Origin of the sequence: Desulforamulus aeronauticus DSM 10349 (genome assembly GCF_900142375.1) — a bacterium.
Taxonomy (GTDB): Bacteria; Bacillota; Desulfotomaculia; order Desulfotomaculales; family Desulfotomaculaceae; genus Desulfotomaculum; species Desulfotomaculum aeronauticum.
Genome location: NZ_FRAR01000005.1, coordinates 121,223 through 178,893, shown reverse-complemented (window position 1 = coordinate 178,893; position 57,671 = coordinate 121,223). Strand labels below are relative to the sequence as shown.

54 protein-coding genes (2 of these 54 running past the window's edge) are annotated in these 57,671 nt (G+C 46.8%); 17 read left to right on the top strand and 37 right to left on the bottom strand.

Features of this window, described 5'->3' with window-relative positions; all coding sequences use genetic code 11:
* The 3 genes in view from BUA78_RS02065 to BUA78_RS02055 are tightly spaced (at most 27 nt apart) and all read right to left on the bottom strand, a layout consistent with a single transcriptional unit that may run on beyond the window.
* Positions 1–1,009, bottom strand: the 5' portion of a protein-coding gene (locus BUA78_RS02065) for a cytochrome c biogenesis ResB family protein (protein ID WP_072910624.1). Its footprint begins 35 nt before the window's first position; the window shows 1,009 of its 1,044 coding nt (coding positions 1–1,009); it begins with the start codon at positions 1,007–1,009; its stop codon lies beyond the left edge, outside the window.
* A 27-nt stretch (positions 1,010–1,036) separates the two neighbouring features.
* Positions 1,037–2,290: an ammonia-forming cytochrome c nitrite reductase subunit c552 gene (locus BUA78_RS02060; RefSeq protein WP_084082270.1), complete on the bottom strand. Its 1,254-nt coding sequence runs from the start codon at positions 2,288–2,290 to the stop codon at positions 1,037–1,039.
* A 20-nt stretch (positions 2,291–2,310) separates the two neighbouring features.
* Positions 2,311–2,739, bottom strand: coding sequence for a NapC/NirT family cytochrome c (locus tag BUA78_RS02055; protein ID WP_072910623.1), 429 nt, complete (start codon positions 2,737–2,739; stop codon positions 2,311–2,313).
* 205 nt (positions 2,740–2,944) lie between these two features.
* On the opposite strand from BUA78_RS02055, the gene BUA78_RS02050 reads away from it, so the two are divergent.
* The 3 genes from BUA78_RS02050 (at position 2,945) to BUA78_RS02040 (ending at position 4,500) form a co-directional block, all read left to right on the top strand.
* A complete protein-coding gene (locus BUA78_RS02050; protein WP_072910687.1) occupies positions 2,945–3,172 on the top strand; it encodes a DUF1858 domain-containing protein in 228 nt (75 codons plus the stop codon).
* An 11-nt stretch (positions 3,173–3,183) separates the two neighbouring features.
* On the top strand, positions 3,184–3,531 hold the full coding sequence (locus tag BUA78_RS02045; RefSeq protein ID WP_072910622.1) for a cupin domain-containing protein: 348 nt from the start codon (positions 3,184–3,186) through the stop codon (positions 3,529–3,531).
* A 273-nt stretch (positions 3,532–3,804) separates the two neighbouring features.
* On the top strand, positions 3,805–4,500 hold the full coding sequence (locus BUA78_RS02040) for a TVP38/TMEM64 family protein (RefSeq protein WP_072910621.1): 696 nt from the start codon (positions 3,805–3,807) through the stop codon (positions 4,498–4,500).
* Between the two features lie 19 nt (positions 4,501–4,519).
* Here BUA78_RS02040 and BUA78_RS02035 read toward each other — a convergent pair whose 3' ends face one another.
* Positions 4,520–5,077: a DedA family protein gene (locus BUA78_RS02035; RefSeq protein ID WP_072910686.1), complete on the bottom strand. Its 558-nt coding sequence runs from the start codon at positions 5,075–5,077 to the stop codon at positions 4,520–4,522.
* Between the two features lie 144 nt (positions 5,078–5,221).
* Positions 5,222–6,631 carry a S41 family peptidase gene (locus tag BUA78_RS02030; RefSeq protein WP_072910620.1) on the bottom strand — a complete coding sequence of 470 codons (1,410 nt, stop codon included), beginning with the start codon at positions 6,629–6,631 and terminating at the stop codon, positions 5,222–5,224.
* A gap of 159 nt (positions 6,632–6,790) precedes the next feature.
* Here BUA78_RS02030 and polA point away from each other — a divergent pair, with 159 nt between their 5' ends.
* The 5 genes from polA to BUA78_RS02005 all read left to right on the top strand — a co-directional run bounded on the left by polA (position 6,791) and on the right by BUA78_RS02005 (position 12,427).
* Entirely contained in the window at positions 6,791–9,436 is a 2,646-nt protein-coding gene (polA, locus tag BUA78_RS02025) for a DNA polymerase I (protein ID WP_072910619.1), read from the top strand.
* A 45-nt stretch (positions 9,437–9,481) separates the two neighbouring features.
* Positions 9,482–10,315: a bifunctional DNA-formamidopyrimidine glycosylase/DNA-(apurinic or apyrimidinic site) lyase gene (gene mutM / locus BUA78_RS02020; RefSeq protein WP_072910618.1), complete on the top strand. Its 834-nt coding sequence runs from the start codon at positions 9,482–9,484 to the stop codon at positions 10,313–10,315.
* Positions 10,316–10,383: 68 nt separating this feature from the next.
* Positions 10,384–11,016, top strand: a complete 633-nt coding sequence (gene ytaF, locus BUA78_RS02015; RefSeq protein ID WP_072910617.1) for a sporulation membrane protein YtaF — start codon at positions 10,384–10,386, stop codon at positions 11,014–11,016.
* 26 nt (positions 11,017–11,042) lie between these two features.
* The gene (coaE, locus tag BUA78_RS02010) at positions 11,043–11,645 is read left to right on the top strand and encodes a dephospho-CoA kinase (protein ID WP_072910616.1); all 603 of its coding nucleotides are present in this window, start codon (positions 11,043–11,045) and stop codon (positions 11,643–11,645) included.
* A 176-nt stretch (positions 11,646–11,821) separates the two neighbouring features.
* The gene (locus tag BUA78_RS02005; protein WP_420795488.1) at positions 11,822–12,427 is read left to right on the top strand and encodes a lytic transglycosylase domain-containing protein; all 606 of its coding nucleotides are present in this window, start codon (positions 11,822–11,824) and stop codon (positions 12,425–12,427) included.
* Between the two features lie 99 nt (positions 12,428–12,526).
* Here the strand turns inward: BUA78_RS02005 and BUA78_RS02000 are convergent, their stop codons facing one another.
* The 3 genes from BUA78_RS02000 to BUA78_RS01990 all read right to left on the bottom strand — a co-directional run bounded on the left by BUA78_RS02000 (position 12,527) and on the right by BUA78_RS01990 (position 19,135).
* The gene (locus tag BUA78_RS02000) at positions 12,527–16,048 is read right to left on the bottom strand and encodes an S-layer homology domain-containing protein (protein WP_072910614.1); all 3,522 of its coding nucleotides are present in this window, start codon (positions 16,046–16,048) and stop codon (positions 12,527–12,529) included.
* Positions 16,045–16,584: a hypothetical protein gene (locus BUA78_RS01995; protein WP_072910613.1), complete on the bottom strand. Its 540-nt coding sequence runs from the start codon at positions 16,582–16,584 to the stop codon at positions 16,045–16,047. Before BUA78_RS01995 ends, BUA78_RS02000 begins: the two co-directional genes overlap by 4 nt.
* Before the next feature lie 94 nt (positions 16,585–16,678).
* Positions 16,679–19,135: a winged helix-turn-helix domain-containing protein gene (locus tag BUA78_RS01990; RefSeq protein WP_238456681.1), complete on the bottom strand. Its 2,457-nt coding sequence runs from the start codon at positions 19,133–19,135 to the stop codon at positions 16,679–16,681.
* Positions 19,136–19,523: 388 nt separating this feature from the next.
* Between BUA78_RS01990 and BUA78_RS20780 the strand changes: the two genes are divergently transcribed.
* The gene (locus BUA78_RS20780) at positions 19,524–20,345 is read left to right on the top strand and encodes a methyl-accepting chemotaxis protein (protein ID WP_072910612.1); all 822 of its coding nucleotides are present in this window, start codon (positions 19,524–19,526) and stop codon (positions 20,343–20,345) included.
* A 54-nt stretch (positions 20,346–20,399) separates the two neighbouring features.
* On the opposite strand, the gene BUA78_RS01980 is transcribed toward BUA78_RS20780, so the two are convergent.
* From BUA78_RS01980 to BUA78_RS01945, 8 genes are all read right to left on the bottom strand, one after another.
* Positions 20,400–21,380, bottom strand: a complete 981-nt coding sequence (locus BUA78_RS01980) for an ABC transporter substrate-binding protein (RefSeq protein ID WP_072910611.1) — start codon at positions 21,378–21,380, stop codon at positions 20,400–20,402.
* Positions 21,377–22,150: an ABC transporter ATP-binding protein gene (locus BUA78_RS01975; RefSeq protein WP_072910610.1), complete on the bottom strand. Its 774-nt coding sequence runs from the start codon at positions 22,148–22,150 to the stop codon at positions 21,377–21,379. Before BUA78_RS01975 ends, BUA78_RS01980 begins: the two co-directional genes overlap by 4 nt.
* On the bottom strand, positions 22,137–22,901 hold the full coding sequence (locus tag BUA78_RS01970; protein ID WP_072910609.1) for an ABC transporter permease: 765 nt from the start codon (positions 22,899–22,901) through the stop codon (positions 22,137–22,139). The genes BUA78_RS01975 and BUA78_RS01970 overlap by 14 nt, the downstream gene beginning before the upstream one ends.
* Before the next feature lie 323 nt (positions 22,902–23,224).
* Positions 23,225–23,797, bottom strand: a complete 573-nt coding sequence (locus tag BUA78_RS01965; RefSeq protein WP_072910608.1) for a TetR/AcrR family transcriptional regulator — start codon at positions 23,795–23,797, stop codon at positions 23,225–23,227.
* 19 nt (positions 23,798–23,816) lie between these two features.
* The gene (locus BUA78_RS01960) at positions 23,817–24,926 is read right to left on the bottom strand and encodes an ABC transporter permease (protein ID WP_072910607.1); all 1,110 of its coding nucleotides are present in this window, start codon (positions 24,924–24,926) and stop codon (positions 23,817–23,819) included.
* 5 nt (positions 24,927–24,931) lie between these two features.
* A complete protein-coding gene (locus tag BUA78_RS01955; protein WP_072910606.1) occupies positions 24,932–25,840 on the bottom strand; it encodes an ABC transporter ATP-binding protein in 909 nt (302 codons plus the stop codon).
* Positions 25,810–26,742: an ABC transporter ATP-binding protein gene (locus BUA78_RS01950; RefSeq protein WP_072910605.1), complete on the bottom strand. Its 933-nt coding sequence runs from the start codon at positions 26,740–26,742 to the stop codon at positions 25,810–25,812. Before BUA78_RS01950 ends, BUA78_RS01955 begins: the two co-directional genes overlap by 31 nt.
* Before the next feature lie 10 nt (positions 26,743–26,752).
* On the bottom strand, positions 26,753–27,724 hold the full coding sequence (locus tag BUA78_RS01945; RefSeq protein ID WP_072910604.1) for an HlyD family secretion protein: 972 nt from the start codon (positions 27,722–27,724) through the stop codon (positions 26,753–26,755).
* 260 nt (positions 27,725–27,984) lie between these two features.
* Here BUA78_RS01945 and BUA78_RS01940 point away from each other — a divergent pair, with 260 nt between their 5' ends.
* From BUA78_RS01940 to BUA78_RS01925, 4 genes are all read left to right on the top strand, one after another.
* On the top strand, positions 27,985–29,709 hold the full coding sequence (locus tag BUA78_RS01940) for a [Fe-Fe] hydrogenase large subunit C-terminal domain-containing protein (RefSeq protein WP_072910603.1): 1,725 nt from the start codon (positions 27,985–27,987) through the stop codon (positions 29,707–29,709).
* 17 nt (positions 29,710–29,726) lie between these two features.
* Positions 29,727–30,884, top strand: a complete 1,158-nt coding sequence (locus BUA78_RS01935) for a SpoIIE family protein phosphatase (RefSeq protein ID WP_072910602.1) — start codon at positions 29,727–29,729, stop codon at positions 30,882–30,884.
* A 124-nt stretch (positions 30,885–31,008) separates the two neighbouring features.
* Positions 31,009–31,308 carry a type II toxin-antitoxin system RelB/DinJ family antitoxin gene (locus BUA78_RS01930; protein ID WP_072910601.1) on the top strand — a complete coding sequence of 100 codons (300 nt, stop codon included), beginning with the start codon at positions 31,009–31,011 and terminating at the stop codon, positions 31,306–31,308.
* Positions 31,305–31,622: a type II toxin-antitoxin system RelE/ParE family toxin gene (locus BUA78_RS01925; RefSeq protein WP_072910600.1), complete on the top strand. Its 318-nt coding sequence runs from the start codon at positions 31,305–31,307 to the stop codon at positions 31,620–31,622. Before BUA78_RS01930 ends, BUA78_RS01925 begins: the two co-directional genes overlap by 4 nt.
* A gap of 95 nt (positions 31,623–31,717) precedes the next feature.
* Here BUA78_RS01925 and BUA78_RS01920 read toward each other — a convergent pair whose 3' ends face one another.
* Both BUA78_RS01920 and xdh read right to left on the bottom strand, forming a co-directional pair.
* A complete protein-coding gene (locus BUA78_RS01920; protein ID WP_072910599.1) occupies positions 31,718–33,151 on the bottom strand; it encodes an NAD(P)/FAD-dependent oxidoreductase in 1,434 nt (477 codons plus the stop codon).
* 180 nt (positions 33,152–33,331) lie between these two features.
* Positions 33,332–35,893, bottom strand: a complete 2,562-nt coding sequence (gene xdh, locus BUA78_RS01915; protein ID WP_072910598.1) for a selenium-dependent xanthine dehydrogenase — start codon at positions 35,891–35,893, stop codon at positions 33,332–33,334.
* A 417-nt stretch (positions 35,894–36,310) separates the two neighbouring features.
* On the opposite strand from xdh, the gene pdxK reads away from it, so the two are divergent.
* Positions 36,311–37,111, top strand: a complete 801-nt coding sequence (gene pdxK, locus BUA78_RS01910) for a pyridoxine/pyridoxal/pyridoxamine kinase (protein ID WP_072910597.1) — start codon at positions 36,311–36,313, stop codon at positions 37,109–37,111.
* A 149-nt stretch (positions 37,112–37,260) separates the two neighbouring features.
* A complete protein-coding gene (locus tag BUA78_RS01905; RefSeq protein ID WP_072910596.1) occupies positions 37,261–37,809 on the top strand; it encodes a DsbA family oxidoreductase in 549 nt (182 codons plus the stop codon).
* 84 nt (positions 37,810–37,893) lie between these two features.
* Here BUA78_RS01905 and BUA78_RS01900 read toward each other — a convergent pair whose 3' ends face one another.
* The 8 genes from BUA78_RS01900 to dpaL form a co-directional block, all read right to left on the bottom strand.
* Entirely contained in the window at positions 37,894–38,271 is a 378-nt protein-coding gene (locus BUA78_RS01900) for a RidA family protein (protein ID WP_072910595.1), read from the bottom strand.
* Positions 38,272–38,624: 353 nt separating this feature from the next.
* Positions 38,625–40,013: a dihydropyrimidinase gene (gene hydA, locus BUA78_RS01895; protein ID WP_072910594.1), complete on the bottom strand. Its 1,389-nt coding sequence runs from the start codon at positions 40,011–40,013 to the stop codon at positions 38,625–38,627.
* A 28-nt stretch (positions 40,014–40,041) separates the two neighbouring features.
* Positions 40,042–41,121 carry a 4Fe-4S binding protein gene (locus tag BUA78_RS01890; RefSeq protein ID WP_072910593.1) on the bottom strand — a complete coding sequence of 360 codons (1,080 nt, stop codon included), beginning with the start codon at positions 41,119–41,121 and terminating at the stop codon, positions 40,042–40,044.
* A 58-nt stretch (positions 41,122–41,179) separates the two neighbouring features.
* The gene (locus tag BUA78_RS01885; protein WP_072910592.1) at positions 41,180–42,526 is read right to left on the bottom strand and encodes a nucleobase:cation symporter-2 family protein; all 1,347 of its coding nucleotides are present in this window, start codon (positions 42,524–42,526) and stop codon (positions 41,180–41,182) included.
* Between the two features lie 42 nt (positions 42,527–42,568).
* Complete coding sequence (gene ssnA, locus BUA78_RS01880; RefSeq protein ID WP_072910591.1) at positions 42,569–43,897, bottom strand: putative aminohydrolase SsnA; 1,329 nt, start codon at positions 43,895–43,897, stop codon at positions 42,569–42,571.
* 12 nt (positions 43,898–43,909) lie between these two features.
* Entirely contained in the window at positions 43,910–45,502 is a 1,593-nt protein-coding gene (locus BUA78_RS01875) for an N-acyl-D-amino-acid deacylase family protein (RefSeq protein ID WP_072910590.1), read from the bottom strand.
* Between the two features lie 10 nt (positions 45,503–45,512).
* A complete protein-coding gene (locus tag BUA78_RS01870; protein ID WP_072910589.1) occupies positions 45,513–46,703 on the bottom strand; it encodes a YgeY family selenium metabolism-linked hydrolase in 1,191 nt (396 codons plus the stop codon).
* Between the two features lie 115 nt (positions 46,704–46,818).
* A complete protein-coding gene (gene dpaL, locus BUA78_RS01865; protein WP_139257217.1) occupies positions 46,819–48,030 on the bottom strand; it encodes a diaminopropionate ammonia-lyase in 1,212 nt (403 codons plus the stop codon).
* 307 nt (positions 48,031–48,337) lie between these two features.
* On the opposite strand from dpaL, the gene BUA78_RS01860 reads away from it, so the two are divergent.
* Together BUA78_RS01860 and BUA78_RS01855 are read left to right on the top strand one after the other, a co-directional pair.
* Entirely contained in the window at positions 48,338–48,775 is a 438-nt protein-coding gene (locus BUA78_RS01860; protein WP_072910587.1) for a GNAT family N-acetyltransferase, read from the top strand.
* A gap of 63 nt (positions 48,776–48,838) precedes the next feature.
* On the top strand, positions 48,839–49,393 hold the full coding sequence (locus BUA78_RS01855) for an FmdE family protein (RefSeq protein ID WP_207650477.1): 555 nt from the start codon (positions 48,839–48,841) through the stop codon (positions 49,391–49,393).
* 99 nt (positions 49,394–49,492) lie between these two features.
* Here the strand turns inward: BUA78_RS01855 and BUA78_RS01850 are convergent, their stop codons facing one another.
* The 11 genes from BUA78_RS01850 to BUA78_RS01800 all read right to left on the bottom strand — a co-directional run.
* A complete protein-coding gene (locus BUA78_RS01850) occupies positions 49,493–50,377 on the bottom strand; it encodes a MerR family transcriptional regulator (RefSeq protein WP_072910585.1) in 885 nt (294 codons plus the stop codon).
* A gap of 92 nt (positions 50,378–50,469) precedes the next feature.
* Positions 50,470–51,081, bottom strand: a complete 612-nt coding sequence (locus BUA78_RS01845; protein WP_072910584.1) for a nucleotidyltransferase family protein — start codon at positions 51,079–51,081, stop codon at positions 50,470–50,472.
* A gap of 1 nt (position 51,082) precedes the next feature.
* The gene (locus tag BUA78_RS01840; protein ID WP_072910583.1) at positions 51,083–52,108 is read right to left on the bottom strand and encodes a molybdopterin-binding protein; all 1,026 of its coding nucleotides are present in this window, start codon (positions 52,106–52,108) and stop codon (positions 51,083–51,085) included.
* A complete protein-coding gene (yqeC, locus tag BUA78_RS01835) occupies positions 52,105–52,899 on the bottom strand; it encodes a selenium cofactor biosynthesis protein YqeC (protein WP_175548951.1) in 795 nt (264 codons plus the stop codon). The genes BUA78_RS01840 and yqeC overlap by 4 nt, the downstream gene beginning before the upstream one ends.
* The gene (locus tag BUA78_RS01830; protein WP_072910581.1) at positions 52,899–53,234 is read right to left on the bottom strand and encodes an XdhC family protein; all 336 of its coding nucleotides are present in this window, start codon (positions 53,232–53,234) and stop codon (positions 52,899–52,901) included. The genes yqeC and BUA78_RS01830 overlap by 1 nt, the downstream gene beginning before the upstream one ends.
* Positions 53,227–54,003 carry an XdhC family protein gene (locus BUA78_RS01825; protein WP_072910580.1) on the bottom strand — a complete coding sequence of 259 codons (777 nt, stop codon included), beginning with the start codon at positions 54,001–54,003 and terminating at the stop codon, positions 53,227–53,229. The genes BUA78_RS01830 and BUA78_RS01825 overlap by 8 nt, the downstream gene beginning before the upstream one ends.
* 10 nt (positions 54,004–54,013) lie before the next feature.
* Complete coding sequence (gene yqeB / locus BUA78_RS01820) at positions 54,014–54,814, bottom strand: selenium-dependent molybdenum cofactor biosynthesis protein YqeB (RefSeq protein ID WP_072910579.1); 801 nt, start codon at positions 54,812–54,814, stop codon at positions 54,014–54,016.
* Positions 54,815–54,938: 124 nt separating this feature from the next.
* On the bottom strand, positions 54,939–55,298 hold the full coding sequence (locus BUA78_RS01815) for a cupin domain-containing protein (RefSeq protein WP_072910578.1): 360 nt from the start codon (positions 55,296–55,298) through the stop codon (positions 54,939–54,941).
* Between the two features lie 19 nt (positions 55,299–55,317).
* Entirely contained in the window at positions 55,318–56,223 is a 906-nt protein-coding gene (locus BUA78_RS01810) for an RNA-guided endonuclease InsQ/TnpB family protein (protein WP_072910577.1), read from the bottom strand.
* Between the two features lie 297 nt (positions 56,224–56,520).
* Positions 56,521–57,438, bottom strand: coding sequence for a sensor domain-containing diguanylate cyclase (locus BUA78_RS01805; RefSeq protein WP_072910576.1), 918 nt, complete (start codon positions 57,436–57,438; stop codon positions 56,521–56,523).
* A gap of 42 nt (positions 57,439–57,480) precedes the next feature.
* A protein-coding gene (locus BUA78_RS01800) for a divergent polysaccharide deacetylase family protein (RefSeq protein ID WP_238456680.1) crosses the window boundary here: on the bottom strand, positions 57,481–57,671 show its 3' portion. It continues 625 nt past the right edge of the window; only the last 191 of its 816 coding nucleotides appear in the window; its start codon lies off the right edge, out of view; its stop codon occupies positions 57,481–57,483.

Here is a 57,671-nt window from a genome sequence, read left to right as displayed (position 1 = left end):
GGGGAGTTAGGTATCGGCAGGCCAAGCCTAAAAGCATTAGAAAAAATCCCCCGTAGACCACCTTGACACCGGGGTCCTTTTTCACTTCCAGACCGGTATAATAGCGATAACCATCAAAGGCAATTGTTACGTCTTCTATCTTTTGTGTGTCCCCCTGAGAGATTATCTGAACATCCAATAATTGTTCTCCCTTAATCAGGGCACAGGCTAAGTGGGGATTGTTGGGCAACGGAGTTTTCGATTGTAGGTTGCCACTGAGCGGATCAAAGTCTGGTACAAAAAGAATCTTCAGGATTAAACCATTGGCCAGTTTTAATTCCTCACCGTTAATCAGTTCAAAGGGCTGATCTCCTTTTTCACCAATAATCCGTCCCTTGGTCATCCAACCATAGCTATTTTGATAAATAGTTAAACCTTCTGTTTTTAGTGGATGATTAACACTGATTTCATCAACAATTCTGTTACCCTTAGCATCCAGCAATAATACTGAACTGGTATATTGTTTGGGTTCCCAGGTATCATAATAGTCAATTTTAAAATCCTTTACTGTCAGGTGATAACCAGGAAAACCGATAGTGGAGAGATCAGCTGTGTCCGCTACATCAATTTCTATGTAGGCGCTTTTACCTGCCATACCAGATAATAAAGAGCCTGCAAATACAACCAAAATACTAAAGTGCAGCAAGACCGATCCTGCACTTCGTAAATTCTTAACATTTTTTACTCGTTGCATAGAACAAAGTAAGATGTTACACGCAAAAATTACGCCAAGCAGGATGAACCACCAGGAACTATACAGCTTATCAAAGGATAATAAAAGTAAAAAACTTCCCAATAGTTCCCCGTAGTGTGCCCGGTAGAAACTTACCTGCTCACCCTGGGGGATTAAGCTGCCCAAGGATGACACTGCACCAAGTAACAGCAAAAGAACAAGACCCGTTTTCATAGAGGAAAGGGATCGTAAAATCCCTTTCCCCTCGGGTCCTACATGAAACTGCTTATCATTCAAATCAATTCACTCCGTGTTATCTTCTCGTTAGCTAGTCTTTTTCACAGCTTCTCTGGCCAGTTGAACAGATTTATGAGCATAGTCGATGGCTTTACTCAGGTTGTTAATCGACTCGGTAGGATTATGGAAACCGTAGCCGTTGGTAACCATGACATAATCTAGATACCACTGACCCTTACGATGCATTTCTTGAGCCTGCTGGAGTAACTCTTGATTCACACCAGGAGTGTCCTTTGCCACCTTTAACTCATTAATGGCTTGCACCACAGCTTCACCGGCAATGTCCTGTACTTCCTTGGTTTTAGCCTGAATATCTTTCACGCGGGTCTTGAGCCAGTCAACACCCTCCCGGTGGCAAACGGTGCAGCTTTGTTCGATATTGTTCAAGGGGCTTTGCCAATTATGGGAGCTAACCTTAACATTTCCCTGCTTCACATAGGGCATATGACAATCTGCACAGGCTAAGCCTGCAGACTGGTGGGTGCTGTCCATAAATGTTTCATATTCAGCATGTCTGGTTTTCGCCAGTCCAGTGCCTGCATCTGGATGATTCCATTCGCTAAATTTCTTTTCATCAAAATATGCCAAAATTTGGTCAGCTTTAACCCCCTTATCCCAAGGGAAGGTTAATTTCTTTGTATTTGGTTGGAAGTAATAGGTAACGTGGCACTGGGCGCATACCAAGCTCCTCATTTCCTGCCTAGTCGCCTTGGTAATATCCTTACCTTGCCGCTCAAAGGCTTGAATAAGAGCCGGTCTGCTGATTCTCAAATCCATTGTTTTAGGATCGTGACAATCGAGGCAAGCGATGGGGTGTTTTAATTGAGAATTTACTTCCTCGAAGGATTTCAGATAGTAGTCCTCACCATATTTATTGATCATCTCCGGGATTTGAGATGATTTACAAGTATTACAGGCGGCCCCGGTCTTATAACGTGTGGGATGGACCTTTCGGATATCCTCCAGTGTATAAACATGGCCTCGCGGTTCGTTAAACTCTTCTGCAAAACCTAGTCCTGCATAGATTTGTTTCATATAGGGTTTCGTTTCAAAGTGAGAGGGTTGTGCAGTGTTTTTAAAATTTTCCAGGTAGCTGTCATAGTGCTTGGGATAATAAATACCCCATACAGCAGGGTCAGCTTCATTAGCTGCAATTTCACCCAGGGGTTTTTCTTCAAGGTCTTTATTGTGGGCATTAAAAAAATAACCTCCTGCTGCCCCTAGGATGAGCACTATAATTAATGAAAAGAATGCCAGATTACGATATTCCTTAGGAATCAATTAAGTAACCACCCCTTTCATTATTTCTGGTGCGGGGTACTCCGGTGACAATCAAAGCAATACTTTCCGTCATTTTTCCTGGTATCCCCCACTTGTGCCAAAAATTCCCCATGACACCTTAGACAGTTTTCCTGCAAGATGTCTTGCCCCAGTTTAGTTACACGAATTTCTTGGGGAGTTGTATCTGTTAGAACAGCTACAACATCACGGGTACCCGTATAAGCCTTATAGGTGGCACCGTACACCAGACCATGGGGAATATGACAATCCCCACAGGTTGCGCCCAATCGATGGGCCGAGTGCAAGTATGTATCCACCTGCTCATCCATCGCGTGGCACTGCCCGCAAAATTCAGCCTTGTCTAAACCAAGGGCCGGTACTTTGGTTAATAGCATTAAGGCAAAACTGACAAAAGCAAAACCAACCAGCCACAAAAGTTTTTTCTTCATTCCCCCCGCTCCTCTCACCTCCCTTTCTACGATAATAAGATAAATGGTTGCTATTTTCCAGGAAAATTTTTACTTTTATTGAATATTTAAAAAATAATTTAGTTTGTTATTTTGAAAAAATCTTATTTCGCCTATACTTATTTAAAAGCTTTTTATAGTTTCAAAGATTTGGGGTATGGTAATAAAAAAATCCAAGGGTGATTACATGAACCAAAGTGTAGATTTCCGCAAAACCATCTATGAGCTGGTCAAGGAAAACCCGGAGGTGGCCAACATTATGCAAGAGATTGGTTTTAAAGATATCACCAATCCCGCTATGTTAAACACCGCTGGCCGGGTAATGACCATTCCTAAGGGTGCCAGTATGAAGAAAATCGATCTAAACACCATTAAGCAGATCTTTCGTGATCATGGCTTTGAGGTAGTAGAATAAGGAGGGATTCTATGTCAGGACAACATTATATTAAAAACATTGATTTTGCCAAGGTGGTGGAACTTGCTGCTCTGGTGGATTACCAAGAAGGTCGGGTGGTCAGCCGCACTTTATCCCAGGGAAAACCGGTTAGTGTGACACTGTTTGCCTTTGATCAGGGGGAAGAAATCAGTGCTCACTCCTCCCCCGGCGACGCAATGGTGTATATTTTAGACGGTGAGGCGGAGATCACCATTGGGCAGGAGAAATTTCTCGCCAAAAAAGGTGAAGCCATCGTTATGCCTAACGGAATTCCCCACGGCCTAGTGGCTAAAGAAAGATTTAAGATGCTTTTAATTGTCATCTTTAGTTTGGAATAGATATGACTCATGACCCCCCTGGATTCCTGGGGGGTCACATCATTGCGTAAGCAAAATCCAAACCAAGGTGAGAACATTCAGCGCTTGTTCACTAAGCTTTACGGAACCACAGTGGAGTGCCTTCTAAGGCGTAATGAAATTTTTTCCAATACTTTCTAACATATAACAGGTGATCTTAATAATATATACTATCTTGATAACCTTTTTCTTTTCAAAGCTCCGGTGTTTTGGTATAGTATTTCTGTGCCACAATCCTTAGATTGGGAGATTTATATGGTGAAAAGACATGGTTTAATTTTTACCCTTATCTTGATAGTTGTGGCATTGATCCTGTTCTTTAGCCTGGATCTTTACCATCACCCCATCTGGCGGGCTGTGTCTTTTACCGGTCCTGAGCAGTTGGCGGAGTATTTGCGTTCTTTTGGTGCTATGACTGTACTGGTTTGCCTATTTTTAATGGTCTTACAAACACTTTTTACCCCATTGCCTTTATTTTTGTTAGCGGCTACCAACGGATTTATTTTTGGTTTATGGTATGGGATTCTCATCACCATGACCGGCTCGGTTTTGGGAGCCTCCATCGCCTTCTACCTGGCCAGGGGCTTTGGTCGGGGACTCATAAGTCGTTGCCTAAAGCAAACCTATATGACAAAAGTCGATCAAATGAGTCACCAAGATGGTCCCTGGATGGTCTTTATGGCAAGACTCATTCCGGTGATTCCCTCCAGTATTATTAGTTATGTGGCAGGTTTGAGTAAGATGACCTTTAAGGGTTTCTTTATCGCTACCGCCATTGGAAAACTGCCGGAAATTGTTATTTACACCGCCCTGGGTCATAGCTTTAGCCAAGCCGAAGGAATGGCCACGAAAATTACTCTCCTCATCATTCTAGTAACAGTCCTAGCCTGGCCGTTGTTTTCGCGTCGGTTTAAAAAAAAAATAGCCCATAACAAACCCCCAGGCTACTAACCTGAGGGTTTTCCTATTGCTATCTTTTACCCTTTATTTTTCCCCAAAAATAATACAGCAGCAGCATTCCTAAAAGAGCAGCCACCAAGAGATCCAGCCGATGAAACCAGGGCTTAATGGCCTGCCAATTTTGTCCTAGGGCGTAACCAACATAAACCAACAAAATGCTCCAGGGTAAGGAACCTAAAAAGGTGTATATAACAAACTTTTTAAAATTCATACGGGCAATACCCGCCGGTAATGAAATAAACGTACGAACAATAGGCAATAGCCTGGTAAAAAACACCGTTGCTTCACCATACCGTGCAAACCAGTAATCAGCTAGTACTAGCTTTCTCTCACTAATTCCGATATAACGGCCATATTTATGTAAGAATGGTCTGCCACCTTTACTCCCCAGATAGTAGGAGCCAATAGAGCCAAGGGTCCCCCCCACCGTGCCCGCCATCACTGTACCCCAAAAATCTAATCGCCCGGCATAAACCAGATACCCCCCAAAGGGCAGTATCACTTCACTGGGCAAGGGAACATTGGCACTTTCTATAGCCATACCAATTCCTACACCCCAATAACCCATGGCAGCAATAATAACGGTAACTTGTTGCAAAAAAGGTTCTAGAAAGTCCAGGTAATTCTCCTCCCTTCCGGTACTGTTCTAGCATATTCAAGGAGGAGGGGGGAATATGACTTACCATCGGTCAAAGCCTAAAGAGCCGGTGGCTTATTCCTGAATTCTTATATCTACCCCCAGCAGGCGTAAATCTTCGGCCGCAATATAGAAGTAGCCATTAATTTGACGCAAGGGGTGCTTTAAGCTGTTATTAGGTAGCTGCCAGGTTTTGTTGCTAGCCTTTACCATAATGTGGTTGATTTTATCATCCCACTTTACTTCGTACCCCAAAGATTCCAGGGTGAAGCGCAGCGGCACCAGCTGCTGGCCCTTTTCTTTAAGGTACCCTATCGGTAGGTTAACGGTATCTCCCTGGGTCTGGATGGTTTTCTCGGCAGTATAAGTTATTTCCGGTGCTCCAGACAGGAGAATTTGTTTAGCTGCTAGTAGTTGCAGCTCCGGTGTGGCAATAGCGCGATCTGGCTGTAACCCTTGGCCGTCAATGCGTTGCCCCTTGGGAGTTAAGTAAAAGGCTGTGGTCATCTTTAAGGCACCACCATTGCCCAAGGGAAGAATGTCTTGCACCGTTCCCTTACCGTAGGTTTTGGTGCCTACCAAAGTAGCCGTTCCATAATCCTGCAGTGCACCCGCTAAAATCTCTGAAGCACTGGCACTATGCTCATTCACCAATACCACCATCGGTAAGGGATTTATTAAAGAGTCTAGCTCGGTGGTGTAAGCTTCTTGGTATTTTTCCCGGTCCTCGGTGAGCAAAATTATTTTATCTTTCCCTAGTAGATAACCAGCCATTTCCAAGGCGGCATCTATATAGCCACCGCCATTATTCCTGAGATCAATAATGAAAGCTTTGGCACCGGACTCTTTTAATTGAATGAGGGCATTTCCGAATTGCTCACCGGTTTCCATGCCAAAACTTTCCACGGCAATATAGCCAATTTGTCCTTCCAGAATTTTCTCGTTGACCGTAGGCATATTCACCGTATTTCTTGTTATTTCCAAAGAGAAGTCAGGCTGCCCAACCCTTCTCACTGTAATCGTAACGTTGGTTCCTTTTTTACCGCGTAGCTGTTCTACCACCTGCGTTAGCGATTGCCCGGTAAGCGTTTTGTTATCAACCGCTACAATAATATCACCACTCTGTAGGCCCGCCTGCTCAGCCGGTGAACCATTAAGAACCCTCGTCACACGGGGAACTTCTTCCTTAATCTCCAATTCCGCACCAATTCCCTCAAAATCCCCGTTTAGTTCTTCACTAAACTCATCCAGTTCTCCTGGTGAAAAGTACACCGTATAGGAATCCCCTAATTGATCCAGCATTCCTTTAATACCAGCATTGGTTAACTGGTCAATATCGGGCTGTTTCAAGTGATAATTAGTGATATACCCAAAAACTTCACCGATAGTAGCAGCGTTGGTCATGGCTTTATCTTCTTCAGCCCAAGCCGCTGGCGACCAGAGTAAAGTAACAAAGGAGATAAGTACGACTAGTCTTTTAAACAATTGATCACCTCATATTATTATCTATGCTTAGATAAATTCGAGGTCATTTCTCCAGTTCCTTCCTGTTGAAACCCTTCGATTAAAATTAACAAATCCTGCAGGTATTTTGCCTTGCACTGCTGAAAATACTAAGGATGCTAGATAAGGAAGGTGCTTATTTTGTCCCTAGATACCCTTATTGTCATTGATGGCAACAGTCTCATTCACAGAGCCTTTCATGCCATTCCCCTGTTGACGAATAGTCAGGGGGTTATTACCAATGCAGTTTACGGTTTTACCAATATGCTGTTGAAAATATTGAATGAACAAGAGCCCGGTCTGGTGGCAGTGGCCTTTGATAAAGGTAAAATTACCTTTCGTCACCAAGACTACGCCGATTACAAGGGCACTCGCAAAGCCACGCCCGATGAATTACGACCTCAGTTTATCCTAGCTCGGGATGTACTTCGGGCTATGCGGATTCCCTATTTCGAATTAGAGGGTTTTGAGGCCGATGACTTAATTGGTACCATTGCCAGCCAGGCCGAAGCCACCGGATTAAATGTGCTCATCCTGACAGGCGATCGGGATGCCCTTCAGTTGGTATCTCCCAAAACGAAAGTTCTGCTAACCCGTAAAGGTATTACTGAACTGGAGATATTTGATGAAGGTAAAGTGTGGGACAAATACGGTGTAACCCCATCCCAAATTATTGATCTCAAAGGCTTACAGGGAGACCCCTCGGACAACATCCCCGGTGTTCCCGGCATTGGGGAAAAAACAGCTACTACCTTACTTAAGGATTATGGCCATGTGGAAGAAATTCTGGCGCAACTGGATCATTTATCACCCAGGTTGCAAAAACTACTGCGGGGTAAAGAAGATATCGCTCTTCTTTCTAAAAAGTTAGCTACCATCATTCGTGATGTGCCCATGGAATTGGATTTATCAGAGTGCTCCTGGCGAGGTCCCGATCAGCATAAACTTTTAGAGCTTTTTAAGGAACTGGAATTTAAGAGTCTGATTAAACAACTTACCAATAGTCCTGCGTCCAAAAAAGAAAAAACATCTTCAAACAAGTTGGTAAGTAACTTACCCGAATTGGAAACCTATCAGGTAGGATACCAAACCGTCACTACCCAGGAAGAGCGGGACGAAATTTTAGTACAGGCTAGCCATAGCGGTAAAGTGGCTTTGCTGCTCACAGGGGTTCGGGGCCAAGGGATTGCCGCCTTTTATTTAGCAGTACCTGACCAGGATATTTACCTGCTGCGGGTGGCAGATGATCTCGATAGTAATCTTACCGTCCTACGTGCCCTCTGTGAAAACTCAGAAATTAAGAAGATTTTCCACGATGCTAAGGATGCCATCTGGCTCTTGCAGCAGCAGGATATCGTATTGAAAAATCTATACTTTGATACCATGGTGGCCGCCTATTTGCTAAATCCCACCGCCGCCAACTATGACGTAAACGATGTCGCTCTGGAGCATCTGAATATTATCCTGCCAGCGGAAGGGGAAACAGCTCTGGCCGCTCAAGCAGAATCCATCCTACGCCTGGGAAAAGTACTCTACGATAAGCTTGCAGAGCGGGACGAAGACCGCCTGTATCAAGAAATGGAACTTCCCTTAGTGCAAGTGCTGGCAGAGATGGAACTGGCCGGGGTAGCGGTGGACAAACAAGGGTTAAAGGATATGTCAGCAGAACTGTACCAAGCCATTGAAACCCTGTCTGCCAGAATACATGAACTGGCTGGCGAAAATTTTAATATTAACTCTCCGAAACAACTGGGACAGATTTTATTCGAAAAACTGAAGCTTCCGGTATTTAAAAAGACGAAGACTGGTTATTCCACCGACGCTGAAGTGTTAGAAAAGTTGGCAGAGGAGCATGAAATTGTTGCTCTCATCTTAGAGTACCGCCAATTGGCAAAATTAAAATCCACCTATGCCGATGGTCTGGCCGCTCTGGTGGATGCAAAAACCGGCCGGCTGCATTCTACCTTCCATCAAACCGTGACAGCTACCGGCAGATTATCCAGTGCAGAGCCGAATCTGCAAAACATTCCCATCCGTTTAGAATCCGGACGGCGCATTCGTAAGGTGTTTATCCCTCGTCAAAGGGGTAATCTACTCTTAACGGCTGATTATTCGCAAATTGAATTACGCATTTTGGCCCATATGTCCCAAGATAACAGCTTTCTGGAAGCCTTCCGTCTAGGCCAGGATATTCATACAAGAACCGCTTCTGAGGTGTTTGGTGTGCCCCTTGATCTAGTAACTTCAGAAATGCGCAGTCGGGCGAAGGCGGTAAACTTTGGTATTGTTTATGGCATCAGTGATTTTGGACTGGCCCGAGATTTAAAGGTTAGCCGTCAGGAGGCCAAGAGTTATATTGATAACTACTTTGCCCGTTGCCCAGGAGTACGCAGGTATATCGACCGCGTTATTCAAGAGGCCAAAACACAGGGTTACGTGAACACCCTGCTGAACCGTCGCCGTTATCTGCCCGAACTGTTTAGCAAAAACTTTAATATTCGAAACTTTGGTGAGAGAGCCGCTATGAATACTCCCATCCAGGGAAGTGCCGCTGATATCATTAAATTGGCTATGGTCAAGATTAATAAGGAATTAAAAGAACAACAGATGCAGGCCCAAATGATTCTGCAAGTACACGACGAACTCATCTTTGATACCCCAGAAACTGAAGTTGAAACATTAATTAAACTGGTTCGAGAATGTATGGAAAATGCCCTTGTGCTGGATGTACCATTGGATGTTGATATTAAACTCGGATTAAATTGGTACGAAGCAAAGCCTATTTAACCCGAAGCACACAACAAATGCTGGTCTTTTCCTGGAGGTGTTAGTATGCCTGAATTGCCAGAGGTAGAAACGGTGGTTCGCTCTTTAGAAGCGCACTTGGCTGGTCTCACGGTCACCGGTGTTAATTTATTAAAACCTGAAGTTATCCGTAGCCCCAAATCTGAGGAATTCATAGAGCTTCTGATCGGCAAAGCCTTTCTAAAAAAATTGGGGCGTCGCGGTAAATACATCTTACTCCACCTCAGTGATAATCTTACCTTGGTGGCACACCTCCGCATGACAGGACGCCTTATTTATTGTGAGGCCGAATTTCCTTTAGAAAAACATACCCATGTGATTTTTCTGCTGGATAATGGGAAACATTTGCGTTTTGCTGATGTGCGGCGCTTCGGCCGTTTACAATTGATTGCCACCCCGAAAATAATGGAGTTGTCCGGTATTAAAGACCTTGGCCCGGAGCCCTTGGAACCGGAATTTACCAGGGAATTTTTTAAGCGGGAAATACGTAGGCGTCGTACCCGCATAAAACCCCTGTTACTGGACCAAAGTTTTATCGCAGGCCTGGGGAATATCTATGCGGATGAAGCTCTGTTCCGCGCCAAAGTCCATCCGGAACGCTTGGCACCAGATCTTACTTCCCGGGAAGCCGCCGGTCTGCACAAGGCTATTGTGGAGGTAATTAGCGAAGGTATTGAACATCGGGGTACCTCCTTTCGAGATTATGTAGACGGTGAGGGACGTTCCGGTAGTTTCCAAAATCACCTTAAAGTTTATAACCGGGAAAATCTTCCCTGTTCTCACTGCGGCAAACCTATATCCCGTATCAAAGTGGCCGGTCGCAGCTCTTATTACTGTAGTTCCTGTCAAAAAACCAAATAGTGTAAATCACCCCTGCTTTGCCCCCCTCATACTCTATCATGTAAGAAGACGCAATTGGGGGGAAAGACATGGAACTGCTTACGCTTTTTGCCTTTGCCCTAGCCCTGAATATGGATGCACTGGGCACAGGGGTGGCTTACGGGATTAGAAAAATTCGTATCCCGTTCACTTCACTGCTGATAATCAGCGGTATGTCGGTCCTAACAGTACTCTTCTCCATGCTGGCGGGCCAAATGGTCAGCCAACTAATCTCACCTCTTTTTGCCCATCGGCTGGGTGGCATCATCCTACTGCTGGTAGGACTCTGGATTCTCGTTCAATCCATTAGAGATACCAAGGGAGATCAGGAAGAAGTAAAAGCAACGGTCATGCAAATACGGATTAAGTCTCTGGGTCTGGTAATTCAAGTTCTGCGTGAACCCTCCAAAGCCGACCTGGACTCTTCCGGTGTAATTTCCTCCCGGGAAGCTCTGTTATTGGGAGCCGCTCTGGCGATGGATGCCTTCGGAGCTGGCTTTGCAGTTTCTATGTTCGGCTTTAGTCCACTTTTAACAGCAGCGGTGGTGGGCATCGGTCACATTGTTCTTACCATTATCGGACTCTGGCTGGGTAAAACCTGTGCCTGCAGTACCCTCGGCCGGCAATTAGCCATGTTGCCAGGCTGCATTCTTATAGCCATGGGCATTTTTAAAATCAAGTGACCACCTCCTCAAAGGAGCATGATGAGATGATTATTGGTTTGACAGGTGTTATTGCCAGCGGTAAGAGTTCTGTGGCAAAATATTTACAAGAACTGGGGGCCACGGTCATCGATGCAGATCAAGTGGCCCGCCAAGTGGTATATCCCGATACCCCGGCCCTCAAGGAAATTGTAGCTTCCTTTGGATCGGGTATTTTACATCCAGACGGTACCCTAGACCGGCAAAAATTGGGAGCCATGATCTTCGCAGATGCTGCTGCCAGGAAGCGATTGGACGCCATTATCCATCCTCACATTGAGGCAGCCCTTGATGAACAAGTGACTGCGTTTAAAGAACGTAACCCCAGTGGTAGTGGCCTTCTAGTTTTGGAAATACCTCTGCTTATTGAGGTAGGCTGGCAGCAAAAGGTGGATCAAGTGTGGTTGGTTACCGTGGATGAAGAGGTGCAATTAAAGCGCTTAATGGAACGGGACAAGCTTACTCTGTCCCAGGCTCAGCAGCGTATAGCCAGCCAGATTCCGCTGCAGGAAAAGAAAAAGTATAGTGATATCATTATTGATAACAGCTACACACCTGAAAATACCCGCCTTCAGGTGGCAAAATATTGGCAACAAATTACCTCTTCTTAGAAAAACTTGGCTCGCTTGCCTGCCTGTGACCTATAATGTTATGACCTTTAGGTTATGCCCTACAGGGTACGAGTAAGACTTAGTTTTTCTTGTACTTTCTTCAATAGAGATTTATACTTTCTGAAAGTGATAAAAACCAATTTTTGGCATAGAATAAGATGACACCTATTGCAGGAGTGATTGTTTTGTTTTTACGAAGAAAAAAGAAACCCCGTTTAAAAAGAAAGCTCCTGCTGGTTCTCCTGCTACTGATATTGTGGCTAAATCACAGAGCAATAGCCGAAATGGTGTATCCTCTGCATCATCAGGAGGTAATCTACCATTATTCCGAAGTAAAAAACCTGGACCCCCTGCTGGTAGCGGCAATCATTAAAACGGAGAGCAACTTCCAAGCCAACGCTACCTCTCCCAAGGGAGCCAGAGGGTTGATGCAACTTATGCCGGAAACGGCCAGTTGGGTTGCCGAGCAAACAGGCAACGGACCGCTAAATACCGAAGCATTGTATAATCCAGAAACCAATATCCAACTGGGCACCTGGTATTTAGCAGACCTCTTGGAACTGTTTGAAGGCGATGTGGTACTGGCCACTGCCGCCTACAACGCAGGCCGTGGTAACGTAAAGAAATGGTTGGATCAACAGCATTGGACCGGTCAACGTAAAACCATCGATCAAATCCCCTTTGTGGAAACCCGGCAGTATATCCGTCGGGTACTGTGGAATTACAAGGTCTATTATTATCTGTACGGAGAAGGTCAGGCGAGACGGTATGATATTGATTGATTGTCGTTATGCTTTAGAGGATAGAAGGTATATCTATCACAAAGAGGCCAGCCAAGCTATGAAGCGCTTGGCCGGCCTCTTCTATTGCTGTTGTTCAAGTTACTTCCCCAACAGATTATACAGTACTTGCGCCATCTGGGCGCGGGTGGAGCCGCTGGTTGGGTCGAGCTTACCGCCGCTACCGCCAACCGTGCCGGATTTGACCAGCGCGGTCATGGCATCACGTGCCCAGCTTGCGATATCGTCGCTGTCGGTGAAGTCAGCCAGGGTCTTGCTGCTATCAGCGATGGGCAATTTGTCTAGCACTTTGAGTGCGTTATACAGCAGGGTGAACATCTCCTGGCGGGTGATTTGCTTTTCAGGGGCGAACATATTGTCACCCACGCCACTCGCGATACCCTTGGCCTTGGCCGCTGCAAGGTAGCCGGTGTAGTAGGTGTTGCCCGCATCAGCAAAGTTGTCGGTGGGGCTGGCCAGCGGCGCAATGCCGTAGGCGTTTAGTAGCATGGTGATGAATTGGCCCCGGGTCAGCGTTGCCTCGGGGCTGAATTTGCTGTCGCCCGTGCCGTTGGTAATGCCTTTTTCTACACAGAAGCTCACTGCGTTATAGTACCACGCACCGGGGAGAACATCACTAAACTGTACCTTTGGCGCAGTTGGAACAGTCGGAGCAGTCGCCACCTTGTAGCCTACAGCATAGTAGCTGAAATGGGTGGTTTGGAAGACAACCGCTTTGGCCTTGGGATCGTACTTGGCACCGACCATCTCGGTGAGGTTGCCTTGATTGTCGATGTAGTACGCTGTGATGCCCTCGGGGTTAGCAAGTTCCTCGGCTGTCGGTAGATAGGGAATGCTTATTGTAACCGGGGCTTTTGGATTGTTCCAGTCGGTGACTTTGTTGTCAATCAGTAGATTGATAGAAACGATCGGGCGATTACCGATAAGCGCTTGTGCTTCCGCTGTCAAATTGCTGGGGTGCACGGTGGTCATCTTGACTTCTGCGTTGGCATCCTTTGGCGCATCCAGATTGCTGAGCATATCGGAGGGCAGGGTGACTGTACCGGCACTCAGGTTTACCGTCGTGTCAGATTTTTTGCCTTCCGAGAGATCCTTCACCGGGATGGCTGTGGTTGTGCTGCCAGAGCTTCCGCCCGAGGACGAGCCTCCTCCACCGCCTCCTGTATAAGTCCAGTGAGCGTAGATGGTGGTGTCAGCGGTAAACACAGTGCCTGTCGTCACTACTGTACCACCAGTTGCCGCTGTAAACCAGCCATCAAAACGGTAATTACCAGAGCGGGTCGGAATAGGCAGCACAGCTAACTTGCCGTCTGCACCGGTGGTCAGGGTACCGGGGGTAAGAGCATTTCCTTCGTTTGTGTTAAAGGAAATCGTGTAGATTTGCGCACCCATCGGTTGTATCCACACATATTTGCTGGCGGTGAAGGTCGCTGCGACCGGGCTTGGGACTTCCACAGCCGAGGCTGCGTTCTCACCGGCGAATACTTGGTGTGCATAAGCTCCGCCGAAGGAAGGCTCCGTACTGAAGGCAAAGTGACCGGCTGCGCCTTGCGTCTGGGCAGCGATAACGCCGCCGTTAATTACGATGCTGCTGCCTTTCAATCCCTTGGAATTGTAGGAAGTCAGATTCAGACTGCCTCTTTCGACGGTGAGCACGCCCTCTGTTCTCAAGCAACAGGCCATGCCCTCCGCTCCATATTCCTCCACAATCAGGTTGCCACCAATGTCTACTGTGAGATTGTCAACTCCCAAAATACCTATGACAGCGTCATATACGGTCAGGCTACCTTCACCTGTGATGGCAAGCGTTTTTTCGCTGCCAATACCCATTTGCACATCGTAGTCTGCCTCATTCGCCGGATTGGTTGGTGCTGTGCCTATCCGGTTCTGACCCACCAGCTTGACGGTCAGGTCGTCTTGCGCAGATATGGCATCAATAACAAGTGCAGAGGGAGCGATGACTGCGTTATTCAGAGTTAGTGTCTTGGTGGCCGGGTCGTAACTGACTCCGCCGCTGATGCCCTGCCCGGTGATGCTATCCTTGTTGGCATCCGTAACGGGCGTATCAAGCACATAAAGATAGGCGTTCGTTGTGCCGCTCCCGGTTATGGTGCAAGTGATGTCCAGCTTGCCTTGCACCGAGTCTATCGTATAGGTGTTGCCCGTGCCGTTGATTGGGTTTCCGTTATGTGTACCGCTCCAGGCGTAGGTGTAGCCGGTGGCACCCTCGCCGCTGGCGGTGAAGATTGCTTTATCGCCTTTTAAGAAACGTAGCCAGCCGGAATAATTGCCGCCATAGCCATCTTTTCCATTGATTGTTATGTCAATTTTGCCGCCTTCCGCCGTATCCTGCGGAGTGGTGGCATAGTCGGCTCTATACCAATCCAATACTGCGTTGGCATCCCCGTCCGCTACGGTGATATCTACGCCGGTATAGGTGTCATAGGTGTCATCCCAGCTTATATACACCTTCCATATGCCGTTCTCCACACTTGTCGTCCTTGTTGCGCCAAACCCGGTCATGGGGACAGTTTTTGTTTCGTCGGTGCTGAGTTTGAGCCCATAGCCGCTCATCTCGCTAGGATCCGCTGCTCCGTCAATTTGTATATGCAGCGTGGCGGTGTAGGTGGTGGGGATACCCTGCGTCATATCCAGCGTATAGGTGGCTGAGTTGTTATACTCCTTGTCTGCGCCAAGACCTATAGGGTAGGTGATGGAGCCGCCACTCAATGAAATCGCTTTGATATCTCCTTTGGCAATAAGCTTGCCGGTCAGCGCGCTGAGATCTAAGTTGCTATTTTTACTGAAGACAATGCCGTAAGCGCCAGACGTGCCCGCTTCGAACGTTACCGTTCCGGAGGTGGAAATCACTAAGTTTCCGAAAACCCCCGCCCCCTTCCGGTCGTTAGCGCCCTTGATGGTGGGGCTGCCGGAGGTGATGTAAAGGTTCCCACCCGTACCGTTGAGGGTTTGGACAGTGACTCCATTCCCACTACCGCCACTAATGACAGGGTCGCCGCCGGCAAGCGTCAGATCGCCATCCGTCACAAAGATACCATCACCATCGCTGTAATTGCTTCCGCCCGTTATCGTCAGGCTATCGCTCGCCGTAACGGTCAGGTCGCCACCGGAGTACACACCGAAGCCATCGACATTATTATTGGCGCTGCCTCCGGTCAGGGTTACATTACCAACTGTTGTCAGCGTACCACCTTGGACGAAGTAAACGGCAATATAACCGTCGCTCTGCTTAACCGTGACACCATCTAATATCAGGTCGATTGGGCCGTTGCAATTGATTCCCCCGTTAATGGTGCTGCCATTGCCGGTAATGGTCAGTCCGGTAACGGCGGCCGGGATTCTCAGGTGGCCGCTTAGATTCCCGCCGCTAGGCAAAGTGATTGTAATGTCACCGCTCCATGTGTTGATGGTGTCACAGATATCCTCCCACGCAGCCTGATCGTTGACGTTATACACGCCATCAGTCACGCTGAGCGGTGCAGCAGAACCCTGTGCTGCGGCAAATGCCGCCCCCGGCAGCATTGTCAATACCATGCACAGTGACAAAATCAGGCTGACGATTCGTTTCCATCTTTGTTTCATTCTGAAAGACCCTCCTCTTGATCGGGAACTGACAGCATGAGATGTGTCAGTTCATCCTCGCTAATTCGCAGAGTTTTTCCACCTTCGGCCGTGCCGAAAACCAGACTCTCCCCAGCCGCCCTGACAGAGCGGAACAGTTCCTCGTTCTGTAAGACCCTGTAGCGGTTGGTGCGCCGATGGTTCTCCAGATTCAGAAGCAGCACGCTGCCGGTTGCCATCTCCAGCCGGATGCAGCTATTTTCCAGCGGCTGCACCTGCAGGAAGACGATGGGATCGTGATACCGCTTCCGCAGCGCCATATTCACCGCCTCCCTTGGAAAAATATCCGGTGTGAATACGTCGTCTGGGACAAAGATAAGCTTATCACCATCGGTGACTACGGCTCGAAACACTTCCGGTTTGTTCAGGTTGTAGTAGCGGTTGGTACGCATACAATGCCGCATATCCAAATCCAAAAGGCTACCGCTGCCAAATTCGATATTCAGTCGATGGTCTAGGACAGGCACTACACTTAGAATCTCAGGAATTTCCGCCATCAGGCCTCCTCCCTTCTCATTTGGGGATAAAAATACACCCTACAGTTTTTAGTGTAGGGTGCAGAATTAATTTTTTATATGGTACAATGTACTTTTATTTTCCGTCCGGCAAGGTCTTGAGCTGTTCCCTCGAAGCAAAGCCGCACTTTTCCAGCATACCGCTGATGACATTGCGGATGGTATTGGGGGATAGGTGCAACCGCTCGGCAATTTCTTTGTTGGTTAGGCTCATTTTAAGCAGTCCTAAAATCTCCTTTTCACGAGGGGTCAATTCCTTGCGTCGGAAAGAAGCAAGCCCCTGGGTCAATCCCTGGTGCAGGGTTGTTATTTTTTCGAGGGCACTCTCGGCACAAGCGGTGTCGGACAGCAGCTTTTTGATGCCATCGTAATTTTCCGCCAAGGGTAGTAGCATCCCATCGGGCAGAGCGATATCCAGTGCGCTTTGTAATGCTTCGATTGCCTGCGGGCGATTACCCAGCGCCAGAAATGCCTGTGCTTGATACAATTTTATGTAGAGCTGGGGCAGAAGATTGGGAAAGATGGTGGAGAGGCCCAGTCCAAATTCACTCACGCCGAGCAGCTTCTGATATTCGCCACGCTCCAGCAGCAGTCTGCCATAGATGATGTGGGCGAAGGGCTGCGTCATGATGACCAGCCGCTTGTCGTTGATTTCGCCCGCAGCAAGCCACGGGGAAACCTCATTACCGCGACCCAGCAGCATGAAAATGAAGCCTTTGACCAAATCCAGCGTATAGCGGCACAAGTCCTCAATGTTTTGGCGGGAGCGTTCCTCCATGGAGTGGAGAGCGCTTTGCAACATGGTTTCGTCCCCGCGCAGGAGAGCGATCCGCGCCAGCAGAAACAGCCCGCACTGGTAGATACTGTTCTGCCGCCTGCTGTCGGCAGTGAACATCGCCTTGTGGCAAAGGATTTCCGCTTGGTCAATTTCACCGCGCAGGAAATGCGCTTCCGCACGCATGATGATTTCTGCGCCGCTGCCATGCCCTTTGGTGAGCGTATAGTAAATCGGCATGCACTCGTCCATCTGTCCCAGTTCCTCGTCCAGCTTACCACTTTCCCGCCAGAACAGATACAGCACCGAGGGCGAGCCGAATGTCCATGTGCTTTGGAGGTTAATCAGCGTCGCAGGGCCACCGAGAAGCTCCAATGCCTTGCGGTGTCCTACACTCATTGCATCAATGCGGTTATAGGTCAAAAAGGAGTACAGCAGTTCCATCTCGCCGGAGAGCGCATTCTTTTGGATTTGCGAAAGTTCGCTCTGCTCAATGACCTGCCTTATTTCCTCCCTGAAACCGAGCAGTTTCTGGCTTTCGTGGAGGAAAAACAGGGTGAAGGCCAGCGGCACCATCGCCGTCGGGTACTTCCGTTTGGTTTCAAAGGGGGTGTTCTCCATGATATCCAGGATCATGGGCTTTGTGAAATCGTCCACCACGTCTGCAATCTCATAGCTGGTCAGTGGCAGGGCAAGCAGTCGCTCCCATTCTCCCGATAGATAATAGAAGCGCAGCGTGTTCACCCGGTCGCCGGCCTGCTCCGCCAGCTTACCTCCTGCGAGGTAGCTTTCCTTTTGTTTTGTTTCCGGCAGCATCTCAAACTGCTCGGCGAGGAAATTTTGAAACAGTGCGTGAAGATAGAAACGGCGTGCATCCCTGTCAAAATGTACAAACACCCGCTTTTCCCGCAAAAGCTGCTCTGTTTCCACAGCGCTCCTGCCAAAGAGTGCCGTGGCCTGAGTTAGCGAGAAGCGGGGGAAGATGGAAACCGCGAGCAGGAATTCTCGCTCCGATTCCGGCAGTCGATTCCATAGGGCATTATGAATCAGATCCTGCATCCCGCCCCTCTCGAATTGCCCTGTTTCGATGATGGAAAGAAGCTGGAGATAGAGCACCATAATCCAGCCGCCCGTGATTTGCTGTAGTTCTTCAAGCTGCACGGCAGTTAGGGAAACACCAGCCTCACGGTAATACGCCTCAATGTCCTCTGCGGCAAAGGTCAGCACTGCCTCTTGCAGCAGGAGGAAACGGATGCTCGGCAAAAGATGATTACGAGTCTCCTTTGATAAAACTAGTGAAGCAACCACCACATGAAGCCCCTTGCCACTATGCTCGGAAAGTGCCGACAGGAACACCCCTGCATTTGGCAATTTCCAGGCAGCAAAGTCATCCAGCACCAAGTAGGTTTCCTCCGTGCAGGCAATCTGCCCAAAAATCTCACGGATTTCTGACAGGGAATCTTCACTGGGCGCGCCTGCTGCGTTCAATCGCTCAGCAGCATCTTCATCAAATGCACTAATGCAGGCACAGAAGGATTTCCACGAAGTGTTCGGGGATTCAGGGGAAAAGGTGCGCCAAATAACCTGTGCTGTTTCTGAAACCTGTGTATCACAAAAATGCCGCAAGGCGGTAGTCTTGCCAAAGCCGGAGGGAGCTTCGACCAGTGTCAGAGGAAAGGCCTTGATGGACGCCAGGCGCTCCATCAGTTTTTTCGGAAAAAACAATGTTTCAGGCTTGATTTGTCTGGTTCGTGCCATCTTTATTCCTCCTTCGACCCTCTATACGCCTGTTGGTGCAGTGATGGTATACCTTTCGGGCGGTGAGTCCCCATTTGCTCGCCGCTTCTTTTGCGCTGATATAGTCCATAATAAGTTCCTCTCACGTTCATTTGCTTTTAACCACTGTACTTTTATTGAAGGAAATAATCAATAGAAATGTGCTCAAAGTTAATAGCATTATTTATCGTATTTAGCAGACCTCCTAGAACTTTTTGAAGGTGATGTAGTACTAGGCCGTGGTATCCTCACCTTACAATCGGTGAGGATTTTATTTGGAAATATTATCTAAATGCGCAGGATATTCTGTTTAATTGTCGAAATTATATTGCAAGTAAAATGCCGGCAAGGAAAGAAGAGGGATTTAATCATGAGTTCACGGAAAATTGAGGCACTAAGTGAAGTATTGGATCTGATCAAAGATACTTTTCCCATGGATTGTATGATTACTATTACGGATAGAGAAAGGTATCTAAAGTATTTACCCGGTAAGAAGATTGACGTAAAAGTAAAAGCCGGAGATCTGCTTGCCCAAGGTGATGGTATTGATATGGCGTTAAAAACCGGTCAAAGAAGTGAAGCAATGGTTCCTAAAGAAGTGTTTGGCTATCCCTTTAAGGCTGTTGGTCTACCCATTATTGAAGACGGAGCAGTGGTTGGAGCCCTTGGTATCGGCTTTGACATTTCCACACAGGAGGAGATTGCCAGTATTTCTGAAACACTGGCTGCTTCAACCGAGGAAATCAGTAGTAGCATTGAACAAATGTCTGCCTCCGCCCAGGAGCTTACAGCAATGCAAAACCAGTTAACCAAGGTAGCCCAAGAGACTGAAAATAGGCTGCAAAAAACTGATGAAATACTGAAATTTATCCGAGATATTGCCGGACAGACTAAACTCTTAGGTTTAAATGCCGCCATAGAAGCTGCCAGAGCAGGTGAGGCTGGACGAGGTTTTCATGTTGTTGCTGATGAGATCAGAAAATTATCCGATAGAAGTGCTGTTTCCGTTAAAGATATTGGGGACATTGTTAAGGAAATACGAGATAACACCGGCAAACTAATGGAATTCATAGAGCAAACCACCGAAATAAGTGAAGGTCAATCCGAAGCCTCTCAATACATTGCTAAAGCCATTGAAGACAACGCTAGAATCTCTGAAAAACTAAGTATTGTCGCTAAAGATATTCTTTAATAGCATAGAAGAAAACCGGTCCTTCAACAAGGTACCGGTTTTCTTATTTTTACCCTAGATATCTGCAATCAGCTTCTTGATGTCTATTTTATTGGTTAACATATCATTCTGCAGTAGGAATTCTTGGGTCTTTTCCAGGTCTACTATATCTTTGTCCGTAATGGCGGGGTTGAAGTCATACCAGCCAACCATTTGTTTCACTTCGGCTAGGGAAATACCCGTTTCCTCTGCAGCCAACTGGTATACCTCCTCTGGTTTTTCCTGCATATACTGCAGACTGGCCTGATGCACCTGCAGGTAGCGTTTGACTAGATCAGGATGATTTTTTAGAAAATCACCGGATACAGCAATGACAATGGTTGCATCTAAAAGACCTTCCCCGGTAGTGAGAATGCGGGCACCGCTCTCCAGGGCTTGGGGTACGGCCGGCCCGGCAATTAGTGCAGCATCCACGTTACCTGCCTGCATGGCAGACACCGCTGAGGGGATGGGCATATTAATATATTCTACTTCATCGGTCTTTAAATTATTTTGCTGCAGACTAGCCAACAGTAATTGATGCAGAATGGTTCCTTTAGGACCAGCCACTTTTTTGCCCTTGAGATCGGCTACCGACTTAATTTTCGGGTCCTTAGCCATAATGGTAAAGGCCTTCGGTGCCCGGCTATACATGCCAATAATTTTGAGATCAACACCATTGGCCGCGGCCAAAATGGCTGAAGTGCCACCCAGTGCATTACAGAAATCCAAAGAGCCAGCAGCTAGTGCTGCAGTCATTTTCGGTCCTTCGGTAATTTCCGGGAAGGTCACTTGGATGCCATCCTTGGTAAATTCTTCTTCAAATAGGTTCCGTTTCTTTTCTACAATGGAGGGTACATTTAAGGGCAGCTTAACATAGGAAATTTTTAAGCTTGTCACCTGGGGGGCTTTTGCTTCTTCCTTTTGGGGTTGGGGTTCACTTTTCTTTTCGCCGCAAGCGGTTAGCAGTAGACAGGTTAAAACAGTCAAGATTATAACGCTCAAAATTCTTTTCATTGTGAATAACCTCCTATCTTGGTGGGCTTCTCGCCCATCACCACAGTTAAAATCTTTTCTCTAATTTGGAAAAATTCCTGCTGTAAAGGGTTACGGGGATAGCTCAGGGCTACCGCCACATCCTCCAAAATTTTACCCCCCTCCAAAATCACCACCCTTTGGCCCAAAAATACCGCTTCATCTACATCATGAGTAACAAAAACAATGGTTTTTTTCTGGGTTTGAAAAATATCCACTAACTCTGCTTGTAGGTTTTTTCTGGTGAAGGCATCCAGTGCTCCTAGGGGCTCATCCATTAAAATAACGTCAGGATCGTAACACAGGGTGCGACCCAGAGCTACCCGTTGGGCCATCCCACCGGATATTTGGGCTGGGTAAGCATCTCTGAATTTCTTTAATCCTAACAATGCCAAAAAATGAGTCACTGTTTGGTTAACCCGCCTCCGGTCCTTTTCTTTAAATAAAGGCAAGGCCATGTTTTGTTCCACCGTTAGCCAAGGCATTAACCGGGGTTCTTGAAAAACAATACTGACTCTTCCTTTGCCTTGAACCACCTGTTGCTGCTGGTCTAAAAAAGTGATTTGACCCCGACTGGGCTGCTCCAAGCCGCACAGCAACCGCAACAGGGTCGTTTTGCCACAGCCACTCTTCCCCACCAAAGTAACAAAACTGCCGTCCGGAATGGTTAAATCAATTTCCGCCAGTGCTTTTATTTGCTCATTATGAATCGTGTAGTATTTGGAAAGTTGTTCAATCTTAACTCCGGCCATAGTTCACCCTTTCCCCGACCCAGGGCAGTAAGCGGTTGGATAGTTTAAAGAAACAATAGTCAATGATATAACCAAAAAATCCAATGGTTAAAATACCCACAATAATAATATCCGGCCGGGAAAGCTGCTCAGCATCAATAATCATATAGCCGATACCCGAAGCGGCGGCAATTAATTCAGCGCCGATTAGGGAGCGCCAGCTATATCCCAGCCCCAGCCGAAAGCCGACAATGATGGAAGGTAAGGCCGCCGGCATAATGATACGCCAAAATTTATCCCTGGCCCGAAAGCCAAATACTTCTCCTACCTCCAGCAGTTGTTTGCTGCAGCTTAAAATACCGTTTAGTGTATTTAAGAAGACGGGGAAAAAAGTGGCCAAGATAATGACCGCCAATTTAGAAGTTTCCCCAATACCAAACCAGAGTATTAACATGGGAATACAGGCAATAGGCGGAATATGACCCAAAAAATCGAGTACTGGTTCAATGTAGGGTTCCAATTTCTGATTCATTCCTACCAGCACCGCCAAGGGAAAGGCAAAGAGAACCGTCAAAAAGAAACCTGCAAAAACCCGGTATAGGCTTATAGTAATATGTTTCAGCAAAACTCCGCTGGCTGTCAGATCAATGGCGGTTTGCAACACCTTTGCAGGCGGCGGGATGATGTATTGATTAATCATTTCCGTGGCTGACCCAGCAATCCAAAATAACAAAATCACCAGAGGGATGACCATTCCCTTCAGTTGCTTCATAGAATCCCCCTTAGAAAAATGTGGCTCGCTTGCCCTTAGACCTGGCGAAAGACTTTATACTTGTCCAACAGAACAGGCCAAAAAGAAAATAGCCCTCACAGGGCAGTTTGCTAAAGGACAAGTGGGAGGTAAGAATGGCTATTCCATACTATCTACAAATTGACACCTAACAGCCCATTCGTTACTATCTCTTCTAATTATATTCTTTTTTGACATTTTGGACTACCATTGTTAGCAAAAATATCCTGCAACCTTTATTTTATTGGCAGCCTTACATTACCCGGAGGTATGTCGAGGTTTATATTCCCGACATACCAGGAAAATTAGGTGGATTGATCCTTTGCTACGATGCCATATAAGAAAGTGTTCATTACCGTCTTGAAGGTTTCCTCGGGAGTTAGGTTATTCTCCATGATGAAGGTGGGGTTAACCACGGCCCTCACAGTGGCCAGCAAAGAAGCCGTCACCACGGTATGATTGATCTCTTTTAAATAGCCCTGTTTGCTACCTTCTATCATGATACCAGTGAGATAGTTAAGTTTTTCCGTGCGAAATTGTTCTACCTTTTCCCAGATCTGGGGATAGTGCTTGGGCAAATCCCCGATGAGTACTGGCGTGAGGGTTCTTAATTTTTGAGCCACGATCTGGATAAACAAGGTTAGTTTTTCAATGGGATTTTCTATCCTATTTAAGGTAGCAAATACCTCCCTTTCAGCTTCCTTCATGAAGCTATCCATCACTGCCTCAATGATCTCCTCTTTGCTTTTGAAATAGCGGTAAATGGTGCGCTTGCTCATGTTATGACGGGCAGCCAATTCATCTACAGTGGCGCTGTAAAAGCCCTTTTCTTCTGCTAACTTGCGAAAACCCAGGATAATTTTATCTCTGGTCTGCATCCTTTCACCACCTGTACACTTAAGCAATTTTTTTCTTAAACCTCATGATACTAATTCCCATTAATATCACAGTAAATACCAATAGAGCTGTCACCTGCGGTACCAGATAGGCAAAACCAATGCCCTTTAATACGATGCCCCTGATGATCGTCAGGTAAAAGGTTAGAGGAATAATGTTACTAAGGGCTTTAATAAACACCGGCATGGCCTCCCGGGGAAACATAAAGCCGGAGAGCAAAATACTGGGCAAAAGTATGAAAAAGGACATCTGCATGGCTTGCATTTGATTTTTCGCAATGTTGGAGATCAACACACCAATGCCTAAGGAGGCCGTAATAAAAAACAAGGTTAATAAATAAAGTTCCAGCAGACTGCCCCGGATGGGTACATCAAAGACAATGGCGCCCACCAACAGGGCCACAGTAATTTGCAGGTAACCCAACGCAATATAGGGGATTATTTTACCAATCATCAGCTCGTAGGACTTAATGGGGGTTACCATAAGCTGTTCTAAGGTCCCCCTCTCACGCTCCCGAACAATGCCCATGGAAGTCATCATAACCATGGTCATGGTCACAATAATGCCTAAAATGGCTGGCACCATGTAATAGGCTGTAATCCCATCGGGATTATACCAAGGTCGCACCCGAATATCATAGGGAGCTTTGAACTGACCCACTTTTTCTGCCAGCACCTGTTGGGATTTTAAAAGACCAATGGAGTTAGCCGTGGCAATGGCGGAATTGGAAACCATACTGTCGGTGGCATCCACCAGCACTTGGATCGCAGCGGTATCACCAGACCTTACCTGCTTGGCATAGTCCGGTGGGAAAATAATCCCCACCTTCACGGTTCCTCGATCAATTAACTGGGTAACCTGCTGGTAGTTACCGGTCGCTGCAACCACATCAAAATAGCCTGATGCTGTGAAAGCTCTTGTTATTTCCCTGCTTTCCGGTGATAGAGATTGGTCAAATACCACCGTGGGAATGTGCTTTACCTCGGTCTGGATAGCATAACCAAACAACAATAGCTGCACCAGGGGCAGCATGAAGATTAAGCCAATGGTTAACTTGTCCCGCTTCATCTGCAGGAACTCCTTATACAGCACCGCAAGGATTCTACTCATGCTCCCTACCCCCTGTCCCTTTTAGCCAGCGTGATAAATACATCCTCTAATGAAGGCGTGATTGGGTTTACTTCACTGTTGGTATAAACCCTAAGGTCTGCCATCTTATTTTCGTGCTCCAACAGCACATGTAACAGCGAACCGTGCAGGGAACACTCCTTGACATAGGGCAAATTTTCTAATTTTGCTAGCCATTGCATGGGTTCCGCTACCTCTACCTCCACCAGTACCCCGGACAACACCTGATTTCTTAACTGATCCGGTGTGTCATTGGCGATTAACCTACCCTCAGAAATAAAAGCAATATTACTGCAGCGCTCCGCCTCATCCATAAAATGGGTAGTAACCATTACTGTGGTACCTTCGTTGGCTAGGCGCTGAATGATCGTAAAAAACATTTTACGGCTAGTGGGGCTGATACCACTGGTGGGTTCATCCAAAAACAAGATAGATGGCTTGGCCACGATAGAGCACCCCAAAGCCAGCCGCTGCTTCCAACCCACACTGAGGTGAGCCACCAAATCCTTCTCCCTGCCGCTAAGGGAAGCCAGCTCAATCATTTCCCCGATGCGGTGCCTGCGCTCCCGATAAGGTATACTATAGACCCCGGCATAAAAATCTAAGTTTTCGTAAACCGTCAGGTCATCATACAAACTAAATTTTTGGGACATATAACCAATATGGGGTTTAATCTTTTCCGCCTCGCTAGCCAAATCGTAACCTAACACCTGCCCAGAACCGGCGGAAGGTTCCAAGATACCGCAGAGCATGCGGATGGTGGTAGATTTACCGGAACCATTAGGTCCAAGAAAACCATAGATTTCCCCGGGAGCAATGCTTAAATTCAACCGATCCACCGCCGTGAAATTACCAAATCGGCGGGTTAGTTCACGGGTTGTGACGACATACTCCACTCTACCACCTCTTTTTCAGCCAGCGCTACAAATACATCTTCCATCGTAGGTTTTGTTTCTTTCAGGCGGTACAATGGAATATCCCTGCCTTGGAGAAACTCCACTACCGCCGCCTCGGCAATCTTTGCTTCCTGCACTACCAGTCGATATTTATCGCCATAAAAATTGCTCTCCAAAATCTCCGGCAGTCCTTGGAAAATTTCCGGTTGTCTCGAAGCACATTTGATTTCTAGGATTCTATAGGGATAGCGACTTTTCATATTTTTGGGTGAATCCACTACCACTAACCTGCCGTTATTCATAAAACCTACCCTTTTACACAACTCCGCTTCATCCATGTAAGGGGTTGAAACGAGAATTGTCATGCCCTCTTGGTTTAACTGATAGAGAATTTTCCAGAATTCCTTGCGTGATTCCGGGTCGACACCAAAGGTAGGCTCATCCAATACCAACAGCCGGGGTCTGGCCAACAAGGCACAGGTAAGTGCCAACTTTTGCTTCATGCCGCCGGAAAGATTATCCGCAAACCGCTGTTTAAACCGAAAGAGGTTGGTTATTTGCAATATCTCATCGGCTCTCTGGTTAATGATAGTGCCGTTTAAGCCATACATCGCTCCAAAAAAGTTTATATTCTCCATTACTGTCAAATCCCCATAGAGACTGAATTTCTGGGGCATATAGCCAAAGGAGGCGCTGCTCTCACCACTCGCGGCATTATCAACCATTGTAATACTGCCGCTATCCGGCGTAATCAGACCGCAAAGCATCCTAATAAGAGTGGTTTTACCGGCACCGTCCGGTCCCACTAGGCCAAAAATATCTCCCTGCTGCACCTGTAGGGATACCCCTGCCACCGCAGTGATAGAGCTAAATTTTTTGGTAAGGGTCTCTGTGAAAATCATTGCCTCACCTCTATTCAAAGATCACATCCGCTGGCATACCCGGTTTTAGTGTACCGTTTTGCTGGTTTATCCTGATTTTTACCCCGTATACAATATTTGTGCGTTCCTTTTTGGTTTGAATGGTTTTCGGGGTAAACTCCCCCTGGGAGGCTATTTCTTCGATAACCCCTTGGTACTGCTGCTCACTGCCACTGACAGTGCAGCCTACCGATTGGTTTAATTTTATCCGGGGCAAATCGTCTGTTGGTACATATACGCGAATCCACATATCTTGTAAATCCGCTACCGTAGCTAAGGACGTACCCGCCTGAACAAATTCTCCGGGTTCCCGGTTGGTGGACAGTACGGTGCCATTGATAGGAGAAATGATTTTAGTATCTTCCAATAATGCCTCGGAAGCCTTGAGCACCGCTTTATTACGTTCCACTTCGGTTTGGGCCGCTCGAATGGTCTCAGGACGGCTCCCCTCTGTGAGCAGACTCAATTTTGCCCGGACAGACTCTAATTGGTTTTGTTTTACTTGCAAATCAGTGGTCAATTTCTCATAGGAATCCGTGGTAATGGCCCCTTCCTGGAGAAGTTGTTCACCCCTTTGAAAGTCGGTTTGGGCCTTCTCAACATTGGCCAGTGCAATGTTGACCATGGCTGTGGCCTCTTTAATCTCCTGAGCCCTTGCCCCTGAGGTGAGGTCCTTTAGCTGGGCTTCTGCCTTTAATACCCCTAGGGCATCCCGTTCCTTCTGAGCCACTAAATCATTCCTAAGGAGTTGTCCAACCAGTTGGCCCTTTGACACTTGTTGGCCGGCTTTGATATTTAACTGTGTTAAGGTGCCCTGAAGTTTGGCATTGAGTTCTACGGTGGTGGCTTCGATGGTGCCGCTGGCGGTTAACTGTTGATCTGCTGTTGGAAAAAACCGATGATAGCTGTAGACTGCCAACGCCACCACCAAGACCAGACCGACAACGATAAGCCTTTTCTTCATCCCCGTCCCCCCTTGGTGTTTGTACAATGTTGAAAATAGCTTCGTTTGCCCTTTTGCATGTCGGAAAATTTTATGCTTTTCGATATGCCAAGTAAACTAATTATACTATTTTAGTTTACTTGGTTTTAATCCTATCACCATCAAGCATCATTGACAAGATCTTAATGATAGCTTGACTAAGTTTTCAGAAAAAACACTAGGCAAAATGGCTGCCATTCTTCATAATAAAGAGAAGAGAATCGGAAAGTGGGGTGTTCTTCATGGGATTAATTTATACCGGGGCCAAATGCCGCGACTGTTATCGCTGCGTTCGTATTTGTCAGTTAAAAGCCATTCGCATGACTGCCACGGGGGAGAAACGCAAATTTCACGCCGAGGTCATCGATGAGCTGTGTGTGCACTGCGGCCAGTGTATTTTAGCCTGTCCCCAAAAGGCTAAACGACCGGTTTCAGATCTTAGGCAGGTACAACAATTACTAGCCGAAGGTACCCCGGTTACGGCTGTGGTTGCGGCCTCCTTTGTCAGCGCTTTACCCCTAAAGAACCCTGATATTTTACCCTCACTCTTAAAAGAATTGAACTTTGCCGAAGTGCAGGAAACCTCCACCGGTGCCAGCCTGGTTACCAAAAAGTATTTAGAACTGGGTTTTGAAAAACCTATGCTCATCAGCTACTGTCCGGTGATCGTAAATCTTATCGAACGACATTATCCAGCTCTAATTCCCATGTTGGCACCCGTAGTATCTCCCATGATTGCCCAGGGCCGTTTAATTAAAAAATCGAATCCCGAAGCAAAAGTCGTCTACATCGGCCCCTGTGCCGCCAAGCGGGACGAAGCCCATCTATTGGGATTACAGGACAGTGTAGATTATTTCCTTGGCTTCAATGAACTTTGGCAGTGGGCCAAAGACAAAGAAATTGATCCCGAAAGTCTCTCCCCTAGCCAATTTGATCAATTTTCCCCCAGGCAAGAACGGATTTATCCTGTGGAGGGGGGCATGATTTGGACGGTGGCAGAGGAACTTGGAGCGGCCGGGGAAGGCTTTATCACCCTGTCCGGCCTGGACAATTGCCTTGATTTTATTAAATATTTACATGATGGTGAGATTAGCAACCCGCCCAAACTGATGGAACTCTGGGCCTGCAAAGGTGGCTGTGTCAACGGTCCGTTGTCCCTTTGTCTGGAGGAAAGTGTGTTTATGCGCCAGCGAAAACTGCTGGACTATTTCCATTCACTCTCCTTAGCCAGCCAACCCAAACCACCTGTTTCGTTACCGGAGATTTCACTCAGTCGGAGTTTTGACAATAGAAAAGTTGAAATGCCGTTACCCAGTGAAAGTGAGATTAAAGCTATTTTGGCTCGTACCGGCAAAGTTACGCCCGGACAGGAGTTTAACTGCGGCAACTGCGGTTACAATTCCTGCCGAGACAAAGCTATCGCCGTGTATCAGGGAAAAGCGGAAGTGGAAATGTGTATCCCCTATATGAGAAAGCGCGCCGAGTCCATGTCTAATCGGGTTATCTCAGCTATGCCCAATGCCATCATCGTGGTGGGCAAAAATTTAGATATTTTAGAGATCAACCCAGCGGCAGAACAACTTTTCCAATGTGCCGCTTCGGAAACGGTAGGCCAGAGACTGCTGGCATTAATGCCTGCGGGTAATTTTATGAAGGTGATCCAAAGCGGTGAAATGCTTCATACCACCGGCAGTCACCCGGATCTCGGCATTATCACCCGGGAGATCATCTTCCCGGTCAAGGGTACCGATGCAGTGGTGGGTATATTCCTCGATATCACCAGTGAAATAAAGCAGCAGGCACAACACGAACTCTTAAAGAGCCAAACCATTCAACAGGCCCAGGAAGTCATTGAAAAACAAATGATGGTGGCCCAAGAAATTGCCGGCCTGTTGGGGGAAGCCACCGCCGAAACGAAAATTCAGCTTGGTAAATTGATTAAATTAATGCGGCAAGAAGCCCTTTAGGAGAGGAGTGCCGCCCGATGAGAATAAGTTTAGATATTGGCGTACATCAGCTAAAAAAACACGGTGAAGAATTATGCGGTGACAGCGTGGAAATTGTCCGCACCGGTCAGGCCGACCTGGTGGTGGTCTCTGACGGCTTGGGCAGTGGTGTAAAGGCTAACATCCTTTCCCGCCTCACCGCCAAAACCGCCGCCACCATGCTGCGTATGGGTGGTCATATTGAAGAAGTGATTGATACCGTGGCCAAAACCCTTCCTATTGATCGGGAAATTAATGCCGCCTACAGTACCTTTTCCATCTTGCAAATCCAGAACAACGGTAAGCTGTACCTGGTGGAATACGATAACCCGCCGGTTTTTATTGGCAATCGTAATAGTTTATTTGCACCTCGCCGGGAGGAGCGTCTGATTGCTGGAAAAAGGATTTGTGAATATGAATTTGAGGTGGACGACCAGGACTGGTTGGTACTCACCTCGGATGGTGTTCTAAATCCCGGTACCAACGGACATATGAATGCCAGTTGGGGCTGGGAGCGTATGGCCAGCTTTATTGAAGAGTCTTATGAGGAAGAAAAAAGTGCTACTGATTGGGCGGAGGAAATTGCCGGCTTGTGTTACAATCTCTATGGTGAAAAACCAGGTGATGATGTTACGGTAGTCGCCGTGAAGGTGCAACAACCCCAGCATGTAACCATGCTCATCGGTCCGCCACAAAATAAAGAAGATGACAGACTGGTGGTTAGAAAACTCATGGAATCGCCAGGAGCCAAAGTGGTGTGCGGCGGCACCACCGGGGAAATCGTGGGCCGCATTCTCGGCCGCAAAGTGTTTATCGACCTCTCTTCAGTAGCCGAAGGAGTGCCGCCGGTGGGCATGCTGCCAGGTATCGATCTAGTAACTGAGGGGGCTGTGACCCTGGTACAAACTTTGGAGCACCTCAAGACCAACAACCGCTCGAAGGAACTAAAGCAGGCTCGGGACGGTGCCAGCCGCTTGACCACCCTCTTACGCAATGCTAACAGCATCCACATCATGGTCGGCACCGCCAAGAATGATGCCCTAACTCCCATCCACTCCGACGCTCCTGTTATTTACTCCTACAAGCAACACATCATCAGGGATCTCATCAATACGCTGCGGGAGATGGGCAAGGATATTAAAGAAGAGTATTTTTAAGCGAAATAAGCAACGGTTTTGTGCTTATATACTATCTTATTTTGATGACTCATTCCCCATGTAGTGACAATGTATTTACATCATCTCTGATCTGGGTATAATAGATGTAAAGGAGTTGATCGGTATGAGGGCCAAAACCGCCACCTTCCAGATGCGGATTAATCCTGAGATCAAGCAGCAGGCCGAGACTGTTTTCGCAAGATGTGGCCTGACGCTGACAGACGCCGTTAATATATTTATCCAACAATCATTGAATGCAGAGGGGCTTCCCTTCCTGGTCTCAAAAGAGAACGCAGAATACCTTAAAGCAAAAGCGATGACACAACTTGTTAATGAGGTTGAGAAAGGCTGGAAGTCTGTCAAAACCGATACAGATTGGATCTCAGAGGATGACCTATACAATCGTCTGGGAGTTGATAGATGAAAATAAGATATACTCCTAAGGCGCTGAAGGATTTGCAGGAGATGAGTGACTACATCTCAAATGTCCTTTACAATCCGCAAGCAGCGGCAAGCATCAAAAAAAGCATCCTTGATACTTGCGGCCATCTGAAGGTGCAGCCTTTTTTAGGAGTTTCCGTTCAGGAAAAGACGGGCTACGAGACTGACCTACGCTTTCTAGTCTGCGAAAAGCATCTAGCTTTTTACCGTGTAGAGAACGACTATATCTCAATAGCCCGTATAATTAATGGAAAGCAAGATTACCTTCGCATACTTTTTGAGGATGTCAGGGAATAGCCAACCAGCTAATAAAACAGTAACAAGCGTCTAGGCAAGCACATCCATACTGCGCTCCCTAGACGCTTGTTTTTATTTTTGTTACCTTGTCTGTTTTACTCTAAATGCTTTACAATATCCCGTGCTATATGCACACCGCAAGCACCGGCTTGGGCCAAGCCCCGGGTGATACCGGCACCGTCACCACCGGCATAAAGGCCGTTAATTTCCGTCTCAAACTTTTCATTTAGTTTGGGGCGGGAGGAGTAAAACTTAGCCTCCACACCATAAAGCAAGGTATGTTCCGAGGCAATTCCCGGCGTTACACTATCCAAGGCCTGAATCATTTCAATAATACTTTTCATGGTGTTATACGGTAAGACCAAACTCAAGTTACCGGCCACAGCTTCTTTTAGGGTGGGTTCTAAAAAGCCCTCTTGGATGCGTTTCTCGGTGGAGCGGCGCCCCTTAATGATATCGCCGAATCGCTGAATTAAGACACTGCCGTTGGACAAGTCATTGGCCAGACGGGAAATAGATTTCGCATATTCAATGGGCTTGTTAAAGGGATAAGAGAACTTATGGGATACCAATAAAGCAAAGTTGGTATTCTGGCTGCCTAATGCTTTATCCTGATAAGCATGTCCGTTAGCCAGCATGACTCCGCTATGGTTTTCAATGACCACATGTCCGGAAGGATTGCTGCAAAAGGTCCGCACAGTGGTTCCCGTGGAAGAACGGTAGATGAATTTTCCCTCGTACAAGTGTTCGTTAATTTCTTCCATAATGGTATCCAGGGTTTCTACGCGCACGCCAACATCCACCTGGTTGTTGGTCATCTCCAAATCGTGTTTTTTAAACAGTCCATCCAACCATTCGGAACCATCCCGGCCAGGAACCAGAACCACCTTTTTAGCAAAAAATTCCTCTTCCTTTTTGGTGGTAATGCCGTTAATATAATAGTTATTATCTTTTTGTTCGAGAAGAATATCTTCTACCTCGGCCTCAAATAACATGTCAATCCGTGTTTTGAGGAACTCAAAAATATCCTTCAATATTTTCAGGTTTTGCTCGGTACCCAGGTGTCTTACTTCTGCCCGGAGCAATTTTAGACCAGCTCCCAAACCACGCTTTTCAATGTTCTTCACCGCGGGTGTGGTAGGGTCGGAAATAATCTGGGTAGCACCATGTTTTAGGTTAATTTGATCAACATATTGAATAAGGCCCAGTACTTCCGAGGGAGGCAAGTAATCCGTCATCCAGCCGCCAAATTCAGTAGTAATGTTGAATTTGCCATCGGAATAAGCCCCAGCACCACCAAAACCGTTGGTTACGGAACAGGCCGGCATACAACCGGCAGTTTCTTTCTTTACGGTAGGCGGTGGGCATTTGGTCAATCTCTTTTGCAATATCGGGCAATGCCGTTTATAAATATCGCGACCTTTATCAATTAGCAAAACTTTAAGGTTGGGCGCCTGTAAAACCAATTCATAACAGGTAAAGATACCGGCCGGACCGGCACCAACCACAATTACATCGTAATTTTTCACGGGTATCACTCCCTAATTCAAACATAATCTTTTAAGCAAACATATTCATTTTGTACCATTTCACTTAAAAGATCAATAGCTAATTGCTACCATTTATGATAATGAGAAGATTTTGGAGCATAGAAAAAGGTTCTGGCCCGATTAGGGCGAGAACCTTTCATGGTTATTATACGTAAGTATTTACTTTTTCCTACTGTAGATAGTTTCACTCATAGGCAGGCTGGTTCTGAGCTTGCCATCCTTTCTATAATAGGCACCGGCCACTGCCGGGGCGGTAGGGATCGTGGCAATTTCGCCGATACCCTTGGCACCATAGGCCAAAGGCACTTGGTTCTTCTCCACAATAATACATTCAATCTCCGGCATATTGGTGGCACGGAACAGACCCAGAGTACCAAACTTAGCTGTGGGCATACCCTCTTTTAAGGGAAAATCTTCGGTTAGGGCATATCCTAAACTCATGGCTACCCCACCCTCAATTTGCCCTTCTACACCGGTGGGGTTAATGGCCCGTCCCACATCATGAGCCGCCACCACTTTCACTACTTTACCCTCTTCATTTAAGATTGCCACATGAGTAGCATAGCCGTAGGCAATATGGCTTACCGGGTGAGGTTTATTGGCGCCGATAGGGTCGGTTTGGGCCGAAAATTCACCATAATACTCCTTCCCTTCCAATTCCTCCAAACTGTGCGTTGCCAAATCCTTTTTGAGATCCAAAGCTGCTATCCGGGCTGCTTCACCGGTAAAGAGGGTTTGCCGGGAAGCTGTAGTGGTACCGCCGTTCGGGGTGGTGTAGGTATCTGGATTACCCGTCTCCAATTGCTTGTAATTTAGCCCGGTGGTCTCCGCCACAATTTGGGTTAATACCGTGGACAGGCCTTGTCCGATACAGGCAGCACCGGTTAAAATCATGACCTTGCCATTTTCGATCAGTAATCTCATGCGCCCCACATCGGATAATCCCACGCCAATACCGCTGTTCTTCATAGCACAGGCAATACCCGCAAGGGGACTACTTGCAAAGGTATCTTTAACTGCCAGCAAAGTTTCCTTAAGGGCTGTACCTTCATCGGCAATTTGCCCGTTGGGAAGTACCCCACCTGGTTCAATAGCGTTACGGTAACGGATTTCCCAGGGGGAAATCCCTACCTTCTCGGCCAGCAAGTTGAGAGTGGATTCCATGGCAAAACAGGATTGGGGTACGCCAAAACCGCGGAAAGCCCCGGCAGGTGGATTATTGGTATAGACAGCAATACCAGTAAGATCTACATTGGCAATCTGGTAAGGCCCTGCCGCATGGGTACAAGCACGCTCGGTCACCGGTCCACCCAAGGAAGCATAGGCCCCGGTATCTGTAATAATTATCGCTTTCACTGCGGTAATTTTACCATTTTCGTCACAGGCTACGGTGTACTCCATATCCGCGGCATGTCGTTTGGGATGTACCCGGATGCTTTCCTGGCGATCCCAAGTCACTTTTACTGGCTTTTTGGTATGCCACGCCAATAAAGCTGCATGGTGCTGCACCGACAAATCTTCCTTACCACCAAAACCGCCCCCCACCATCTTGCTAATAACCCTTACCTGCCGTTCTGAAACCCCCAAAATCTGGATAATACCCCGGTGGTCGTCATAGACATTTTGGCTGCCCACATAGATGGTTAGGGTCCCGTCTGGGTTGGGTGTTGCCAGGGCACTTTCAGGCTCCAGGAAGGCATGTTCCGTAGAGGGTGTGGTGTATTTTTGTGTTACCACATACCTGGCTTTGTTAATGGCTTCCTCCACATTCCCTCTCTTTACCTTAGTTGTCCGTAGAATGTTACGATCTACCGCTTGATGAATCTTGGGAGCACCCTCAGCCATGGCTTCTTGAGGACTTAACAGGGGTTTTCTTTCTTCATATTCCACTTCAATTAAGGCCAGTGCTTCCTTGGCAATCTTGCGTGAGGTAGCTGCCACCAAAGCCAGGGCATCTCCCACATAGCGGGTTTCCTCCCCTTCTGCTATCATAGCTGGCCAGTCATGCACAACATGCCCCTCAAAGCGCTCTCCTGGGACATCTTTGGCCAACAATACAGCAACCACACCAGGATATGCCTGAGCCTTGGCAATGTCAACGCGTTTTACCAACGCACGGGCATATTTACTCCTTAATGCTGCACCATGTAACATACCTGCCATTTGCATATCATCAACATATTCTGCCGTACCTAGGGTTTTACCCTTGGCATCCACCCGGGGCATCCGATCTCCTACGCGATAATTGGCTTTGATTTCAGGATCATAACCCTCTCTGAGGGCCTTGGCAGCCATCGCAATGGCCTTTTCAATCTTGACATAGCCCGTGCAACGGCAGATATTGCCATGTAAAGCCTTTTTAATCTCGGTAGGGGATGGATCAGGATTTTTATCGATCAGCCCCTTGGCACTGATCACCATGCCTGGAATACAAAAGCCACATTGTACGGCTCCTGCCTTCATAAAAGCCCAACTGTAAATATCCTTTTCTTTTTCCGATAATCCCTCCACGGTGATAACACTTTTGCCCGCTACCTTCTCTAGGTTTAAAATACACGCCCGCATCGCTTTACCATCCACCAACACCATACAGGCTCCACAGGCTCCTTCACCACAACCGTTTTTTACAGAGGTTAAGTGGGCTTCTTCTCGCAGGTACTCTAACAAGTTTATATTTTTCTCTACGGTTACCCTATGGCCATTAAGAGTTAGTGAATACATCTAGCTCAGCCTCACTTTATAAGGAATTTTTTTGTTATAATAAGTATGTTCCAATCAGGCTTTTAAAAGTAGTCAAAAGCCAAATACAATTATTTACCACCATTTTGCTATTCTTTTCACATCCATACGGTAAAGTGAACAAGTCAACCGAAACTTTTTAAATGACGGGCAATATAATGTCAGGTTATGGTTTTATTGATTCTGCAAAGGTTTTACAACAGCTGATATATTTCGGGATTATTCAACAGGCAATGGATAGGTTCACCCAATATGGCAGAAAATATCTATGATTCATAAATTGGTGATACTCTGTTTAAAAAGAATTTCCAAGTGAAAAAATCTTCTTTGATACTACTTTCACTCTCGAGAATTAGTATGTTAAAATGACATTATGTTAATGAAAGGAGTTTTCTAGAAATGTATAAAGCATTAACCATTGCCGGTTCAGACAGCAGCGGCGGAGCCGGGATTCAGGCAGATTTGAAAACCTTCCAGGAACTCGGTGTTTATGGTATGACCGCTATTACTACCATTGTTTCAATGGATCCAAATACTTGGAATCACAACGTTTTTCCTCAGTCAACAGACATTTTAAAATCTCAATTAAACACCATTCTTTCTATCGGTGTAAACGCAATGAAAACCGGTATGCTAGGTTCTACCGATATTATTGAGCTAGCTGCCCGGACCATTGATGAGTATAAATTGGAAAATGTTGTAGTAGACCCAGTGATGATCTGCAAAGGCGACGATACGGTATTAGACCCGGATAATGCCAAGAGTTTACGGGAAGTTTTGGTTCCCCGGGCCACTATTGTAACACCCAATTTATTTGAAGCAGCCCAACTTAGCCAACAGGCTCCTATTAAAACTCTAGAAGAAATGAAAGAAGCCGCTAAAAAAATTCACGCCCTGGGTGTTCAATATGTTTTAGTTAAGGGTGGCGCCCGTCTGGAACATGAAAAGGCCATCGACCTGCTCTATGATGGGCAATCTTTTGAATTACTAGAGGGTGAACGAATTACTACCACCTATACCCACGGTGCCGGTTGCACCTATTCCGCAGCCATTACCGCTGAACTGGCTAAGGGCAAGGCGGTTAAAGAAGCTGTGCTGGTGGCTAAGGAATTTATTACAGCCGCCATTCGCCATGCTTTCCCCATTAATCAGTTTGCTGGGCCTACCAATCACGGTGCTTACAGGAACTATAAGCAGTAGTTTACTATTTTTGCATTGGTATATGCTAAATAGCCCTTGGCCAGTTAAGGCCAAGGGCTATTTGATAAAAAGAAAGCTAACGGGGTGAATACAAAATGACTTCCATCAATCTCACAATCTTCTCCGACTATGCCTGACCCTTTTGCTATATCGGCAAAGGTATTGTCGAAAAACTTTCCCAGGAATACCCATTAAGGATTACCTGGTTTGGCTATGAATTACGACCTGAAAGACCGCTGGCAGGTGAAGATTTAGCCAAATTATTTCCGGATTTCGATCCGGTGGCTGCGAATGAACGGTTTAACAAAGTTGGCGCGGACTATGGACTCACCTTCCAGCCGGTTAGCTTTCTTCCCAATACCAATTTAGCCCTAGTGGCAACAGAATACGCTAAAGATCAGGGACTATTTGAAGAATTTCACGCTGCGGTGTTTAAGGCCTATTTTAGTAAAGGGTTAAACATTGGCTCCCAGCAAGTGATGCTCGATATTGCAGCCTCACTGGGTTTGGACACTGCCAAAGTCGCCGCTGCTCTGATTGATCCCCACTACCAAAAGCGACTGGAAGAGAATCGGCAGGCCGGTCTCAAGTGGCAAGTAACGGGTTTACCCACCCTTATTGTACAAGATCAACAAAGAATTGTCGGTGCACAACCCTATGCTGCTTTCCAAAGGGTATTGGATCCGTATCTAAAGTAAATGACTTTTTGTAGGCAAAAACTTCATAGACGCTAGAAAAAAAAGTGACCCGGGGAAACTTTACATCCCCAGGTCACTTTATTATTACACTACAGCGATTGCTTCTATTTCTACCAAGACATCCTTGGGTAGTCTGGCTACTTCCACGCAAGCTCTGGCGGGAGCTTCACTGTTGAAGTATTCCGCATAAACTGCGTTGATTTTTTGAAAATCATTCATGTCTTTAATAAATACCGAAGTTTTTACCACACGGTCCAAGCCCAAACCCTGGCTGTTCAAAATGGCGGTTAGGTTTTCCAATACCTGTTTCGTTTGTGCCTCTACGCCACCTGCCACAACTTCACCAGTGGCCGGGTTAACGGGTATTTGACCGGAGACAAAGATGAAGCCGCCTGCTTTTACAGCTTGGGAGTAGGGTCCAATGGCTGCGGGAGCTTTCTCGGTGTGAATAATGGTTTTCATGATAACATCCTCCTTTTTCAATAGCACGGGCGATACCAGCTTCTGGACAGTAAAGGCTTCCAGCCTCGTCAGTTAACTGGCCGTTTATTCTGGCACCACCCCCGGCATGGCCGCAAGGCCGTACTAGACGTGGTGCAACCCTCTGGTTGCTCACAGAGAGGTGAGTCTACATCTTCCTGGGATACCTGCCGGCCCTGGAAGACATTCTCCCTCGGCAATGTAGTGTATTTTTTAGTAATTACCTATTTTGCCTTAGCCATGCTTCCTCTACATTACCCGTTGAGCCCAGTAACCCGTTGATATTTTACTTGCCACGGTTATTAGATTACCATTTATAGTCATTGCATACAAGCTTAAACTTTTCTTGTTGGAAATGGTTTGCGGAAAAGGTACTGCCCTTGGGGTTCCTTTGAACAAAGCTTACCCTGTGCTACAACCTGCTGCCCCCGCAAGAATACTTGCTCTACTTTGCCTGTCTGGGGCAAACCTTCATAGGGGTTATAATCTACCCGCTGGGTTTGCTGACTAACGGTGATGGTACTGCTTTGGCGGGGGTCCCACACCACAATGTCGGCATCGCTGCCCACCGCCAGGGTTCCCTTACGGGGGAACAGACCAAATAATTTGGCTGCATTGGTGGATGTAAAAGCCACCCACTGTTGTAAATTTATCTTGCCTGTTAAAACACCGTAGGTATATAACAAGCCCAGCCGGTTCTCCACACCGGGTATGCCGTTGGGAATTTTGCTAAAATCCTCCCGTCCCAATTCCTTCTGTCCCTCATAATTAAAGGAGCAGTGATCTGTACCAATCGTATCCAAAGCACCGGTCCGTAAACCATTCCAAAGCACAGCTTGATCATAGGTACTGCGCAGGGGGGGTGACAAGACATACTTGGCTGCACTAAAGTCTTCTGTATCGTAGCAAGATTCATCTAAGATTAGGTATTGGGGACAGGTCTCTGCATAGACCTCCAGCCCCCTGGCTCTGGCCGCTATCACCTCCTGCAGGGCCCCGGCACAGCTTAGATGAACAATATACACCGGTGCATCGGCTAATTCAGCCAGGGTAATCACCCTGGCTGTGGCTTCTCTTTCTACTGCCGCAGGTCGGGTTAGGGCATGGAAGCGTGGAGAACGTTTTCCTTGGCTGCGAGCTTCCTGAATAAGAACATCAATTACATCACCGTTTTCACAGTGAAAACCAATGAGTGCCCCCACTTCCCGGCTACGCTTTAGTGCTTGGAGAATGATCCCATCATCCACTTGCAGGTTGTGTTTATACGCCATATAAAGTTTAAAGGAGGATATGCCGTCCTCTACCACCAGCCTTTGCATTTCCCGGCAGACTTCCTGGTTCCAATCGGTGATGGCCAGATGGAAACCGAAATCGGCAAAGCATTTGCCAGCAGCCTTGGACTGCCAGTTAGCCAAGGCCTGGGCCAAAGTTTCCCCTTTGCTCTGGGTGGCAAAATCCAGGATGGTCGTGGTGCCCCCCGTTAAAGCCGCAGCAGTACCACTGGCAAAGTCATCGGCGGTGGTAGTTACGCCTTCTAACTCAAAGTGGGTATGGGGGTCGAGGCCGCCGGGCAACAAGTAACACCCCTCCACGGTAATCACATTATCCTCTGCTTGGCTGACATCTCTCCCAATGGCCACAATTTTTTCTCCTGCCAGACGAACATCTGCCTGGTAGCAATCCACCGCGGTAACAATGGTTCCTCCTGTTAGTACGATTCCCATAACATTTCCCCCGTGGTTTCAGTTTAGCTTACAGGGACAGTGCACTTTTGGGGCAACGGGTTACGCAAAGACCACAGCCAAAGCATTTAAGCGGGTCGATTTTTAGTTGCTCGTCCCTAGAGATGGCACTATACATACAGCTAACTTCGCAAATGCCACACTTGGTGCAGTTATCATGATTGACCTCCGGAGCTATGGATTCAGCCCGATAAGCTCGCTCAGCCATTTTTTTGAGAGTGAGACCTTTAATTTGGGCAATGTCGGTATAACCGTGGCTATCTAAGAAATCATTGAGTTCCTTGGCAATTTTCCCGTAGACATTGGGTCCTTTGAGAATTCCTTCGGTGCAAACCTGTACAGCCGAAGCTCCCGCCATAAACATCTCTGCCACATCGCGACCGCTGGTGACGCCACCCACACCAAAGATGGGAATATTGACGACCTGAGCTACATCATAAATGCAACGTACAGCCAGGGGGCGAATAGCGGCACCGGAGAGCCAACCGTAACCGGTTTTGCTACCCATGAGGGGCAATCCGGTATCCACATCAATCCCCATGCAAGGACCAAAGGAATTGATCATCACCAAACCATCTGCGCCAGCTGCTTCTGCAGCTTTGGCTATTTCCTTAATATCGGTGTGAGGACTCATTTTCAAAAATACCGGCACATCCACTGCCTCTTTGGCAGCTTTTAAAGCATTTATCATGGGAGCTACATCGGTGCCCACATAGTGAGTAGACAGTTCCAAGGCATCAGCGTAGGGTTTTACCAGCCTAGCCAATTCACTAATTTGTTCTGCCGTGTAGCCTAATCCAATAATTACCGGCACACCGGTTTCTTTGACCATTTTGTATTCTTTCTCCAGCCATTGCTCCTTGGGTAGTTCGGACCACAGTTCGGTGTTCAGGAAACCACCCTTCACCTGGGCCATGCAAGGACGGGGAATCTCGGCGGGTTTTACTGAGATCGTTTTGGTAACAATGCCTCCTGCACCACCCCTAGCTGCAGCTTGACACATGGCTCCATCCTTGGAACCGGGGCCAGCGGCGGGCATTACAGGGTTAGGAAATTCCAGTCCGCAGATATTTACGCTAATTTTAGCCATCAGTTATTTCTCCTTTATTGCAATTTGTTACGTGTTAATGATGGAGGCTACGTGACTTTTAGTGGGTTTGGTAAGCAGCAGTTTCAGCTTCCTCTGCTTCATCCGATTTTTTTCCGCTTTCATTAAAGAAATAATTCAGTGTAATGGCAACTAAGCTACCGGCGGTAATACCGCTGTGCAATATGAGCTGTGCCCACTGGGGCATATGATGATAGAAAGTGGGAACAGCCAGAGGAATTAGGCCTAGACCCAGGCTCACGGCCACAATCATGGAGTTATTGGTGCCATCAAATTTTACTTTACTTAATGTCCGGATACCACTGGCCGCCACCATACCAAACAGGGCAATCCCTGCACCCCCCAACACCGGTTGAGGAATGGCAGCCACCACAGCGGCAGCTTTCGGGAACAGTCCCAGTACAGCCAGAATAATACCTGCAGCCACCACCACAAAACGGCTTTTAATACCGGTAAGGGCTAACAGCCCAACGTTTTGGGCAAAGGCTGAATGGGGGAAGGTGTTCATCACACCACCCAGCATGGTGGAAAAGCAGTCCGCCCGTAAACCTCTGGTTAAGCCTTCCCTGTCCACTTTCTGGCCAACAATTTCACCCACGGCTACCATATCGCCAGTGGTCTCTGTCATAATAACGAGCATGGCCAGGGTCATCGCCAAAATGGACGTTATATCAAAGATGGGCATGCCAAAATGGAAGGGGATGATAATTTGCACCCAAGAAGCGGTACCTACCTGGGAAAAATTTGTCATTCCTAAAGGTATGGCAATAATTGTGCCAAAAATTAAACCTAAAAGTACTGCAATACTTTGGTAAAAACCAGTAAAGAATCGAAACATCATAATAACAAACAACAGCACCACAAGGGCCAAGCCAATATATTTCAAACTACCGAAATCGGGTGCTGTTACTACACCACCGCCAGCCCAACGCACAGCCACCGGCATAAGAGAGACTCCTATGAGGGTAATAATGGTACCTGTTACCACAGGTGGGAAAAAGCGAATGAGTCTACTAAAATAGGGACTAATCAGAAATCCGATGAGACCAGCAGCAATGGTGGCACCAAAGATACCCCGCAAGCCATGTTGAGCACCCACCATCACCATTGGTGTCACAGCAGCAAAGGACACACCTTGCATAATGGGGCTTTTAATCCCCAACTTCCAGACACCCAGCGACTGGATAATGGTTGCAATTCCACCCACCAACAAATCGGCATTAATTAAATAAATTAATTCTTCCTTTGATAATCCCAGAGAATTGGCAATGATGATTGGCACCGCCACTGCTCCAGCATACATAGCCATGACATGCTGCAAACCAAAAACAAATAGTTTTTCCTTTGGTAACATTTCATCAACGGGTGCTACAACATGATCTGCCATTTGTTACCACTCGCTTTCGTTAGATAAATTGTGATGTGCTTTCTAGAATCTCTCCCATACTTTATGAGCTAATTCCCTTGCTTTAGCATAAATTTGCTCTTCGTCTATGCCCTGTAACCGGCGGTTGTGCATAACCACCCGTCCATTAATGATGGTGGTGTCCACCGCCCGACCCGACATACCAAATAAAATGTGGCCATTGAGGTTATCGGTGGTCATGGGTGTGGGAGGGGTGTAATCTACGACAATGACATCGGCATAGGCACCAGGCTTCAGACAACCCAATGGTTTGTCGAAGTATTCTTGGCAAATCACCGGATTGTTCTTAAATAGCATGGTGGGAACCTCCACCCAGGCTGCACTGGGGTCCTGTTGGGTATGTTTGTGCAGGATATTGGCCACTTTAAAGGATTCAAACATATCACTGGTGTAACCATCGGTACCCAAACCAACGAACACACCCCGTTGCATCATTTCCATCACCGGAGCAACGCCCACGGCGTTCCCCATATTGGACTCCGGGTTGTGTACCACTCGGCTGCTGCTTTGTTTTAATAAAGTCATTTCTTCTTCATTGATGTGAACACAGTGGGCTGTGATGGTTTTGGGTCCTAGAATGCCAAAACTGGCAAGACGTTCTACCACTCGCTGACCATATTTCTCCTGGGCATCTATAACATCAGCCAAGCCTTCGGCGGTGTGCACATGATAGCCAACACCAGAACCGGCATTTGCCTCACAGCATTTGGCCAGGGTAGCATTACTGAGGGTTAGGGAGGCATGCAGCCCAAACATTCCCTTGACCATCTCATCATCGGCATCCTTGTTATGCCGGATGAAGTCCATATTTTCTTGGATACCCTGTTCCACAACCTCGTCACCATCCCGATCGGATACCTCATAACACAGGCAACTGCGGACACCCATTTCTTTGGTAGCTTTAGCAATGGTAAACAGGCTTTCCTTTACTGCCCCAGGGCTAGCATGGTGATCAAAGATGGTGGTGGTACCATTTTTAATGCAATCAACCAAGGGCAGCATAGCACTGTAATAGACATCTTCCAGGGTAAGGACTTTGTCCAACCGCCACCACAGACGTTCCAGTATTTGGAGGAAGTTACCGGGGGGAGCATCCTTCAGGGCCATCCCCCTGGCAAAAGTACTGTATAGATGCATGTGGGTATTGATCATACCCGGCATAATAACTTTACCTGCAACATCTATATATTCTGCCTCGGGGTATTTTTTTCTCAGCTCCTCCATCGTTCCCACTTCAGCAATTACATTGTTCTGTATGACCACGCAGCCCTCCGGCAAGTAAGGCTTAGCGGCATCCCTTGTGATCACCTTTCCATTACCAACCAGCAGCATCTCGCCACTCCTTTATTTCACACGTTTTCTCAGCACTTTACCGGCTAACAAGGTGTGATACACACCCTGTTGGATAACGGCTTGACCATTAATAAACACATGTTCAATCCCTTCGGGATATTGAATAGGGTCCACAAAGGTGCCCTTATCAATGATGGTATCCGGGTTAAACACCACAATATCGGCATAATATCCGGTTTTTAGTGCACCTCGCTCTGCAAAGCCAAAAACTTCCGCTGGTCGCGAGGTCATTTTGAAGATAGCCTCTTCCAGGGTTAAGGCCTTTAATTCCCGCACATAACGTCCAAGCACCCGAGGGAAGGAACCATACACCCGAGGATGAGGCTTACCCGCCAGCAATCCGTCGGTACAAACATTTTGCTCCGGGCGGGTCAGAAAAGTAATGACGTGTTCTTCTTTACCATAGAAATCCACCATACCCACAGCATTTTCTTCTTCATACAGTAAATCAAAGGTGGCTTGATAGGGATCTTTGCCGCGAAGCTGACCAATTTCGACTAGGCTCTTACCAACCAGCTCCTGGTTTTTTGCTGTTTTGACGCTGGTGACAAAAATTTGATCTAAGCCAGCAAATGCCACAAAATTATCCCAACCAGGAATACCATGCTCCATGTCGTAAATCATCTTTTCCCTTTGCTCAGGATCTTGTAAACGTTTGAGCAGCCTATCGGTACCTCCGTCGTGGGCCCAGGGAGGTAAGATAACGCCCAACATGGTACTGCCTGCCACATAGGGGTACTGATCATAGGAGATCCGGATGCCCTCTGCTGTTGCTTGATCTAAAAGTTCCAACATCGGTTCAATGAAACGCCAGTTTTTACGACCACAAACCTTAAAGTGGGAGAAGTGTATCTTGACCCCGGAACGGCGGCCAACTTCAATGACTTCGGCCATGGACGGCAGAATGGTATCCGCTTCACTGCGCTGGTGTACCACAAACACGCCGTCAAATTCCGCCACCACTTTGCATAATTCAATAATTTCAGGGGTTTCTGAATAAGCACAGGGCATGTAGATAAGCCCGGTGGACAAGCCAAAGGCTCCGGCCTCCATTTCCCGCCGGGTAACATCGCACATTTTTTTGATTTCTGCAGCTGTGGGTTGATGGTTACCTAACCCCAATACCTCCATCCGAATATTGCCATGGGGCACCAGATAGCTCTGATTGAGTCCCACTCCTTGCCGTTCCATCAGCTTTAAATAACCGTCTGTTGTCTTATAATGCCAGTCGATGTCGTCACTGTCGCCATCCAAACCCGCTAAATTCTTGCGCCAGGGGCTGATATATTGTTCTGGCAGCGGTGCCATGGAGATACCATCCTGTCCCAGTACCTCGGTGGTTACCCCTTGACGGATTTTCGGCTCGATATAGGGGTCCACCAACACCTTAAGATCCGAGTGGCTGTGCGTATCAATGAACCCCGGCGCCACTACCAAACCGCTTACATCAAGCACTTCATCATTGTCCTGCTCTGGAATATCCCCAATGGCAACAATTCGTTCTCCCTCAATGGCCACACTGCCGTGGAATCTTTTTTCACCGGTTCCGTCGATAAGTAAGCCGTTTTTTAGGATAGTTCTCATTAGGTTCTCCTTACCTTTTTTTAAGTACTGACTTGATAATGGCATAGTACCCTGCGGCACCTTTACAGAGTTGATCTACTTCGATATATTCATCAATGGTGTGGGCCAGATTTTCCCTGGAGGGACCAAAACCAATGGTTTTAATGCCCTTTTCCCCGGCATAGTGACTGCCGTTAGTGCAGAAGGAATAATGGGTCACTTCCGGGTTTAAACCCACTTCTCTTAAACCTTTGAGGGCTGCTTGCACCAATTCATCCTGTTCGTCGTAAAGCCAACCAGGGAAAAAGCGCTCTCCTTCGATAATCTCACCGGTGTAGCATCTTTCTGTACCCACAGCAAAGGAAGCACGAGCTTTAAATTCGGGATCTTGCTTTTCCATTTCGGCAATGAGTGCCTTAATGGGGGCCAGTACCGATTCAGGAGTTTCACCCACTAGCAATCTTCTGTCGTAGGTTGCCCGGCAGTGATCGGGAACCACCGAGGCTCCAGGATAGGGAGAGGACTTAATATCGGTCAATACTAAGATTCCTTTGCCCAATACCTCTTGTTCCGGGGTGTCCAGCCCCTGGATACGGTCAATTAACTTGGACATTTTTAACACTGCATTAATACCCTTTTCGGGGTTGGCAGAGTGGGCAGGCTTACCAAAGGTTTCTACCACAATTTCCGCCCGGCCCCTTTGGCCACGCTTGAGGTTAAGCTCCGAGGCTTCACCGATAACCACATAATCTGGTTGTACTGCTTCACTGATTTTTCTAGCGGCAATACCTTCGAAGATTTCTTCGTGCACCACCCCGGCCACATAAATGTCTCCGGCAAAGTCCCGCTGGCTATCTTCAGCAAAATAGGCTGCCGCAGCAATCATGGCACTAACTGCCCCTTTCATATCCGAGGCACCACGACCATAGATTTTACCATCAACCAGTTCCCCGCCAAAGGGCGCGTGCAGCCACTTAGAATCATCTGGTACCGGAACAGTGTCTATATGGCCGTCGAACAAAATGGTTTTGCCGGGTTTGTTTCCCTTAATGTGGCCAATGACGTTGCCGTAGCTGTCCACAAAGTAGTCATCAAAGCCCATTTTTTGAAAAGCTTCGGAGATGCTCTTGACGACTTTGCCTTCTTCGCCGGAGTAGCTTTGTTGGCGTAGCAATTCCTGGCATAATTCGATTAGCTCTTTTTTTCTTTGTTCTGTAAGCATTTTTCTACCACCTCTGGATTGGAGTTTTGCTGGCTTGATAATAACTGGCTAACACCATAGCCTGCGACAGCTTACGTCTTGTACAATCTTGTGAAATCAATTTTAATGGGTTGCTCTATTTATAACTAGGATTCTTACCATCCCATACAATGCTACGGTAATGATCCGGGTCGGTATCTCCTTCGGTGCTAAACAAGAGAATCTGAGAATCTTTCGTCAAACCCAATTGGGCTTTCGCTTCTTCCATATCTTTGCATTTCATTAGTTCAAACAACAACCCAGAGGTTACAGCACCGGACTCGCCGGAGATTACCCGCAAATCCTCTCCGAGAGGGTTACCCAATACACGCATGCCCTTGGCTGCCAGCCAGTCGGGGCAGGAGAAAAACATATCGCTGTAGTCTCTCAAGACACGCCAACCAATGGTATTGGGCTCCCCGCAAGCCAGGCCGGCCATAATCGTCTCCATGTCACCGCCTACCACTCTGGGTTTGCCGTCGTTAGCCAGGGCCGACTTATAGAGGCAATCTGCCTTGTCTGCTTCCACAATGATAGTTTTGGGACGCCCCTCCCCAAAGACCGCTGCAAAATAGCCCTGTACGGCACCCGCCAGGGAACCTACACCGGCCTGGACAAAGATATGGGTGGGTTTTTCTACCTGAAATTGCCGCAATTGATCCAATGCCTCGGCGGCCATTGTTCCATAGCCCTGCATAATCCAAGTGGGAATTTCCTCGTAGCCCTCCCAGGCTGTGTCTTGAACGATCACCCAACCGTACTTTTGGGCATTCTCAGCTGTCATCCGTACCGCATCATCGTAATTCATCTCAACGATGGCGGCCTCAGCACCTTCGGCACGAATATTTTCCAGGCGAGTCTGGGAAGAACCCTTCGGCATATACACCACAGACTTTTGCTTCAGGCGATTAGCGGTCCAGGCCACGCCACGACCGTGATTGCCATCGGTGGTGGTGGCGAAGGTAATTTCACCTAAGTTGCGGCGGGTTTCATCGGAAGTCAATGTATGGTAATCCAACGAACCGATATCTTTACCCAGCTTTTGGGCCAGATATTTACCCATGGCAAAGGAACCACCCAGCACTTTGAAGGCGTTTAAGCCAAAGCGATAGGATTCATCCTTGACGTAAATACCGGCTACACCCAGGAATTTAGCCAAGTTATGCAGGCTACGTAGTGGGGTAATACTGTACTCAGGGAAACTCTGATGAAACAGCTTGGCCTTTTGTATTTCTTTTTCACTTAAAAAATCAGTAGATACTTGCTGTTTTCCCATCATCCTATTAGCTTCCCATTGAATCTTATCCATAGCGCACCTCTCCTTTGACATTATGAATATTTATATTCGCAACTATCATGCCAAAAAACAGCTGTAAATATTGGTCCTAAAACAAAATAGAAAGGTGAATATATGAGATAGCCACCCCCTCAGTTCTATCCTGTAATAATTACAATTTTTACATACTACACTGAGCTTGTTCAATGTACCTTTTTTAGAATCCATAGGCTTGACATCTTGTCACCGGGCTTTGATTGTTTTGGGTATAGACGCAGTGTATAATTTAGTCAGGATATAAGATTTTAGGCGGATTAGCATTGAAGATAGGGAGACAATTATGAAACTGATTGTTAAGCGTTTTGAGACTTTGACAACACGCGAGCTATACGACTTGTTACAGGTGAGGATATCGGTGTTTGTGGTCGAGCAGAACTGTCCCTACCAAGAATTGGACGGCAAAGACCTTTTTTCCTATCATGTCTTTTATAAAGAAAATGACCATATTCAGGCTTATCTTAGGGTAGTAGACCCAACTCAAAGCTGTGACAAGGTTTCTATCGGAAGGGTTCTGACAGTCAAGCGGGGAAGCGGTTTAGGCAAAAAAGTCATGGTAGAGGGGATTCGGGTGGCGAAGGAAAAGATGGGCGCTGACAAGGTTTATATAGAAGCCCAAACCTATGCTAAAGGGTTTTATGAGCAACTGGGCTTCCAGCAAATCTCAGACGAATTCTTGGAGGACGGTATCCCTCATATAAAAATGCTGCTAACGCTATAATTGACTTTCGAGTTACCGTGAAAGGACATCACATGATTCTGGTTGATTAGAGGGGGAATTATGATGAAAAAAACGATTTGGGAAAAGTGTGTGGCATTTCACGGACACGAGTGCGGCGGCCTGACCATCGGCTATAAGGCTGCGCTGTATACCATGGAGCTGTTGCAATTGGCTCCGGGCGACAACCAGCACGATATCTGTATTTCTGACGACGAACAGATCGTCTGCATTGCTGAGAACGATGCCTGCGGCGTCGATGCCATTCAGGTAATCCTTGGTTGCAGCATTGGCAAGGGAAATCTACTGTTTCACCTGCGCGGCAAGCAGGCGTTCTCCTTCTATAACCGAAATACGGGAAAATCCGTTCGGTTGGTTTTAAAGAAGAAACCGGGTGGCATGACACGAGAGGAATCCTTTGCCTATTATCAGTCCTGTGAACCGCAGGATATGTTTGATATCAAGGAAACCAAACTCCGGCTGCCGGAGCCGGCGCGAATTTTTGATTCCTATGCGTGCGAGTGCTGCGGGGAGACTACCGGAGCGAACTGGATTAGGCTTCAGAATGACAAAAAGCTTTGCTTGGACTGCTATAGCTCTTATTCCCGCTTCGATGTTTAAAGGAGAAAGGAATAGACACAAAGGCCCAGACTTTGACAAAACGAAAGTCTGGGCCTTTGCTAACCTAGCATAATAAAAATAGAATTATAAGCATTATGCTCATTCACTTGAGCAATTCAATTTTGCAATTTCAGGATACTGCTCAAGTAGTTTGTCATTGGCAAGTTCCATTTGCCTATAATATTCAGCATAAGAAGCACTTAGCCTTTTCATTGCAGGAATGAAAACATCATAGTAGCCACTTGCACGATTAAATTCTTTAAGTAAGTTTTGCATAGTAAATATTGGAGAATTTTTATATTCATCTGACTGCTTGAATGCTAAATATTGTTCCAGTATCTCCTTATTCTCTGATAAGAATTTATCTGGATCTTCGATGGATTGCTTTGTATTTTCAATCATATCAATAATATTTTGGCTACTACTATGCTGTGTATATTCAATCAGGTAGTCCTGCAACTCTTTAGCAAAATGTAGAGACGGAATATTATCCAAAAATTCCAAAATTTCTTGATATGCCACTAACTGTTCCTTCGTTTTAATCGGCTCATTCAGAAAACGCGCAAAATGCAAACAAATAAATCTGCCATAATACCCTGGAAATGCATCTAACAATCTATCCGTAATGGTTCTTCCTTGTTCAATTGCCTTTAGTTCTGCTACTACATCGGAATAGCTTTTACCACAAGCAAGTTGGTCAAGTATGTTTTTCCGTACCTGCTCCCTTTGTATGGTCAACTCTTTCTGAACCGAAAGCTTTTGTAGTGTACTGCCAGTTTTATCTGCAAAAACTGTTTTAATTTCCTCTGTACTAAGTCCTAATTTTCGAAGAATAGAAATCTTGTTTAAGCATTCTACATCGTTTTCACTAAAATCCCGATATCCGTTGTCTAAAATGGCCGGAGAAATTAAACCCTGTTCTATATAATATTCGATTGCCTTTTTCGTTAAAATTGTTACCTTGCTTGTTTGGTTAATCAACATGTTTCTCACCTCGAAACAATCATAAGCTACTACCCAAGGTGATAGTCAATAACTTTTTCGAAGAAACTATAATTTAGCTTTGTTTAGCTTGATCACTGGCTATTTCCACGCAACCGTTGCCACAACTTCTGCATCTGACAATATTCTTCCGGCGTATCCACATCACCAAAAACCTCCGGACTGGGCAAATCGACAAATTCGATACACTGCGGGTTGGCTGCCAGAATTCCTCTGGCCCCTTGATCTCCTGTCAATTGCAGCAATTCACTCCGCCAGCGGGTAAGATCAAATAAAACTGGATTACCACGCTGATTTTGCCAACGCGGAACTACCAGGCTAGCACCAGCCCTCCGATACTTTTGAACCAGTCTATTAAGCAGTGCTACATCCACCAGCGGCTGGTCTGCCAACAAAAACAGCACCGCTTTCGCCCTGGCATCCAATGCCGTAACTGCCAGCCGAATCCCGCTGGCCTGACCGGTTTGCCAGTTATCATTGTGGACAATCCGTAAAGGCAAGCCGGCCAACGCCTGTCCCACCGCTTCCCCAGCAGCCCCGGTAATCACCACCACTTCTAACAAATCCGCCCCACAGGCCGTCGCTGCAACCTGCCAAATCATCGGCTTATCGCCCATTGGCAGTAATTGCTTCGGCTTTCCCATTCGCCTAGCTTGTCCCGCTGCCAGCAGTACCGCAGAAACCATACTATTTACCAAAGGGGCAGTGGGGATAACTGCAGGTTGAACAATTGCTGCATAATCCTCCGTAGCCCATGGCTGCAATATCTTTTCTGGTTAGGCGCTCTCCAGCCAGAATATGCGGGAAAACCAAATCGAACACGGTGGTTTTGGCAAACATACCGCAGGCGGGCATTCCGATAATAGCCGTATCGCCTAAATAGGCCAGCATAAACATGGCTCCGGGTAGCACCGGGGTGCCGTAGGTGATAACCGCCGCTCCGGTAGCACGGATGGCTTCAGGGGTTACATCATCCGGGTCCACGGACATGCCCCCCGCAGCAATAACAATATCGTCTCCCTGTTTGATATGTTCCAAGATGGACTGGGTAATGGCCTCTGGATCGTCCGGCTGGTATATGACATCCCCCAGTGTTGCACCATAATAGTGGACCTTATCGGCAATGACCGGAGCATACTTATCCTGTATTCTGCCATAGTACACTTCGTTACCAGTGATCACGATACCTACCTTCAGTGGGGACAAGGGAAGCACTCGGACAACTTCGCCGTACCTTGCTACCTTTTCTTCCGCCTCCGTCACCGCTCCCCCCTCAATGACCAAGGGTATAATTTTTACAGCAGCCACCAAGTCGCCGGGTTTCACCAACCGATCAGAATGTTTGGTGGAAAAAGCTATATTTTCTATTTCATTTAATTCTGCCACTGCCTGCCTGTTAATCTTTAACAAACCGGTGGATGTAGCGGTCAGATTTACGCGTCCTTCGGATGGCGCAGCAGTTGCTACATTGGTGCCGCACACGGCCTGGGCGATACGAGCAGCGGCATCATTTTCGTGAAGCTGCCCTTCTCCCATTTCAATAAGGTAGATATGTTCTTTGCCTATGTCCTTTAGATGAGGGATATCTTCCTCTCGAATGATATGCCCTTTGCGAAAGGCCGGCCCTTTATAGCTTCCCGGCACAATCTTGGTTAGTTCATGTCCCAGCACCATCCCTACGGCATCTTCTACCCTTACTTTTTTGATGGTCATAAGATCCTCCTGGTATCCATAACTCTAAAAAATTCTTGCCTTGCTAAACTACCGACAACAACGTTTTGAATTTGGGCGTGTTGCCTAGACAAAATACCTTCGGCTAATTGCTGAGCCTGTCTGAAGCCTAGGGAGTCTTCTACCTTGTTGATAAAGGGCAACACTTGGCTGTTCGGCGGACATTGGCTCAAATAACCCTCGGAATGAAACAATAATTGTAGTACCATCTCAGTGGTGATAACGGTTTCTGCCGGGGCACCGGTCATTTGCGTCACTCGCTCGGGGCGGTGCACAAAGTGGCTATTCAAAGGGGCCCCCAGTATATCAATACCGATAACCGGAATCACCAACCTAGTACTAGCGGGAATCACCGGTTCATGGGACAGATGACCCTTGAGGGAGCGGCCGGCGGAACCGTCTCCCTCCACCAAAAAGATGCTCTGGGGAAACTGTTGGGCCAATTGATCCACCCATTCCCTCGGAATGCCCATCATTTTTTCGGGGTTGTTGTGATCCTTCCCGTACACCAGTGTAACAGCTGCTTGCTCCTCAATCCTATTCCTCAGCAACTCGCAACCCTCTGTGATACTGTGAATCTCGATAAATCGACTATCCCTGCGTAAAGCGGATAGCTTGGTTGTCGTCGCTGCCACCGCCCGTATGCCTAAAGAATTCAGGTGATTCACTAAATAGTACAAAAGTCCGGTCTTGCCTCCCCCACCGATGAGGGTTACCACTGCGGGTGATGGTAGCTCTTGGAGGATTTCTTTCCATATCAAGGGTGTGTTCATCAAGGGCATGACGACCCGGGAAACACTTGAATGAACACTTCCATGATGCCACCACAGACCATCCCTTCTTCGGCAGCCACATCGTTCACCATATTCACCCTATGAATGCAACAAGTCTGTTCATCCATAGCCATTAACGCTCGCTGCTTTACCTCGGCTTCTCCACAACCACCACCGATGGTCCCAAAGGTTCTGCCCGTACGTTCCATCAACATCGTTGCCCCGGCCTTACGTGGGGTGGAACCTTTGGTGGAAAGGATAGTCAACAAGGCAAAGGGAATCCCCTCCCCCATTTGCTCTAGTTCACAGATCCGCTGCAAGATTAGTTTATCCATTTCTCCGCCCTCCCAATGAACGTAACGGTAGATACCGGCCACCCTTAAAATGAGCCACTATTTCTGCCGCAATGCTCAGGGCGATTTCCGCCGGACTCTGGGCACCCAGATCTAAACCAATGGGAGTTTTGAGAGCATTCAGCCATTCTGTAGAGACTCCCTCTTCTTTTAATAATTGCAGTACAGCCTTTACCCGCCGAAAGCTGCCAATCATGCCCAAATATCCTGCCCTTTGACCGGCAATACTTCTAAGACAATCCAAGTCGTAACGGTGACCCCGGGTAACAATGATAACCGCTGTGTTGTTATCAAAGGAGATCTGCTCCAGGGCTTTGGTAAAATCTTCACAGATAATGTGTTTTGCCATGGGAAACCGCTGTCGGTTGGCAAATTCCGGTCGGTCATCGATAACAGTAACTTCATAATCCAGTTGGGCTAAAAACGACGCCAGGGGTTGGCTAATGTGCCCTCCACCTAAAATAACTGCTCGCATTTTACTGGTCAGGCAATTCCAAAATATCCGGTATTCCTGCTGGTCGTAGGAAATGGGCATCACCTTCGGCTGATCCCACTGACAGGCCTTACTTTGCTCTAGCACTTTTTCAGTAAAACGGGTATCCACCAATAGGCCCTCTGCTCTACCATCGGGGTAAAGCACCAGCATTTGCCCCAGACTAGCCCTGCTCTCTTCTGGTGCGCCCACCAGCGTAATCATTTGTACAGCCTCACCTCGCTCCGCCGCGGCCAAAAGAGCTTTAAAAAGCTTCATCCTCTCACCTCTATCCTTGATGTTCCCTGGCAGCATGGTAAAGTAACGCCTCTAACACCCCGCCACCAATGGATCTAGCTTTATCCGAGATGGTAAAACAATGCTCCGGCTGGCAGCGGGGATCAATATCCCCTATTTTCATACCGGCTTCTACCATAAGACCCTCTTGCAACAGCCCCCTTAATACACCGGAAATGGCTGCCACTACTGGCTGATCACTTACCCAAGCCACTGTTTCTCCAACCGAAACTGCGCTTCCTATGGGTCGCTCTACCTGAAATACCCCCGCACAGGGAGCCCGCAAAATTCTTTCTTTTGTATAGCCCCCAATATCACCCGGAACACCCGTGTTCTGGAGTGCTTGCCCGTTATATATGACCCGCCCCAAATAATGGCCTCGCATACTCTCTACCACGGCATGGACATCCACCCCAGCCACAAACCCAGGACCTACCCCTATCACAACAGGTGCATCGTTTATTTGAGTACCAACGTTTCGCTTAGCTAAAATGGCATCCACCACTGCCCAGGGCCGAAGTTGTTTGATCACTGCACCGGCTGGGTCAACCACCACCGGAATTTTCCCTTCTTCCACCACCTGGAGAACGCTATCCGGCAATGTCTTCACAGCCGTGACCTCTTCCACCACCACACGTCCAGTATAAACAGCCTCGGCAAAGGCCACCGTACGGCGAATCACCGTTGGCTGGAAAAGTTCCGTGGTTACTACTCGAAAACCACTGCAATACAAACGATGGGCAATGCCGGTGGCAATATCCCCTGCACCTTTGACGATGACCAATCGATTCATGTAAAACGTAAAACCTCCTCAACCATACCTTAGAAGAACGTAGCTTGTTTACTTGCCCGTGACCTATAAGGTTATGCCCTATAGTATGTATTTAAAATAATTCACATTTCGAGAAGAGTCTGTACTAAATTTTTTCAAGCCTCTCTACGGTTCTTTCATTTCGTACCTCTCCAGTATTTAACGTTGTTTTTGCTTCAATTAACATCACATGTACCTCTTCTTCAGCAACAGGCATATGTTCAATTCCTTTTGGAATAATAAGAAATTCTCCTTCATTTAAAATAACATCCTTATCCCTAAACTTAATAATCAATAGTCCTTTTAGAACAAAAAACATTTCATCTTCATTTTCATGAATATGCCATAAAAATTCACCCTTGAATTTAGCAACCTTCACATATGATTCATTAACTTCACCTAAAATTTTTGGACTCCAATACTCATTAAAAAGATTTAATTTCTCAAAAATGTTAATTTTATCCATTCCGCTTTCCCCTATTGATCTAAAACATAAATTTGTTCATCTCTTTACATGTAACAGGAAAACCCCGTTGGTACCCCAAATCTCGTGTTTCTATTCTTTTACCCTTATTATTGTAACGCTTCCATACCAAATAATTGGCTATTTTGTGGAGATAGTCTTGACGTTGATGGCGAATTCTTTCGTGTATTTGGGCTAGTCTTTGCCTTGCCTTTTCTCTGTTTTTTGAACCTTTTTTCTTACGGCATAAGTCCCTTTGGGCACGCTTTACCTTTTTCTCTGATTTCTGTATAGGTTTAGGGTTAGGGATTTGCTCGCCGTCTGATAAGGTGGCTAGTTTCTCTATCCCAACATCCAGACCGGTTTTTTTCCAGTTCGGTGAGTATAGTACTGGGTATCCTTCAACCGATAGCACTGCATACCATTTGCCGGTAGTCTCTCTCTTGATGATGCAAGTCTTTACTTTACCTGGTATTTCCCGGTGTAGTTTGATTTTTAATAAGCCAATCTTGGATAGAGCTAGTTTTTCTTCTTTGAAGTAGGCTCCGCGGCCATCGCCAAATTGGGTATAGGTCAGAGAGTTATACTGCCCCATACCTTTGTATCTCGGGTAGCCCGGATTCTCTCCAGCCTTTACTCTGCGGAAAAATGCCTGATAGGCTTTTTCTACCCGAAATAGCACTTCTTGTAGTACCTGGGAGTGGACTTCTTTTAGTTGAGGGTGTTTGTCCTTATCCAATTTCAGGGTTGTCTGCTGTTTTGTTCTGGTTAGACTGGCTTTGTTTCTTAGGTAGTGGTTTTTCCTGTCCACCAAGGCTGCATTATAGCAGAGACGGCAAAGTGTTAACCAGTTTGTCAAGGTTTCTGCCTGTGTTTTAGTTGGGTATATTCGAAACTTGTAGTTCCTATGTTCCCTGGGATTGTACATAGCAATTTCACCTCACCTATAGTTGCCATGTATATTCCATATTCTTATTATAGTAGTATAACCTGGCCAGAACAAGTGTTTTGTATGTCTATCCTCATTCTGCCCCGCCATTCATCCCCCACCTTCGCCTTTGTTATCGCAAGCATGGAAAGTTCAGGAAGGGGACTTCTGACGCGGGTAAGTTAAAATTACCAAAATAGAGTAGCATAAACCACGGTATTTTGCTATGGAGGATTAAAGTGAAATATAGTGCCACTGGTCCACTTTGGAGTGGACCAGTGGCACTATATTTCACTTTTAGCGGCGGCCATCAGGCTTATTGGCATACATTTTATCATCCGCCTCTTTAAATAACTCCAGCATAGTTTTTGATGCATCTAAGCGGATGGCCTGGCCAATGGATAAACCCATGTTTATTTCATTTTGAGCGTTATACTCTACCACTTTAGCCTGAATTCGCTTACTGGAGGCAAGTACTGCTTCCGCAGAGGTTCTCGGTAACAGTACAGCAAATTCATCTCCCCCGATACGGGCTACCACATCGCTTTTCCGAAAACAGGATCGAAGTAATTTGGCAACATCTTGAATTAGTTTATCTCCCATTAGATGACCCAAACTATCATTAACAGTTTTTAAACCATCCATATCAATGATCAACAACCCCACCGGATTGTCGCGCATATTATCCAATCGCTGCATTTCTTCCTGAAAGTAAGCACGGTTGTAGAGATCGGTCAAAGCATCGTGCAAGCTCCTGTACCATAAGGTCTCTTCTACTAGTTTTCGTTCAGTAATATCCTCTGCGATACCTGCTGAAAATTGGACTTGTCCTTTTTCATCGTGGACAGGAAAGGTTTTGGATAAAATCCAACGAAGAGTGCCATCCGGTCTTATTATGCGATATTCTTCTCTGATATAGCCAATCTTTTTCACAGCCCGCTCCTGAAATGCCTGAATAATTCTTTCTCGATCCTCGGGGTGAATAGACTCTAAAAAAGATTCCGGTGATTGATATAAGCTTTGGCAACTACGTCCCCAGATTGCTTCATAGGCGGGACTAACATAAAGAAATCTATCGTGAGACTTTAACCATAACACCTCGTTGATATTGTCAGCCAATTCTTTGAGAAGAGAGTAAATGTTAAGAGAAGAGCTTGCCGCCTCTCTTGCTATCTGCTTTAATATACTTTCTGTACTTGTACCTTCTTGCTTCAAGTCAAACTCCCCCGACATCAACCACATTATAAAACGATATGATTAAATCTTCCCTTTTTCATTGTTTAACCTAACAATTTCCGAAAGAGGCACTATCTTAATTCCTTCTTGCTGAATAAAAGGAATAGCCTCTTTAACGGCTCGGGCAGTTACTTCTCCCCCATGGCCTACATGTCCAATAACCACTGCATAACCCTGCTTTTTAGCAACCTGGCAGCCTTTTTTCATTTGCT

What these genes read in the sequence shown, in the direction of transcription:
- BUA78_RS02055 (WP_072910623.1), bottom strand. Translation starts at nt 2,739, where the DNA reads ATGAAGAAAAAACTTTTGTGGCTGGTTGGTTTTGCTTTTGTCAGTTTT.
- BUA78_RS02050 (WP_072910687.1), top strand. Translation starts at nt 2,945, where the DNA reads ATGAACCAAAGTGTAGATTTCCGCAAAACCATCTATGAGCTGGTCAAG.
- BUA78_RS02045 (WP_072910622.1), top strand. Translation starts at nt 3,184, where the DNA reads ATGTCAGGACAACATTATATTAAAAACATTGATTTTGCCAAGGTGGTG.
- BUA78_RS02040 (WP_072910621.1), top strand. Translation starts at nt 3,805, where the DNA reads ATGGTGAAAAGACATGGTTTAATTTTTACCCTTATCTTGATAGTTGTG.
- BUA78_RS02035 (WP_072910686.1), bottom strand. Translation starts at nt 5,077, where the DNA reads ATGGGTTATTGGGGTGTAGGAATTGGTATGGCTATAGAAAGTGCCAAT.
- mutM (WP_072910618.1), top strand. Translation starts at nt 9,482, where the DNA reads ATGCCTGAATTGCCAGAGGTAGAAACGGTGGTTCGCTCTTTAGAAGCG.
- ytaF (WP_072910617.1), top strand. Translation starts at nt 10,384, where the DNA reads ATGGAACTGCTTACGCTTTTTGCCTTTGCCCTAGCCCTGAATATGGAT.
- coaE (WP_072910616.1), top strand. Translation starts at nt 11,043, where the DNA reads ATGATTATTGGTTTGACAGGTGTTATTGCCAGCGGTAAGAGTTCTGTG.
- BUA78_RS02000 (WP_072910614.1), bottom strand. Translation starts at nt 16,048, where the DNA reads ATGAAACAAAGATGGAAACGAATCGTCAGCCTGATTTTGTCACTGTGC.
- BUA78_RS01995 (WP_072910613.1), bottom strand. Translation starts at nt 16,584, where the DNA reads ATGGCGGAAATTCCTGAGATTCTAAGTGTAGTGCCTGTCCTAGACCAT.
- BUA78_RS01990 (WP_238456681.1), bottom strand. Translation starts at nt 19,135, where the DNA reads ATGGCACGAACCAGACAAATCAAGCCTGAAACATTGTTTTTTCCGAAA.
- BUA78_RS20780 (WP_072910612.1), top strand. Translation starts at nt 19,524, where the DNA reads ATGAGTTCACGGAAAATTGAGGCACTAAGTGAAGTATTGGATCTGATC.
- BUA78_RS01980 (WP_072910611.1), bottom strand. Translation starts at nt 21,380, where the DNA reads ATGAAAAGAATTTTGAGCGTTATAATCTTGACTGTTTTAACCTGTCTA.
- BUA78_RS01975 (WP_072910610.1), bottom strand. Translation starts at nt 22,150, where the DNA reads ATGGCCGGAGTTAAGATTGAACAACTTTCCAAATACTACACGATTCAT.
- BUA78_RS01970 (WP_072910609.1), bottom strand. Translation starts at nt 22,901, where the DNA reads ATGAAGCAACTGAAGGGAATGGTCATCCCTCTGGTGATTTTGTTATTT.
- BUA78_RS01965 (WP_072910608.1), bottom strand. Translation starts at nt 23,797, where the DNA reads ATGCAGACCAGAGATAAAATTATCCTGGGTTTTCGCAAGTTAGCAGAA.
- BUA78_RS01960 (WP_072910607.1), bottom strand. Translation starts at nt 24,926, where the DNA reads ATGAGTAGAATCCTTGCGGTGCTGTATAAGGAGTTCCTGCAGATGAAG.
- BUA78_RS01950 (WP_072910605.1), bottom strand. Translation starts at nt 26,742, where the DNA reads ATGATTTTCACAGAGACCCTTACCAAAAAATTTAGCTCTATCACTGCG.
- BUA78_RS01945 (WP_072910604.1), bottom strand. Translation starts at nt 27,724, where the DNA reads ATGAAGAAAAGGCTTATCGTTGTCGGTCTGGTCTTGGTGGTGGCGTTG.
- BUA78_RS01940 (WP_072910603.1), top strand. Translation starts at nt 27,985, where the DNA reads ATGGGATTAATTTATACCGGGGCCAAATGCCGCGACTGTTATCGCTGC.
- BUA78_RS01935 (WP_072910602.1), top strand. Translation starts at nt 29,727, where the DNA reads ATGAGAATAAGTTTAGATATTGGCGTACATCAGCTAAAAAAACACGGT.
- BUA78_RS01930 (WP_072910601.1), top strand. Translation starts at nt 31,009, where the DNA reads ATGAGGGCCAAAACCGCCACCTTCCAGATGCGGATTAATCCTGAGATC.
- BUA78_RS01925 (WP_072910600.1), top strand. Translation starts at nt 31,305, where the DNA reads ATGAAAATAAGATATACTCCTAAGGCGCTGAAGGATTTGCAGGAGATG.
- xdh (WP_072910598.1), bottom strand. Translation starts at nt 35,893, where the DNA reads ATGTATTCACTAACTCTTAATGGCCATAGGGTAACCGTAGAGAAAAAT.
- pdxK (WP_072910597.1), top strand. Translation starts at nt 36,311, where the DNA reads ATGTATAAAGCATTAACCATTGCCGGTTCAGACAGCAGCGGCGGAGCC.
- BUA78_RS01900 (WP_072910595.1), bottom strand. Translation starts at nt 38,271, where the DNA reads ATGAAAACCATTATTCACACCGAGAAAGCTCCCGCAGCCATTGGACCC.
- hydA (WP_072910594.1), bottom strand. Translation starts at nt 40,013, where the DNA reads ATGGGAATCGTACTAACAGGAGGAACCATTGTTACCGCGGTGGATTGC.
- BUA78_RS01890 (WP_072910593.1), bottom strand. Translation starts at nt 41,121, where the DNA reads ATGGCTAAAATTAGCGTAAATATCTGCGGACTGGAATTTCCTAACCCT.
- BUA78_RS01885 (WP_072910592.1), bottom strand. Translation starts at nt 42,526, where the DNA reads ATGGCAGATCATGTTGTAGCACCCGTTGATGAAATGTTACCAAAGGAA.
- ssnA (WP_072910591.1), bottom strand. Translation starts at nt 43,897, where the DNA reads ATGCTGCTGGTTGGTAATGGAAAGGTGATCACAAGGGATGCCGCTAAG.
- BUA78_RS01875 (WP_072910590.1), bottom strand. Translation starts at nt 45,502, where the DNA reads ATGAGAACTATCCTAAAAAACGGCTTACTTATCGACGGAACCGGTGAA.
- BUA78_RS01870 (WP_072910589.1), bottom strand. Translation starts at nt 46,703, where the DNA reads ATGCTTACAGAACAAAGAAAAAAAGAGCTAATCGAATTATGCCAGGAA.
- dpaL (WP_139257217.1), bottom strand. Translation starts at nt 48,030, where the DNA reads ATGGATAAGATTCAATGGGAAGCTAATAGGATGATGGGAAAACAGCAA.
- BUA78_RS01860 (WP_072910587.1), top strand. Translation starts at nt 48,338, where the DNA reads ATGAAACTGATTGTTAAGCGTTTTGAGACTTTGACAACACGCGAGCTA.
- BUA78_RS01855 (WP_207650477.1), top strand. Translation starts at nt 48,839, where the DNA reads ATGAAAAAAACGATTTGGGAAAAGTGTGTGGCATTTCACGGACACGAG.
- BUA78_RS01850 (WP_072910585.1), bottom strand. Translation starts at nt 50,377, where the DNA reads ATGTTGATTAACCAAACAAGCAAGGTAACAATTTTAACGAAAAAGGCA.
- BUA78_RS01845 (WP_072910584.1), bottom strand. Translation starts at nt 51,081, where the DNA reads ATGGTTTCTGCGGTACTGCTGGCAGCGGGACAAGCTAGGCGAATGGGA.
- BUA78_RS01840 (WP_072910583.1), bottom strand. Translation starts at nt 52,108, where the DNA reads ATGACCATCAAAAAAGTAAGGGTAGAAGATGCCGTAGGGATGGTGCTG.
- yqeC (WP_175548951.1), bottom strand. Translation starts at nt 52,899, where the DNA reads ATGAACACACCCTTGATATGGAAAGAAATCCTCCAAGAGCTACCATCA.
- BUA78_RS01830 (WP_072910581.1), bottom strand. Translation starts at nt 53,234, where the DNA reads ATGGATAAACTAATCTTGCAGCGGATCTGTGAACTAGAGCAAATGGGG.
- BUA78_RS01825 (WP_072910580.1), bottom strand. Translation starts at nt 54,003, where the DNA reads ATGAAGCTTTTTAAAGCTCTTTTGGCCGCGGCGGAGCGAGGTGAGGCT.
- yqeB (WP_072910579.1), bottom strand. Translation starts at nt 54,814, where the DNA reads ATGAATCGATTGGTCATCGTCAAAGGTGCAGGGGATATTGCCACCGGC.
- BUA78_RS01815 (WP_072910578.1), bottom strand. Translation starts at nt 55,298, where the DNA reads ATGGATAAAATTAACATTTTTGAGAAATTAAATCTTTTTAATGAGTAT.
- BUA78_RS01810 (WP_072910577.1), bottom strand. Translation starts at nt 56,223, where the DNA reads ATGTACAATCCCAGGGAACATAGGAACTACAAGTTTCGAATATACCCA.